This window comes from Actinoplanes sp. NPDC023936 (assembly GCF_040639325.1).
Lineage (GTDB): Bacteria > Actinomycetota > Actinomycetes > Mycobacteriales > Micromonosporaceae > Actinoplanes.
Window position 1 is genome coordinate 57,672 of the sequence record NZ_JBEZZR010000027.1, and the last position, 57,671, is coordinate 115,342.

Consider the following 57,671-nt stretch of genomic DNA (forward strand, 5'->3'; position numbering starts at 1 on the left):
GCCGGCGGTGTTCACCCTGAACGGCACGGTCTGCACCAGCGGATAACCGTCCGCCGAGCGCTGGGAGCCAGCTGCGCCGGCCGGCTCTCAGCGTTGATCGCGTGTCGAGTTCGGGTTCGCTCCGCGCCTATTCAGCTCCGCGCCCGAACTCGACACACTCGGGTGGATCGCACGGCGTGTGTTGAGTTCAGGTGCGGAGCGGACCTCAACTTCACACGCGACGTGCGATCCGCCCGAGTATGGGGAAATTGGGCGCGGGGAAACCGCCATCCCCACACCCGGGACGGCCGCGGGCGGCCGGAACGCTCGGTTTCGATCTACGCTGGCGGGCGTGCCTGGATCATCGTTGACTGCCGTTGTCCGTTCCGCTGCTGCCGCCGACGCCCGCAGCATCGCCCGGATCTGCACCGCGTCGTACCGGGATGCCTACCGGGACGTCCTGCCGCCGGGGTACATCGAGCGCAGCGTCACCGCGTTCTACAACGAACCGCGGGTCGCGGCCGACATAGCGCCGGTCCCGCCGGAGTGGTTCGGCTATCAGGTGGCGGAGGAGGACGGCCGGGTGCTCGGGGCGGCCGGCGGTGGCATGACCGGGCCGCGCACCGGCGAGCTGTCGCTGATCTACCTCGAGGCGGCGGCCCGGGGCCGCGGCCTGGGCAGCCTGCTGCTGGAACGGGTCACCGAGCAGATCCGGGCGGCCGGCGGGACCGAGATGTGGGTGTCGGTCTTCCTCGGTGACAGCAAGGGCATCGGCTTCTACCGGGCTCGCGGCTTCCAGCCGAAGCAGACGGTCCGCGCCGCGATGTCCCGCGAGGATGACCACATCCGGACACTGCGCATGCGCCGCGAGATCGCCTGACCGGCGGAGGCGTCCGAGCAGCGCCTGACCGGCGGAGGCGTCAGAGCAGCGCCCGCGCGAAGCCTGCCTCGAACCGCGCTGCCCACCGGGTGACAGTGGGCAGCGTGGCCGCGAACCCGACCGCGAAGACCAGGTAGAACACCACGATCGTCAGGTAGCCGTCGCCGAATCCGAGCAGCTCGGGCAGCTCCATGCCGTCGTCCGGCAACGCCCAGCCCCAGAGCGCCCAGCTCAGCCCGCCGAGAACGCCGGCCCACCAGGTGACCACGAACGAGAACGCGATCGTGCTGGGGATGAAGCGGAACACGGCGTGGACCAGGTCGCGCCAGCTCTGCGGGTCGGTCAGGACCGCGACCAGCCTGCTGACCACGCTCGATCCGCCCGCGCGATAGTCACGTGCCGGAGCGAGGCCAAGACGGGCGCGTTCGGTGACGGCCAGGCCGCGGGCCATCATCATGGTGGCGATCAGGATCGGGACGCCGATCCAGACCACCGCCAGGCCAAGGCCGAGGGAGAACCCGGTCACGGTGACAATCGTGGCGGCCAGGCCGAGCGGGAAGCCGCCGAGCACGTACCGGGTGTCGGCGGCCAGGCGGGTGAAGGTCGGGGCGGAGACCAGCGGCGCATCGATTGTCGTCATGCCCGAAACGCTATTCGGCGACGGACCCCCGGCCGACCCGGCGAGCACCCCGATCGATGGTAGGGCTAACCCCACTGCGCATCAGGGATTCCTCCTGTTGTTCCGCGTAGATTTCCTCAGGGGTGCGGATCGGGCGGCCGATCACCTCGGCGAGCCAGGCCATGTCCCGCGGCGCGCCGCCCTGCGAAGCGTCCATCGTTCCGGCCGCACCGAGGTTGGAGGCGAAGATTCCGGCTGCGGAACGGGGCAGGAAGTCCTCGTACACGATGGGGTCGGCAATTACCGCATCGCCGTCCTTGCGGTAGGTGAAGAACGCCAGGCCGCGCTCTTCCAGCTCGCTCTCGGTGGCGGGCATGCCGGTGGCCCACACGTCGGCGGCCGCCTCCCGGCGAGGCTCCCCCTCGGCAACCCGCCGATCCACTTCGGTCACCAGGTCGTCGTACAGAACCCGCCCGGCGGGCGTGAGCGCGATGCCGCGCGCTTCGACCTCACCAAAACGTACGCGTAACCGCCCCTCGCTGATCGTGCCGTCCGGCTCGCGGAAGGTCCTCGGCTCGGCGAGCGCCCGGAACGACGTCTGCCGCAGCAGCACGTCGGGCCCGTCCCAGCGAGGCGGGCCCTGGATTTCGTCGATCATCGCGATGCCGCGCGCCTGCATCCCGGTGTAGAGCTCGTCGATGTCGAGCACGCGCGGCGTCAGGTGGTTGATGTGTGTGCTGGTCACGCCGCCGATGTCGGCCGCCACGCCGGAGATCCGCTCCAGCTCGGCGTACCAGGCGCGGTCCACCGGTTCCGGCGAGAGCGCGAACGCGGCGGCCGCCAGATCGAGGAAACGCGCTGCGTCCGCCTCGCTCAGCTCGCCGTCCCGCTCGGCCCGGCCGGCGAGCGTGAGCAGCTCGTCCGGGAAGAGCTGCCGCCGATCGAGGAACCGCAGCAGCCGCTCCTGGAGATCCGCGTCGAAGAACCGCCGGTCCTGCGGCACGAGCATCGAGGTGAACACCCGGAACGGGTTGCGGGCCAGCTCGTCCGGTTCGGTCGGCCGGAACGCCGTGGAGATCACCGGGATCGGCTGCGGATGGGCGTCCCGCAGGTCGTAGAACCCGACCGGCCGCATGCCGAGCGCCCCGAAGATCCGCGCCACCTGGGCGAGCTCGGCCGGTGTGCCGACCCGGATCGCGCCGTGCCGTTCCGCTGTCACCCGGCTGATCGACCCGAATCGTTCCGCCGCGGCGCCGTCCCGGTCGAGCACCCGCTGGTTCACCAGGTGGCACTCGTCGACGAGAGTGGTGTAGGCCGGAACCTCCGTCCCGTACAGGTCGGAGAGCCGGCGCGCGAACCGGGCGCGGAGTTCAGTGCTGCCGACAGCCATGACGGCATCGTAATGTCACGATGGCTGATGTCACGATGGCTGCCGAGCCGGACATGGAAGAGACGTGAGCCCTGAGGAACGATTCCGGCGCGTCTACGCCGTCAACTTCGAGGCCCTTCTCGGGTACGCCCTCCGCCGTGTCGAGCAACCCGAGGACGCCTCGGACGTGGTCGCCGAGACGTTCCTGGTGGCGTGGCGCCGTCATGCCGACTTGCCGCCCGACGACGAGGTCCGGCTCTGGCTCTACGGCGTGGCCCGGCGGGTCCTGGCGAACCACCACCGTGGCGGCACACGCCGGGAACGGCTCGGTGAGCGGCTGCGGCAACGCCTGACCGCTGTCGTCTCCGCGGACCCGGCCGGTGAGGTGCCGCAGCGGCTCGCGGTGCGCGACGCCCTGAAGCGTCTCCCCGAGACGGACCGGGAGATCCTCATGCTGACCGCGTGGGAGGGCCTGGAGCCGCGTGAGGTCGCGGAGGTGCTCGGGGTGAGCGCGGTCGTCGTGCGTACCCGGTTGTCCCGGGCCCGGGCGAGGCTGCGCGAGCTGCTCGGTCACGACAAGACCAGGGCCGGACATGTACTCGACGTCCTGACCGTTCCCGTCCCCGAGGAGGGCAGATGACCGACGAGCAGCTCGACCGCCTGGTACGAGACGCCGATCCCGTCCACCACGGTCTGACCGCACGACTCGAGGGGGCGGAGCAGCAGCTCCTGGAGGAGATCGTGTCCACCCCCGTACCCGTGTCGGTGTTGAAGAAACGCCTGGTCCGTCGGCTTGCCGGCGCCGTGGCGGTGGCCGCGGCCGTCGCCGGTGTCATCGCCACGTCCTCGCTGCTGCGCCCGCAGCCGGACGACGTCTACGCCGGGCCGACCGGCCTGCCCGCCGCCAGCGCTCCGGCGATCAGCGGCTGGGAGCTGGACCTGAAGGCCGCCGAGGGCCTGCCCCGCCTGCTGATCGACGAGCCGGGCTGGAAGGCCACATCGGTCTACGGGTTCACCGACGAGAACGGCAGCATCACGTTCGAGAACGGCGGCCGGGCCCTGTCCATGGATTGGTACCCGGACGACCAGTACCAGGGCTACTACGACGACCGGCTGGAGGTCAGCACGCCGGAGTGGACGACCGTGGCGAATCGTCAGGCGAGCGTCGTCACGTACAGCAAGAGCGACTTCGCCGCGATGCTCAAGCCGCAGGGCGGCACGTTCGTCGAGTTGCGCACGGCCAGCGGCGACTGGACCCGCGCCACGTTCGACGCGCTGCTGCCGCGGATCGTGAAGGTCGACGCGGAGTCGTTCCTCAAGGCGCTGCCCGAGGCGATCGTCACGCCGGGTGACGTCCGCGGGGAAGCCGCCAAGATCCTCGCGGACATCCCGCTGCCGCCGAACTTCGACGTCGCTGTCCTGGAGAACTCCGGGGCGAACGACCCCTACCAGTTCGGCGCCGCCGTGACCGGCCGGGTCACCTGCGACTGGATCGCCGAGTGGATCCGGGCCGACAAGGCGGGCGACGACCAGGCACGTGAGCAGGCCGTCGCCGCGTTGCAGAGCAGCCGCAAGTGGAAGGTGCTGCACGACATGAACGCCGCCGGCGATTACCCGGAGGCGATCTGGGAGATGGCCGACAAGGTCGCCGACGACGATCTTCCGGAGTGGTACAAGGACGGCCTGGGCTGCTGAGTCAGCCGGTGGTCACCCGATAGACAGCGCCGGCGTCGTCGTCGCTCACGTACAGGGCCCCGTCCGGGCCCTGTACGGCGGCGACCGGCCGGCCCCAGCGTGAGCCGTCCTCGTCCTGGAAGCCGGTGAGCAGCGTCTGCTGGTGCCCCAGCGTCCCGTTCTGCCAGGCGAAGAACGACACTTCGGGCGGGCGCGGCGGCTCCCGGTTCCACGAGCCGTGGACGCCGACGAGAGCGCCCGGACCGTACTCCCCGGCCTTTGTCGCGAAGCTCAGCCCGAGCGGCGCGGAATGCGCGCCGAAGCCCTGCTCGGTCGGGGGCAGCTTGCCGCAGTCCAGCTTGTCGCCGTCCGGGTTCATCTGCACATCCCGCACGAAAGGCCGATCGGTGTATTTCCGGTCGCCCGCCTTCAGATCCGGGTCCGGGTTGCAGTACGGCCAGCCGAGCTCGCGCCCCGGCGTCAACCGGGCGAGCTGTTCCATCGGGTAGTCGTTGACGTAGTCCTGCATGACCTTGCCCTGGTCGGACTCGCCGTCACCGTCGTAGTCGTCGTCGTGCGGGTAGGCCACGTTGTCCCGATGGTTCACCGCGGTCCACACCGCGCCGTCCGGCGCGATCGCCAGCCCGGTCCCGTTGCGCACCCCGCGCGCGTACGTCTCCGGGGTGTCCTCTCCCGGACCGACCCGCAGGATGGACGCCCGCTCCGGGCTGGCCTCCCTGTCCTCCTCGGACACGTTCCCCGTCGAGCCGATCGAGATGTAGAGCGACTTGTCCTTGCCGACCGCGACGCTCTTGAGCGCATGCGCGTAGGCCCCGCCCAGCTCCGGACTCTTCTTGTCGGGCAGCCCGTCCACCACGACCCGCTTGCCGGAGAGCTCCCCGTCCTTGTAGGTGAAGCTGATGACCTGATCGCTCTCGGCCACGAAGAGGGTGTCACCGTCGAACGCCAGCCCGTGCGGCTGGCTGAGCCCGTCGAGAAGCGTCTGCTGCGCCGGAGCGGCGTCGCCCGGCGTGAACGCGACGACATCACCGTCCTTGGGCCGCGACACCAGCAGGCGGCCGTCCGGCGCCCAGGCCAGCAGCCGGGCGTTCGGCAACCGCGCCCAGACCGTCACGGTCCAGCCGGACGGCGCGTCCAGCTCCCGCTCCCGGTCGAAGGGGGTCGCGTCGTTGCCCGGCAGGACCCGCACGGTGGTGGGGGTCAGCTTCAGCGCCGCGGCCCGCGCCTGGTCAGCCCTGGAGGCGCCGGCCGACGGCGTGGCAGCCGGCGGCGGCGCCCCGGGCTCGTCCGGATCGTCCGGGGAACACCCGGCCAGCCCGAACACCAGCGCACCCGCCACCGTCGCCGCCACTGCCGTCTTCATCGCCCCCATCTGTACCCGCCCGCCCGGGACGCCGCAAGCGGAACCGCGATGGTCAGGCCGTGACTAAGGGCTTCAGGGCCTCGCCGACCCGGGTGACCACGCCGGGGCGGTGGCCGTTGCGGATCAGGTTGATCGTGATGCCGTCGATGCCGGCGCCCAGAACCTTCTCCTGCAGCTGCTCCGCCACCTGCTCGGCCGTGCCGAGGAAGGCCCGGTCGCGGCGGTCCTCGGGGATGGTCTCGCCGAGTTCCTTCACCTCCTGACCGGTCTCGCCGACCATGCCCATCACCAGGTAACTCGTGGACAGCGTCGCCGGGTCGCGGCCGATCTCCTCGCACCGCTCGCGGAGCACGGCGACCTTGCGGGGCAGCTCTTCCACGTCGCAGATGATGTTCATGTGATCGGCGAACCGGGCCGCCAGCCGGAACGTCTTCTGCTCGCCGGAGCCGCCGAGCATGATCGGTACGGTGTCCCGGACGCGCGGGTTGTTCATGGCGCCGCGGGCGGTGTACCACTTGCCGTCGAGGGTGCCCGGCTCGCCCTTCAGCATCGGCGTGATGATGGTGAGCGCCTCCTCGAGCCGCTCGAAGCGCTGGCCGAAGGTGCCGAACTCGAACCCGTAATCGTCGTGCTCGCGCTCGAACCAGCCGGCGCCGATGCCGAGGATGGCCCGGCCGTGCGAGACCACGTCGAGGGTGGTCACGGTCTTCGCCAGCAGGGCCGGGTTGCGGTACGTGTTGCCGGTGACCAGCGTGGAGAGCTGGATCGTGGAGGTCACCTGGGAGAGCGCGCCGAGCGTCGTGTACGCCTCGAGCATCGCCTGGTCAGGGGTGCCGATGCCGGGCAGCTGATAGAAGTGGTCCATCACCAGGACGGTGTCGAAACCCGCGGCCTCGGCCTCCCGTGCCTGCGCCGCGACCGTGTCGAAGGTGTTCTCGACCGGGCCGGGATAGGTGAAGTTCGGGATCTGGTATCCGAGCCGGATGCTCACGCTGCCTCCATATGTAAGATGGCTCTTACTTGGAAATGTAAGAGGCCTCTCACTCGGATGCAAGGAGGCGGAGCATGTCGCCGGAACGCGGCTATCACCACGGCGACCTCCGCGCGGCTCTGGTCGAGGCGAGTTTCGACCTGCTCGCCGAGTGCGGGCTGCGGCGCTTCTCGGTGGCCGCTGTCGCCCGCCGGCTCGGGGTCAGCTCGGCCGCGCCGTACCGGCACTTCGCGGACCGCCGCCAGCTGCTCAGCGCGGTCTCCTCGGCCGCGGCCCGCGACCTGCGTGCGGCGATCGAGGCGGCGGCGGACGCGGCGGGCGACGATCCGGCCGCCCGGCTCGCGGCGGCCGCCGGGGCGTATGTCCGCTATGTCGCGCGCACCGGCGCCGGGTTCCACGTCATCTTCGCGGCCGAGCTCTACGACGTCGCCGACGACGCCCGCCGCGAGCAGACCCGGGCGCTGATGACCACGCTGCTCGACCTCGGCGAGGCCGTCGACTCCGCCGGTGGCGAGGCCGGCGACGGACCCGGTGGCGAGGCCGGCGGCGGCGCCCGCACCTATCCGGAGGTCGTCCTGCTCGTCGAGGCCACGATCGCGGTGGCGCACGGGTACACGTCGCTCTTCGCGGACGGGTTCTTCGCCCGCAACTCCAGCACTGTGGACGACATCGCCGCGCGGGCCGTCGAAGCGGCAGGAGCTTTGATTTCGCATTGAACCGTGCACGTTCCGTCGCCGTACCCACCACGGAGAATCACGGCGAGGGGACGCGCGTGGAACGACGGAACGATCCCGACGACGACCAGAACCTGCGAATAGCCAGATATGTGCTCGGCCACGCCGAGGCTTCCATCGGGGCGGAAGCCGAGGCTCGTACCGCCGGGATCAGCTGGCCCAACATCTCGGACTACTGGCCGGACGCGCCGGCCCGGCGCACGGCCGCACCCGCGGCCGGCAAGGTCGAAGCACGCAAGGTCGAAGCCCGCAAGGTCGAAGCCCGCAAGGTGGCCGAGCGCCAGGCGGCCGATCGCCAGGCAGCAGCGCGTGCCAAGCCGCCGCTGCCACCGGTCCCCGCTTCCCCGCCACCCCCGCCGGGCTCACCCCGGCCAGGGCGACCGGTCGCCCTGGCCGGCTTTCTCGCGCTGCTCATCGCCGCCGGCACCATCCTTCTGGTACGCCCCCGGACGCACCAGGAGCAGCGGCAGGTCCCCGCCGCGGTGGCTCCACCGGCCGTCCTCCCCGCCGACTCCGAGGCCCCGCCGGAGAGCCCGGAACCGAAGCCGTCACCCAGCGAGGCGAAGAAGCCGCCGGCCGAGCCGTCCCCGCCCGCGACGTCGCCGGCCGGGAAACAACCGGCCGAGACACCGCCCCCCAGGACCGAGACGGCGCGCTTCGAGCTCACCACCGGGGTCACCGAGCTCTCCGTCCGCGTCGCTGACCTGGACGGCGGGGCCTTCCGGGTCAGCACCCCCGACGACTCCGGCCTCGACGCCGGCACCTCGTTCGCCGACGGCGTCCTGCGCGTCTCCACGAAGAACACCGGAAACGGTTCAGGACGACTGAACGTGCAGCTCAGCGACGATATCGTGTGGCATCTACGGATGTCCGCCGGAGTTCACGTGGCCACATTCGACAGTTCTGCCGGTACGGTGAGCAGGGTCGACCTGGACGGCGGCGCTCAACAGATCGACGTCGCGCTGGGCCGGCTCGTGAGAACGGTGCCTATCCGGATGACCGGCGGCGTGCACACCTGGCGGATCACCACAGCCGCAAAAGTGCCGGTCCGGGTCCGGGTCGGCAGCGGGGCGGGCGACGTCGCGGTCTACGGCCGGCACTCCGGTGGTGCCGGCGCCGGCACCACGGTCCGCTCCGGCGACCTGCACGATCGCGCCGGCCTGGAGATCGATGCGCAGGCGGGGATGCACTCCCTGGACATCAGCCAGGATTGATCCCCTCCGCGGCACGGCCTCTGTCGAGGGATGGCCGGGCAGACGAGAGGATCCTGCTGTGCCTGCTGCTGAGTCCCGGCCCCTGCGCATCACCTCGGGCAGCCGGGTCGGTCCCGTCGACGCCGGCGCCGTGCCGCGCTTCGCCGGACCCGCCACCTTCGCCCGGCTCCCCCGCATCGACGAGGTCTCGGACGTCGACGTCGCCATCATGGGCGTGCCGTTCGACTCCGGGGTCAGCTACCGGCCGGGCGCCCGGTTCGGCCCGGCGCATGTCCGGGAGTCGTCGCGCCTGCTCCGCCCGTACAACCCGGCGCTCGACGTCGAGCCGTTCGGCAAGCTGCAGGTGGTGGACGCCGGCGATCTCGCGGTGAACCCGTTCTCCCTGGACGAGGCGATCACCGCGATCCAGCGCGGCGCGCACGGGATGCTGGACCGGGCCGACCGGCTGCTCACGGTCGGCGGGGATCACACCATCGCGCTGCCGGTGCTGCGCGCCATGGCGCACCGGCACGGGCCGATCGCGGTCGTGCACTTCGACGCGCATCTGGACACCTGGAACTCGTACTTCGGCGCCGCCTACACCCACGGCACCCCGTTCCGCCGGGCCGCCGAGGAGGGCCTGCTCGACGACTCCGGCTGCCTGCACGTCGGCACCCGGGGACCGCTCTACTCCAGCAAGGATCTGACCGACGACATGGAGCTCGGCTTCCAGATCGTGCACTCCCGCGAGATGGACGACATCGGGGTACGGGGTGTGATCGAGCGGATCGAGGAGCGGGTCGGCAACCGCCCGGTCTACGTCTCGATCGACGTCGACGTGCTCGATCCGGCGTTCGCACCGGGCACCGGCACACCGGAGGCGGGCGGCCTGACCAGCCGGGAGCTGCTGGCGATCCTGCGCTCGTTCGCCCACCTGAACATGGTGGGCGCGGACATCGTCGAGGTGGCGCCCGCCTACGACCACGCGGAGATCACCGGCATCGCGGCCGCCCACATCGGTTATGAGCTGCTTTCCGCCATGGCACTCCGCTGAAGTTGCCGTTCAACCTCCCGCTCCACCCCGACGCCGCTGCGAACGAGGTCGCCGCGTCACCAAGGATGACTACGGTGCGTGCCGGTCGCCGCGCTGGGCACGGGCAGCGACGGACCCAGCGCGCGTTGTCTGCGGCAGATGAGGGCTCACGAGATGTTGATCGTCCAGCAGCCGGAAATCGCTGTGATCATGGGGCTGTCACCGCGATGTCCCGACGCTGGCTGATCAACAACGCCGTTCGGGCCCGCGAAGCGTCAAAGATCGAGGGCTCGACGTGGATGAGGTCGCACACAACGCCATCGTGGTCCCGCGTCTACGCCATAGCCGGGACGCAGACACACGGACGGCTTCGGTGTGCTCTCATCCACGCTGGTGCGGGCTTCGGTGCGCTCCTGTCCGCGTTCCGCGACCGATCGTGTGCCCTCGACGTCGTTCCGGCAGCAACCGCGAGCCACCAGCGGGCATAACGGGCGACACATCGTGCTCACTGCGCGCCGGTCAATCGCGCGCGTCGGGGGTACCGCTCAAGGTCGCGGCTGGCGGTGAGATCCAAGGTCCTCGCGCCCGTTCGGCGGGCCAGGTCCACGGTGCGACCCGGCTTGGTCATCTCTCAGGTCGAGCCGTCCGCCGGCCCGGACATCATCCGCGACGCATGAGCCGTCCGCGCCGCCTGCGGATCCGGGACACCAGGAAGCCGGTGCCGACCAGACAGATCAGGCCGACGGAAATCACTAGGACGACGGTCACCGTCCAGAGCCGCCGGCAGTCGTTGACCGGATCGTCGTGGGTAAGTGCGCAGATCATGACGGACGCCTTCGACCTGCCGTACCCGGCCTCCAGCGCCACTCGGAACTCCTGCCACTGATGCCGACTCTCCGCGATTGCCCCCGTGACAGCCCTGGCGAAGTTGTCGGCCACCTGACCCCGCGGCGTGGTCGGCGCTGTGACGCTGCCGGTGCTGGGATCGACGGTCCCGTTGTCCTTGTTGAGGCCGGCGTGGGTGATCCGTCCCTGACAGGCCCCGACACCGGGAATCCGGTCGTTCAGAACGAAGCAGCCGGTGGACAATGCGGCGGGAACGGCCGGCGAGCCGGCGCCGCTCAGGTCCAGGACCGAGCTCGGCGCGAGCAAACCCAGGCCCGGCGGGTTATCGGCGCCGACCGGCCGGGACGAGTCCGCGACATCGGTCCAGTTGCTGTGCGAATAGAAGTCCTGCACTCCGTGCAGAGCCCGGCCGAAGGCCTCGACAGTCTCGCACTTGGCACGATGCTCAGAGCCGTCGTCCAACACGCAGTCGATACCGAGATCCACCTCGACACCGACCACCTCGGCCTGGTCGTCGAGCAGGCCCGCGGCAGCGTTGACCGCCTCGCGGAAGCGTCCGCGCAGATGCTCGACGCAATCCAGTAGCCGTCCGGTGGCCTGGGCTCGCGTCCGTGGATAGCCGCCCTCGAGATGGTCGGCGTCATCGCAGTGCGCTGCCGAATCGGACACCTCGGTTCGATCGGGCGCCCCGACCGCACCGAACGACGTGCGGTGGCCCGCGAGTTGGTCCGACGACTTCGGCTCGAAGCAGTCGCCGGATGATCCGCCACCGGCCGGGCAGGCCAGAGCGGCACGGGTTATCCGTTCATGCTCCCGGTGCTGCCCGCCGCCCTCAATCGTGCCGAACGCCGTGGCCGGGCTCGGCATCCACAGAAAGCCACTCGCGAGAAGCACCACCAGCAGCTGGGCACTACGCCACACGCTGTCGTGCCTCGGGTGGGGGCCTGTCACCTGGCTGCCGCCCGGGGACCCCGGCCGGTGCCACGGAACCACCCAGGCCGGTAGTGAGCCGTGACCCGCTGCCGTGGATCGCGAAGGCGCGCTTGCGGCCTGACTCTGCCGGCGAACGTCTTGCATGGCCTCATGCTGCCGGAGGATCCCTTGTAGGGGATCGTCCGGCACGGATGACGGCCCCGGCGCGCTGAAGGTCGGCGACGTACCGGGCGTCGTGCTCTTTCTGGACGTCGACACCCCCGAACAGGCCGCCGATGTGGTCGACGGGTTGCCCGCAGTCCAGCAGGGCCTGATCGCCTCCGACCTTGACCCGATCGGAAAATCCATGCGCCTGTGAACACGCAGGCCGACCTCACCGCATCGCCACGCAAGGGCGGCACCGGCACGTCCTGACCGCCGTGCATGATCCCGAGGTGGGCTCCCGCAGCCCGCACACGGCCGTCAGCGTAGTCGTCTTGCCGGCCCCGTCGGGCCCCGTTGCCCATCGAGGCGCGAAGAGACTGCGCGGAACATCTACCGGTTCCCTCAGATCCGCCGGTCATGAGGGTGATGGCACTCCGTCAGGAGATCGAGCAGAACTCCGCCAGGGACGAAGCCGCCGCCGGCTCGACCCACTCGAACGTGCCCCGCAGCACGTCGGCCCGCTGGTCGACGACGGCGACCGCCGCCGTCAGGTCGCCCCAGGGCATCGCGACGTGCAGCAACAGCCGCTCGATGCCGTACGGCAGCGACGGCACGCCGGCGCGCATCAGCAGACCGTCGGTGGAGATGTCCTCGACCCGTCCGGTGATCGCGACCAGCCGCCGGCTCTCCGCGGTCACCACCTGTGCGGTGCCGGACGCCGGGAACCGGCCGGGCTGGCGGGCCGACGAGCGCCGCTGCACCAGACCGGCCGGGGCGTCGCCGATGATCCGCAGCTGGTCGTCGCGCATCTCGCCCTCGACCCAGGTGACGCCGGCGCTGGTGACGAGCTCGAGGACGCCGATCCGGCGCACGCCCGGCCCGTCCAGGCTGAGCACCGGGATCGGCGGCAGATCCTCGATGAACGCCGCCGTCACCTCGGCCAGGGTGACCAGAACGATGGCCTCCGACCCGGGGCAGCGCAGGGTGAGGCTGCTGCCGGCCGGCACGGTTATCGTCACCAACCGGACATTACCGCAGCTGATTCATGGCTCCGGCTACTCCGTCAGGATCGGCAACTTCATCCGTACCTGGAAACCGCCGTCCTCGATCGGGCCGGACGAGAAGCTGCCGTGCAGGATGTCGGCACGTTCCGCCAGCCCGACCAGGCCCTGCCGCGCGCCGGGGAGCGGTAGTGACGGCCGGGACGGCGCGGTGTTGGTCACCGTCACGCCGACGCTCTTGCCGTCGTGCCACAGTTCCACTGTCGCGGAGGCGCCGGGCGCGTGTTTCCGGACGTTGGTGAGCGCTTCTTGGACCGTACGGTAAAGGGCTCGCTGGGCCGGTGTGCCCACCGCGAGCGGAAGCTCGCCGCTCAGCTTGACCTCGATGCCGCTGGAATTGACCAGGGTGCGCAGGTCGGCGAGGGTGGGCTGGGGCGCCAGATCGGTGGTGTCGTCGCCGGAGGAACGCAGCAGCGTGACCATCGTGCGCAGCTCGTCGAGGGTGCCGACGCTCAGCGAGCGGATCGTGCGCGCGGCCTCCCTGGTCCGCGCGTCAGCCGCCGCGACCTGCAACGCACCGGCCTGCACCGCGATCAGGCTGACCTGGTGCGAGACCACGTCGTGCATCTCCCGGGCCAGCTGGGCGCGCTCCTGGGCGAGGATCGCCTGGGCGTGCAGGACCCGCTCGTGCTCCTTGACGTCCTCGATCTCGGCGAGCCGGCGTTTCAGCTCGTGCCGGGTCTGCACGAGCTGGCCGAGCAGCACCGGAACCGCCGAGGTGGCGAACGTGTAGGCGAAATAGACCAGCGTGCTGCCGAGATCGCCGGGGTCCTCGTCGAGCGGGGAGGGCAGCGCGCCGATCACCGACGACACGACGATGCAGGCGGCCAGCAGCCGGCGGTCCCGGGACCGGACGGCGAGGGCGTACAGCGCGACGAACGGCGCGACCAGGGCGCCCTGGAGCAGCGCCACCGGCAGGGTGAGCGCGACGACCAGCAGCGGGAACCGCCGGCGCAGCAGCAGCGCCGCGCAGCCGATCACCGAGGCGGCGACGCCGAGCGGCTCGTCGGTGAGCGGGTTGAACCAGATGTCCAGTCCGGCGAGCGTCACCACGCCGGCGTCGATCAGGGGTTTGGGAACCCTCATCGGTGCGCCTCGAGCAGCCCGGCCCGCTGCGCGAGCAACGCCGCCTGCACCCGCCCGGACACCCGCAGCTTGGTGAGCAGCGCGCTGACGTGATCCTTCACCGTGCCGGTGCCCAGGTGCAGGCGCACGCCGATCTCGGCGTTCGACAGGCCCTGGGCGAGCAGCACCAGCACGTCACGTTCCCGCCCGGTCAGCCGCTCCACCCGGCCCAGGTCCTCGTCGGCGGCGCTGGCCCGGGGCAGGCTGCGCAGCAGGGTGCGGGACGCTTTCGGCGACATCACCACCCCGCCGGCGGCGAGGGTCCGCACCAGCTGCGCCAGGTGCTCGGGCTCGGTGTCCTTGAGCAGGAATCCGGCGGCGCCTCGGTCCAGGGCGGCCAGTACGTACTCGTCCGCGTCGAACGTGGTGAGCATCGCCACGACCGGAGGACTGTCCAGGGTACGGATCTGGCCGAGCACGGTGAGCCCGTCGAGGTCCGGCATCCGGATGTCGAGCAGCACCACGTCCGGCTGGTGCTCGCGGACCGCGGCGAGCGCGTCCAGGCCGCCCGACGTCGCGACCACGTCGATGTCGGGCGCCGCGCTCAGGATCAGGGCGAACCCGGAACGGACAAGCGCCTCGTCGTCGACCACGACCACTCGGATCACGCACACCGCCTCGCTGAAATGTCGCCGGCACCGACCCTACGACGCCCCCGTGTCGTCTAGGGCACGGCCCGGCGAACTACCATTTCAGCTGATCAGAGGTTTTTGATCACTCCGCCGTCCGACGGGTGCACCCCCGCCGGTCAGCGGCTTTCCGAGCCGGTCCGCGTCCACCACGGCGAGCCGCCGCGGCGGCTCTCAGCCGTCGACGCCGAACCGGTAGACCGTTGTCGACCGGTACTCCTCCCCCGGCCGGAGCACTGTCGACGGGAAGGACGGCTGGTTCGGCGAGTCCGGGAAGTGCTGGGTTTCCAGCGCGAACCCGTCGCCCTGCCGGTACGCGCGCCCGCCCGACCCGGCGAACGTCCCGTCCAGGAAGTTGCCGGAGTAGAACTGCATGCCCGGCTCCGTGGTCAGGACGGTCAGCGTCCGCCCGCCGACCGGCTCGACGACCCGGGCCACCTCCCGCAGACCGTCCCCGAAGCCGCGCAGCACCCAGTTGTGGTCGTATCCGCCGGCGAGCAGCAACTGCTCCTCGGCGGCCCGGATCCGCGCCCCGATGGCGACCGGCTCCCGGAAGTCCATCGCGGTCCCCTCGACGGGCGCGACCTTCCCCTCGGGGACGAGCCCGGGGCCGACCGGCAGGAACCCGTCGGCGTGGATCTGCACGAGGTGCCCGTAGACGTCCCCGGAACCCACGCCGCCCAGGTTGAAATAGCTGTGGTTGGTCAGGTTGACCACGGTCGGCGCGTCGGTCACCGCCGCGTAGTCGATGCGCAGCGCGTTGTCGCCGGTGAGCGTGTAGGTGACCGTCACCGACAACTCGCCCGGATATCCCTCGTCGCCGTCCGGGCTGACATGGGTCAGTTCCAGGCCGCCGTCCACCGAACGACAGGTCCAGTTCTTCTTGTCGAACCCCGACAATCCGCCGTGGAGGCTGTTCGGCCCGTCGTTGACCGGCACCTTCCACGTGGAGCCGTCAAGGTCGAAGGTGCCCGCCGCGATCCGGTTCCCGAACCGCCCGATGATCGCGCCGAAGTACGGCCCCGGGTGATCCCGATAGCCCTGTGGATCGTCGAACCCCAGGGCGACGTTGGCGATCACCCCGTCCCGATCCGGGACCTCGATCGCCTGGACGATCCCGCCATACCCGAGGATCCGAACGCGCATGCCATCCGCATTGGTCAATTCATACTGGTCGGCCGACATGCCGACGGATCTTACCGGCGACCGGGGTCAGCTTGCCGGGGCGTTGTAGCGGTCCCGGACGAAACGGCCGAGGCGGGCGGCGAACTCCTCCACCGTGGCGGCCGCCGCGTGCCGGGAGTCCCAGACCGCCACCAGGCGGATGCTGAGCCGGCGGCCGCCGAGGTCCACCGCCAGTGGCACCAAGCCGAACCGGGGATCGTCGGTGACGACCGCGACGCCCCGCCCGGCCGCGGCGAGCGCCTGCGCGACGGTCCCGTTGGCGGCCTCGGTCAACGACGGCGAGCCGGCGCCCACGTCGGACCCGGCGGTCAGGCCGGCGCCCACGTCGGACCCGGCGGTCAGGCCGGCGCCGATCGAGGCCACCGCGTGCTCCAGGGCCTGACGGGCCGTGAAGGCCGGCGGCAGCACGATCAGCGGCTCGGCGATCAGCTCGGCGAGCGTCACCTCCGCCCGGTCCTGCCACCGATGGCCGGGCGGGACGTAGGCACAGACCGGCAGCACCGCGAGCGGCTGTGACCGGTACGGATCCGCCCCGCGGGCCGTGCCGATCGCCAGGTCCGCGCCGAGTCGCAGGGTCTCGGCGGCGGAGAGGCCGTCGGCGCCGAGCACGTCGGTGGTCGGGTCGTCGGCGGCGAGGGTGGCGATGAACGGCGCGACCACGTCGGTCAGCGTGACGGCCGGCGCTCCGATGGTGAGCCGCTCGAGCCGCCCGTTGCGGTGGAACGCGGCGGCGGCGCGCACCGCGTCGGCGCGGCCCAGCACGTCCCTGGCCAGCGGCAGCAGGGTACGGCCGGCGGGCGACAGCGTGAATCGGCGGCCGACCAGGTCGAACAGGTCGACGCCGAGTTCGCGTTCGAGCTGGCGCAGCTGCCGGGACAGGGACGGCTGGGTGACGTGCAGGCGGGCGGCCGCCCCACTGACCGTGCCGGCCTCGGCGATCGCCACGAAGTACCGCAGGTGCCGCAGTTCCACCTATGCCTCCGAGGCATGAAAAAGCTGCTCATTGAGTGTTGGACGAGCATAGGTCAGGGAACCGAGACTTCAGGCGTGAACAAACGGCTCCTCGTCACCGAACTCCCCGGTCCCCGCTCCCGGGCGCTCATGGAACGCAAGACCTCGGCGGTCGCCGGCGGCGTCGGCACCACGATGCCGGTCTTCGCCGCGAAGGCCGGCGGCGGCATCGTCGTCGACGTCGACGGCAACCAGCTCATCGACCTCGGCTCCGGCATCGCGGTCACCACCGTCGGCGCCAGCAACCCGCGCGTCGTGCGGGCCGTCACCGAGCAGGCCGAGGCATTCACGCACACCTGTTTCATGGTCACGCCCTACGACGGCTACGTCCGCGTCGCGGAGAAGCTGAACCAGCTCACCCCCGGCGACCACGACAAGCGGACAGCGCTGTTCAACTCGGGCGCCGAGGCCGTGGAGAACGCCGTGAAGATCGCTCGGGCGTACACCCGCCGGGACGCGGTCGTGGTGTTCGATCACGCCTACCACGGGCGGACCAACCTGACCCTAGCGATGACGGCGAAGAACAAGCCGTACAAGCACACGTTCGGCCCGTTCGCGCCGGAGGTCTACCGGGCGCCCGGCTCGTACCCGTATCGGGACGGCAATGCCGACGGTGCGGCCGCCGCGGCGCGTGCCATCGACCAGATCGAGAAGCAGATCGGCGCGGAGAACCTGGCCGCGCTCGTGATCGAACCGATTCAGGGTGAGGGCGGTTTCATCGAGCCGGCGCCCGGCTTCCTGCCCGCTCTCGCGGCGTGGTGCCGGGCCGGTGGCGTGGTGTTCGTCGCCGACGAGGTGCAGACCGGCTTCGCGCGGACCGGTGACCTGTTCGCCTGCGAGCACGAGAACGTCGTACCCGATCTGATCGTGACCGCGAAGGGCATCGCCGGTGGCCTGCCGCTCTCCGCGGTGACCGGCCGCGCCGAGATCATGAACGCCGCGCACGAGGGTGGCCTGGGCGGCACCTACGGCGGCAACCCGATCGCCTGCGCCGCGGCGCTGGCCGCGATCGAGACGATCGAGGAGGACGGGCTCGTCGCCCGAGCGACCGAAATTGAAAACCTGATCAAGGAGCGCCTGTCACGCTTGGCGGCGCGAGACCTCCGATTGGCAGGGGTACGGGGCCGCGGCGCCATGATCGCGGTGGAGCTCGTCCGAGCGGGCGGTACCGAACCCGATCCGCGTCTCGCCCGTGACGTGGCCCGCTACGCCCACCAGCACGGCGTCATCGTGCTGACCTGTGGCACCTACGGCAACGTGTTGCGTTTCCTGCCCCCGCTGACCATCACCGACGAGCTGCTGAACGACGCGTTCGACGTTCTCGCCGACGCCCTGGAGGCCACCCGATGAGCACGTTCGACGTTGTCGACCCGGCCACCTTGGACGTCATCGCGTCCGTTCCGGATCAGGGTCTCGGCGAGGCCCGCGCGGCCGTGGACGCCGCCGACGCCGCGTTCCCGGCGTGGTCGCGGACCGCGCCCCGGCGCCGCTCCGAGATCCTGCACCGGGCGTTCGAGCTGATGCTGCGCGACCGCGCGGAACTGGCCCGGCTGATCGCCACCGAGAACGGCAAGTCGCTCGCCGACGCGGCCGGCGAGGTCACCTACGCGGCCGAGTTCTTCCGCTGGTTCGCCGAGGAGGCGGTCCGGCCCGGCGGCGACTACGGCGAAGCTCCGGCGGGCGGCGCCCGTACCCTTGTCAGTCACCGCCCGGTGGGCGTCGCCGCCCTGGTCACGCCCTGGAACTTCCCGGCCGCGATGATCACCCGAAAGATCGGTCCGGCGCTCGCAGCCGGCTGCACCGCGGTCGTCAAGCCCGCCGCCGAGACCCCGCTGACCGCGCTCGCGATCGCCCGGCTGCTCACCGAGGCCGGCTTGCCGGACGGCGTGATCACCGTGGTCACCACGACCGACGCGTCAGGTGTGGTCGGCGCGTGGCTGGACGACCCGCGGGTTCGCAAGATCTCGTTCACCGGCAGCACCGCTGTCGGGCGGGTGCTGCTGCGGCACGCCGCCGAGCGGGTGGTCAACTCCTCGATGGAGCTCGGCGGCAACGCGCCGTTCGTGGTCACCGAGGACGCCGACCTGGACGCCGCGGTGGCCGGCGCGATGATCGCCAAGTTCCGTAACGGCGGGCAGGCGTGCACCGCGGCGAACCGGTTCTTCGTGCACGCCGACGTGGCCGAGGACTTCGTCGCCCGGTTCGGTGCGGCGGTCGAGAAGCTGAGCGTCGGCGCGGCCCGTGACGGGTCGGCGATCGGACCGCTGATCAGCGACAACGCGGTGCGCAGGGTCACCCGTACCGTCGAGGAACTGATCGCAGCCGGCGCCCGGATCACGCACCGTGCCCAGGTCCCGGACTCGGCCGGGCACTTCTATCCGCCGACCGTGCTGGTCGACGCGCCCGCCGTCCCGGAGGAGATCTTCGGACCGGTCGCGCCGATCACCACCTGGACCGACGAGGCGGCGCTGCTCGACGAGATCAACGCGACCGAGTACGGGCTGGCCGCCTACGTCTTCTCCGGCGACCTGCGCCGCGCCATCCGGATCGGCGAGGCGATCGACGCCGGCATGGTCGGCATCAACCGCGGCCTGGTCTCCGACCCGTCGGCGCCGTTCGGCGGGGTGAAGCAGAGCGGGCTGGGCCGCGAGGGCGCCCGCGACGGGCTCCGCGAGTTCCAGGAGACGCAGTACCTCAGCGTCGACTGGCCCGGCTGAGCCGGCTACCCGATCGCAACCGCAAAGCCATCAGCGGAGTCCTGTTGACGGGACGCGCGCCGCCGAAGAAAGGAGCACCCCCGAAAAGTCTGCTCGACAGGAAGGCCCGGATCTGATGAAAAGTGCGCGGCTGTGCGCCACTGTCCTCGTTTCCTCCCTTCTGTCCGGTACGGTCGGTGTGGTGTCACCGGCGCAGGCAGCGACCATGGCCGGCGCCGATGCCGCGCCGGCCATGACGGCTACGACCATGACAGCTATGGCCGTGCCGACGATGGCGAGCCGGATGGCCGCGGTGAACGTCGCGAAGAGCATCAACTACTACCCGTCCAACGCGGGCTGGTCGGCGATGTGGACCAACTTCGACGCCACCACGATCGACAGGGACATGGCGCGCGTGGCCGCCCTCGGCGCCGACAACGTCCGGGTGATCGTCTTCCCGAACACGTTCGGCTATCCCGTGCCGTCGGCCACCTACACCGAGCGGCTCCGCACGTTCGTCAGCATCGCCGGCACCCACGGCCTGAGCGTGAAGCTCACCCTGTTCGACTGGTGGGCCGGGTACACCGACACCGCGAACAGCATCGCGTGGGCCAAGGCGGTGATCGCGCCGTACGCCGCCGACCCGCAGGTCATCGCCGTCGAGCTGAAGAACGAGTTCCAGCCGGACGACACCGCCGCCGTCACCTGGGTCCGCCAGGTGATCCCGGCGATCCGCGCCGCCGCCCCGACCATGCCGCTCACCCTCTCCGTCGACGCCGGCACCGGCGCGGCCGGCATGGCGAAGATCAAGTCGGCGCTCACCTCGACGCCGCTCGACTACTACGACTTCCACTTCTACGGAAACTCGGAACGGTCCCTCGCCGAGATCCGCAAGGCGCAGGCCGCCGTCGCGCCCTCCCCCGTGGTGATCGGCGAGACCGGGCTCAGCAGCGCCACCAGCACCGAGGGCGAGCAGGCCGCGTACTTCGCCCGGGTGTTCCGCGCCGCCAAGGACGCCGGCGTCGGCTCGGTCGCGCCGTGGACGCTCAACGACTTCTCGAGCAACGCCATCCCCAGCCACTCCATGGTCTCCACGATGCCGGCGCAGTACAAGTTCGGCCTCTACCGCACCGACGGCACCGCCAAGCTCGCCGCCGACGTGGTCCGCACCGCGTGGACCACCGACACCATGCCGAACAGCTACCTGAACCTGAGCTTCGAGGCGACAGCGAACAACTCGCCGTGGCGGCAGAACCAGCCCGCCGCCGGCGTCGCCGTGATCACCACCGACATGCCGCGCACCGGCCGCTATTCGGCGAAGTTCTCCGGCACCACCCGCACCACGGCCGGCCTGCCGTCGCTGGTCACCGCGCCGATCACGCCGGTGCAGCCGGGATACCGGTGGCGGGCGGAGTCGTACGCCCGCGGCATCAACGCGACGGGTACCACGGAGATGTCGCTGAGCTGGTTCGACGCCGACGGCAAGTGGCTGAGCCAGAGCGTCTCGAACCGCCTCCCGACCGGGAACACGACGTGGACGAAGCTGGTGATCGAGGCGGTGGCCCCGGCCGGCGCGGCGGGCTGTCAGCTGCACCTGAAGTCGGGTGACAACTCGGGCACGGTCTGGTTCGACGACGTGGCCATGTCCTGAGAGCCGTCCGGCCGCGCGCCGGCGCCCCGGCCGTAGCCCGGGCAGCTCATCGAGCGTGATCACATGCCCGAGCTACGGCCGAGCGACCCGAGCCGTAGCTCACGCAGGCAAACGCCCCGGGAACCTGCCTACGCTACGGCTCACATCCCCGAGCCGTAGCTCACGCAGGCAAAACGCCCCGGGAACCTGCCCCCGCTACGGCTCGCACCCCCCAGCCGTAGCTCACACAGGCAAAACGCCAGGAACCTGCCTCCGCTACGGCTCACATCCCCGAGCCGTAGCTCACGCAGGCAAAACGCCCCGGGAACCTGTCCCCGCTACGGCCGGGCCGCCCGAGCCGTCGGGCACGCATGTTCGCCGGCAACGGCGAGCGGGCGAGCGGGCGGGCGGCCGACTCCTGGTTCGGCCTCGTGTCAGGTGGTCACCAGCGCGGCGTCCCGGGCGGCTGAGATCAAGTGGTGCAGAGGCTGCGGCAGGCTTCGCCGGAACTGGTCCGACAAGCGTGCCCGGTCGCGCGGGTTCAGCGTGTCGAACACCAGCTGGTCGAGGCCCGTCGCGAGGATCAGGCCGGCCACCATCAGGTCGGCGGTGTCCAGCGGCTCGTTGTAGGAGAGCTTGGTGCGGATCCGCCCGGCCGGCTCGCCGGGACTGCGCGGGTCGGCGAAGACCAGGGACGTGCTCGATGTGAGCAGCCGCCGCTTCGTCTCGCGTTTGAGCACTCCCGCGCTGGTCAGCCGATGTTCGACAATGTCGGTGGCGAAGCCGGCGGAGAGATGACGGATCCACTGCCGCACCTCGTGCGGACCGGGAGTGTCCACCAGCCGCCGCAGCACGGCCGAGCTGGCCGGGTCGCCGGTCGGCTGCGAGTCGATCACCCGCAGCAAGGAGCCATCCGACGCCGAGCCATCCGACGCCGAGCCACCCGACGAGCCACCCGACGAGCCACCCGACGGACCACCCGGCGGAGAACCCACCACCGGCGACACCGTGACCAGCTGGACGCGGCGCCAGAACATCAGCTCCCCGAGCAACGTGGCGGCGAGACCGACACCCAGCACCGGCGACGAGAGCAGCGCCCGCCCGCCGATCCCGTCGTGCGCGGCCAGATAGAAGTCGTCGGCGGGAGGAAGCTGCTGCGGCGAGGTCATGAGCTCAGCCCTTAGGTAGTCAGCCGTATAGAGCGCCGACGCTATCCGCGCAGGGTTGCCACGAGGTTAAGCCGAGGAGCGCGGGTACCGCAGATAGGGCTGCCGCCGACGATCGAAATCGGCCAGCTCCTCCTGCCACGAGCCGACGATGGAGGCCACCGAGGCGCCCGCGTCGACCATCTTTCGCGGGCGGTCGGAGCCGAACAGCAGGTCGGCGAAGGGCGGCCGGCCCGGGTTGTCGTTCCGCCAGGCGAAGCCGGGGAGCTTCCGTGCCTCGACGAGCATCGCCACCGCCGTACGGATCGGGTCGAATGTCGAACGGTCGGTCACGTGCAGCTCGACGCCGCCACAGAGCCGATCGGTGAACTTGTGCGTCACCGGCACGAAGTACGCCTCGCGCAGCGCCACCCCGGGCAGCTCGTGCGCCGCCACCCGGTCCCGCCAGCGGTGATCCAGATCGGGGCTTCCGCACAGCTCGAACGGACGGGTCGTGCCCCGCCCCTCGGAGATCGACGCGACGCCCTCGAACAGGCATGTCCCGGGGTAGACCGCGGCCGTGTCCGGGGTGGGCATGTTCGGACTGGGCATCACCCACGGCACGCTGGTGTCGGCGGCGAACAGGCCGCCGTGCCAGCCCTCGCACGGAACCACCTCCAGCCGGACCGGGGACGGCAGGAACTCACCGTTGTAGTAGCGGGCCAGCTCACCGACGGTCATCCCGTGCTGCTGGACGATCTCCTTCAGTCCGACCCCGGAGGTGAAGCCCGGCCTCAGCATCGGCCCGAACGCGCGCCCGCCGATCGGATTCGGACGGTCCAGCACCACGTAGCGCAGCTTCAGCGTCGCCGCGGCGGCCATCGAGTCGTAGAGCGTCCAGATGTAGGTGTAGAACCGCGCGCCGACGTCCTGGATGTCGAAGACCACGGTCCGGACCCCGGCCTCGGTGAACATCGCGACCCACTCGTCGTGCGTGGCGCGGTAGGCGTCGTACACCCGCAGGCCGGTCCGGGCGTCCACGCCGGAGCTGCCGCCGACCCGCTGTGAGCCGCGGAAACCGTGCTCCGGGCCGAAGATCCCGCCGATCGGCAGCCCGGCCGCGTGCATCAGGTCGACCAGGTGCCGGTACTCCCGGTCGACAGCGGTCAGGTTGGCGACGACGCCGAGCCTGCCGCCGCGCAATATCTCCCAATCATCCGCTGCGACAGAGTCCAGGCCGGTGCGCACCGCGGCCCGGGCGAAAGCCGGCCGGGGAGAGAGAGCGGCCGCGCCGGCGGCCGCGATCAGGGTGCGGCGTCGCATGGCGCCTCCGGCGATTTCGAGGGTACGGGTCACCGCAAGCGATACCGGAGTCCCGCCGGAACCGCGCCCGATTCCACGAGAAGCCCCCTCCCGATACCGGATCGGGAGGGGGCCGACGGACGGATCAGCCCAGCGCGTACGCCCGGATGACCGTCTGCTTCACCGTGTTGCCGGCCGAGTCCGCGGCGGAGGCCCGCAGCGAGACGAAGCCCTTGCCCGCGGGATGCCGGACCGTGGCGACCCGCTTGTCACCCGTCCCGCGCAGCGCGGCCTTCTGCCAGGTCCGGCCGTCGTCGTAGGACACGTCGACGGTCACCGACCGGACCGTGCCGACCGTGACACCCGGCTGGTGCTCGACCAGGACCGGGATGTCGAAGGAGCGGCCGGCCGGCGCCGCGTTCGCCGCGTTCAGCGGCGGCGCGAACCGGATCGTGTGCAGCGGCAGCCGCTGGTACTCCTCGCCCGCGACGTGACCGGACGTGAACGTCCACTCGCCGCGGACCTCGGTGGACAGCCTGTGCGGCGCGCCGCGGGTGGCGGTCGCCTCCAGGCGATAACCGGCCCGGCCGGCCGGCACCTCGAACTCGCTGCCCTCGCCGACCAGGGAGCCGTCGCGGTACAGCTTCACCGTCTGCTCGGCCAGGTAGGAGAAGCCGGGATGCCCGGCGCCGTCGCCGTACAGCGGCAGGTAGGCGATCACCAGGTCGCCCTGCCGGCTCGCCCAGAGCGCGTCGAACGGCGGCTGGGTGACGTTCGGGCCGAACACCGCCCGGTTCCACTGCTGGTGGTAGGTGCGACCGGCCCGGACCTTCTGGACGCCGCTCGTGGCCTCGTCGATCCACTCCGGGAAGCCGTCGCTGCCGGGCCGCTGCTGGTGGAACTCGCCGCTCCAGCCGACGTCCGGGTTGACGTACTCGGTGCGGCGGAACGGCAGGCTGAACGGGGCGAACGCCGCCCACGCGCCGCTCTCCTCGGAGTACCGTGCCACGTTCGCCTTGATGCCCTCCACCCCGGTCGCCTCGACGCCGTAGGACGCCTTGATCGTCGCCAGCTCGGAGATCTTCGGCGCCTTGCGCAGCCCGTCGAACATCCGGCCCGGCTTGAAGTACGCCAGGTCGGTCGTGTACGGGCTGTTCCGGGAACTGCCCTCGGCGTCGAACCGGGCGAACGAGCCGTTGACCGAGGCGAGGAAGAACGGCTTCGACACCCTCGACAACGGTCCCGCGTACAGCGAGTCGAAGTCCTCGCCGACCAGGCTCGCGCCGTAACTGGCCTGCTCGGTGATCCATTCCGCGTTCACGGCCGCCAGCAGGGTGCCGGCGTCGCGCTGCGGCGGGGTCACCCGGACCGGCTTGGCCGTGCGGGCGTCGACCGTCAGGGTGCGGTCGCGATCGACGGTCAGCTCCGCCTCGGCAAGCATGGTGGTGGTCTCCTCACCCTGGTAGATCCAGGCGAAGAGGCCGTACCGGCCCTTCGGCACGCGCGCCACACCGGAGGCCGGGACGTCGATGAAGCCCGGCTTGTCGAGTCCGGCGAGCACCACGAGGTGGTCCTCGGAGGGCTGGCCGTCACGGCCGATGACACGCACCGTGAGGTTGTAGCTCTCCACCTCATTGACGACACCGAGAGCGGTCGTCACCCGTACCCCCGAATCGGAGGTGGCCGTGAGCTGACCGCCCAGCTCGCCCTCCGGAAGGTTTGCGCCGGTGCCGGCGGTGACCGTGGTGGACGCGGTGCCACCGGCCGGCACCGTGAGGCGGTCCGCCGCCACCGAGAAGGGCGCGCCCGAGACGGACAGCGAAAGATCGACAGCTGCGCTGCCGACATTGCGATAAGTCACGGTACGGGTGATCGGCTGGTCGTCGTCGTGCGGCCAGACCTGGATCCCGAAGCTGACGTTGCCCTCGTCGACAGTGACCGTCTGGGTGATCTGCCGGGACACGTCGATGCGACCGGCGCCCTGGTCGAACGCGTTCACGCCCTCGGTCGGCTTCGCCGAGCCGATCAGCGTGTTCTTGCGCAGCCGCGACGACCAGTCCGGGTGCTGCTGGACGAGCAGCGCGGCCGCTCCGGCGACGTGCGGCGTGGCCATCGAGGTGCCGGAGAGCGTGGTGTACGCGTCACCGACCGGATCGCCGATCACCCCGTTGGCCGCCTTGGCCGCCACGATGTCGACGCCCGGCGCCGTCACGTCCGGCTTGAGCGCGCCGTCGCCGACCCGCGGGCCCTTGCTGGAGAACTCGGCGATCTGGTCCTCGCGGTCCACCGCGCCGACCGACAGCGCCGCGTCCGCGGACGACGGCGAGCCGATGGTGCCCCGGTCGTACGCGTTGCCGGCCGCGATCACGAACAGCGTGTCGTGCTCGGCGGTGAGGTCGTTGACCGCCTGCTCCAGCGGGTCGACCTCGGGCGCGTCGGTGCCACCGAGGCTGATGTTGATGACCGGGGCGCGCTCGGCCGCCCAGATCATGCCGGCCAGGATCGCCGACTCCTCGCACCACTCCAGCTCGCAGACCTTGCCGATCGCGAGCTTGGCGCCGGGCGCGACGCCCCGGTACTTGCCACCGGACGCGGCGCCGGTACCGGCGATCGTCGAGGCGACGTGCGTGCCGTGCCCGACCTCGTCGTTCACGCTGGGCGCGGTGGTGAAGTTCTCGGCCGCGGCGATCTGCCCGGCGAAGTCCGGGTGCGACTGGTCGATGCCGGAGTCCAGGACCGCCACGGTCACCCCGGTGCCGTCGTACCCGGCCTGGTAGGCGGCGGGCGCGCCGATCTGCGGGACGCTGCGGTCCAGGCTGAGCTCGCGGCGGCCGTCCAGCCACACCTTCCGCACGCCCGCCTGGAACGTGCGGGCGGTCTCCGGGCCGGTCGTCAGCGACGACCAGACGCTCGCGCGCCCGGCGAGGTCGGCGCGGACCGCCAGGGTGTCCAGTGCCGACAGGTCGCGGGTGACCCGTGCCTCCCCCGCGGAAAGCGCGGAGCGGGCGCGCGACGCGCCGGCGTCGGGGTACGAGACGAGCAGCGGGAGCTGGTCGTCCTTGACCACCGCGGCCAGTTCGGTGACGTCGAAGAGCCGCTTGTCGAGGCGGCCCTCGCGGAGCAGGCCCTGCGCGTCGGACGGGATCACGTAACGGTGACCCTCGGAGGTCCAGCTCGCGAATCTGACCCGGTCGCGGCCGGGTCCGGCGTCGACAGTGGCGGTGTCGCCGTTCACGGTGACGCGGTCGCCGGTGATCAGGGTGACTGCTGTGGCCGTACCCGATCGGTCGGGTTCCGCGGGTGCGGCCGCGGCCGATGCCGGCGCTGCGAGCAGGCCGAGCGCCAGGAGGGAACTTGTCAGTAAGGCGGGCACTCTTCGATGCATGCTTTGCCTCCCGTGCCGGGACCACCCCGGCTCGGGATCGACAATTGCAGATGGATGCAATCATCTTCGTCGACGTCTGGCCGGTGCGGCCCTCGGCGAACCGGCGGAATCGTCTAGTCTCGCCGCGGGGCAGATCGGCGCGGCCGCGGAGAAGGGCTCATGACCATTACAGACGTGACTACGGCCGAGGTCGGCGGCGAGCCCCGGTGGCGCGCGGCGATCCGGGACGCGATTCCGGCGATCGGCATCTACATCTTCCTGCGCCTGATCAGCCTCGAGGTCATGTCGGTCCTGGCGCGCTACAGCTACGCGCAGGATCCCACCAAGCAGGTCTACCCGGACGGCTCGACCAACCAGTGGCGTGGCTACACGTCGGCGCTGGACGCGCTGATCTCGTGGGACGCCCGGTGGTACACGATGATCGCCGGGCAGGGCATCGGCGGCCCGATCGGCGCGCTCGACCCCAGCGGCGTGCCCTACGAGCACCGGCTGATGTTCTTCCCGCTCTACCCGTGGCTCGCCCGGCCGTTCGCCGAGCTGCCGTTCGTCTCCCCCGTCGCCGCCTGCCTGTTCGTGTCGCTGGTCTCGGCGATCGCGGCCGCCTGGGGGCTCTATCTGATCGGCCGGCACGTCCACGATCACCGGGTCGGGATCATGCTGGCCTCCGCGTGGGCGGTCGCCCCCGCCGCGCTGACCCAGAACGGCGCGTTCAGCGAGTCGCTCTTCACCGCGCTCGCCGCCTGGGCGCTCTGGGCGGTGCTCACCGAGCGCTGGCTTCTCGCCGGCGCGCTGGCCGGCCTCAGCGGCCTGAGCCGGCCCACCGCTGCCGCGCTGATCGGCGTCGTCGGCCTGGCCGCGCTGATCGCCGCGATCCGGCGGCGCGGCGGCTGGCGGCCCTACGCGGCGATGCTGCTCGCCCCGGCCGGCCTGCTCGGGTACGTGGGGTACGCCGGTCACCGCCTCGGTGGCGTCGACAGGTACTTCGAGATTCACGAGAACACGTTCGGCGCCTGGTGGGACTACGGCACGTCGACGTCGAAGGTGGTCTGGGACGTCATGCTCGGCAACAGCGAGGACGCCGGGAAGCCGATCCGGGTGCTGAACGTGCTGATCCTGTTCGGCTTCCTGATCCTGCTCGCGATGCTGTTCGCGAACCGGGCGCCGTGGGTGCTCAGCGTCTACGCGCTCGCCACCCTGGTCCTCGCGGCCGGCTCGCACGCGCACATCTCGATGATGGGCCGGCACCTGCTGCCCGCTTTCACGGTGCTGCTGGTGCCGGCCGTGGCGCTGGCGAGGACGCCGACCCGGAACGCGGTCATCCTGCTGGGCAGCCTCGCGGTGCTCTCCGGCTGGTACGCCGGATGGCTGCCGTTCATCTCCGGCCAGGCTATTTGACGGTCGTCATGCCTTCGCGGCGGTCCGCCCCGCCCGCCGCGCCGCGTCGATCACCGGGTCGGTCTCGTCGTCGAACTGACCGATCACCTGTTCCAGCAGGTCCTCCAGGGTGACCAGGCCGACGACCTGCTCGCCCTCGGAGACCAGCGCCAGATGACTCCGGTGCTGCCGCATCACGGCGATCGCGTTCACCACGCTGGTGTCCGCCGGTAGTGGCAGCGGCGCGCTCATCATCGATGCCGCGGTGGCCGGGTCGCCGTGGCTCGTCGCCTTCGCGGCCTCCCGGACGTGCACCACGCCGACGATCGCGCCGGACCGGTCGGTCACCGCGAGCCGGGACCGGCCGCTGGAGATGCTGCGCAGCTCGATCGCCCGGGCGTCGGCGCCGGCGTCGACCGACACGATCCGGCCGGTCGGGACCATCACCTGGCGCAGCTCGGTGGACTGCACCGCGAGCATCGCGGTGAGCAGCTCGTGCTCGGCGTCCGCGATCGTGCCGTGCTCCTTCGAGGTCTCCAGCAGCATCCGCAGCTGTTCAGGGCTGTGCACCTGGGCCAGCTCGTCCTGCGGGGTCACCTTGATCAGGCGCAGACACGCGTTCGCCAGCCCGTTCAGGCCGGCCAGCACCGGGCGCAGGACAGTGGTGAACCCGACGAACGGGATCGCCAGCAGCTGCGCTGAGTTCTCCGGGTGGCTGATCGCCCACGACTTCGGGGCCATCTCGCCGATCACCACGTGCAGGAAGCCGACCAGGGCGACGGCGAGGACGAACGCGATGCCGTACGCGACGCCCGCCGGCAGCCCGACCGCGGTGAACACCGGTTCGAGCAGGTGCGCGACGGTCGGCTTGGCGAGCGCGCCCAGGCCCAGCGTGCACAGGGTGATGCCGAGCTGGGCGCCGGCCAGCATCATCGACAGGCTGCGGGTGCCGGCCAGCGCCACCCGGGCGCCGCGGGAACCCTCGCCCGCCGCCTGTTCCAGCCGGTGCCGTTTCGCGGCGACCAGGGCGAACTCGGCGGCCACGAAGAAGCCGTTGAGCGCGAGCAGCAGGAACGAGACGATCAGTGCCCACGTCGTGCTCATGCGGACACCTCTTCCCGGACGCTCAGGCTGATCCGGTCGGGGACGTGCCGGCGCACCGCGAGCACTGTCAGCCGGGCCACGCCGCGCGGCTGCGGGTTGCCGTCCTCGTCGACGAGCGCGGGCAGCTCGACGTCGACCTGCTCCAGCGCCGACGGCAGGTGGCCGAGGCGGGCCAGGATCAGGCCGGAGACCGTGTCGTACTGGTCGTCGGCGGGCAGCCGGACACCTGTCGCCTCGGCGATCTCGTCGACCCGGGCGCGGCCCGGGATCGTCCAGGAGCCGTCGGTGTCGCGCTCGATGACCGGTTCCGGCAGGTCGTCCTCGTCGCGGATCTCGCCGACCAGCTCCTCGGCGACGTCCTCCAGGGTGATGATCCCGGCGAAGCCGCCGTACTCGTCGACGACGATCGCCATCTGCCGGTGCGCCGACTTGAGCCGGTCCAGGACCAGCGGCAGCCGCGACGACTCGGGCAGCGCGACCGGCTCGGTGGCCAGGTCGCGTACCGGGGTGGTGGCCCGGGCCGACGGCTCGAGGGTGACCACGTCGGCGATGGCGACCACGCCGATCACGTCGTCGACGTCGTCACCGATCACCGGGAACCGGGAGTGCCCGGTGTCCAGCAGGTCCACCACCCGGGAGGCGGGCTCGGACGCGTGGATCGTGGTGACGTCCACGCGCGGGCGCATCGCCTCCGCCGCGGTCCGGGTCCGGAAGTCCAGCCCGTGATCGAGCAGCAGGGCGGCCCGCGGGTCGAGCGTGCCCTGGCTGCCTGCGGTCGCGATGATCCGGTCCAGGTCCTCCGAGGTGGCGCCCTGCGGCAGCTCCTCGATCGGCTCGATGCCGAGCGCGCGCAACAGCCGGTTCGCGGTGGCGTCGAAGACCCGGATCAGCGGGCCGACCACGGTCAGGTAGATCAGCGTGGACCGGGACAGCGCCCGGGCCAGGGTCTCCGGCTTGGCGATCGCCAGGTTCTTCGGGGCCAGCTCGCCGAGCACCATCTGCACCACCGTCGCGAAGAGCAGCGCGAACACCATCGAGATGGTGGTGCTGACCGACTCCGGGACGCCCGTCGCGCCGAGCAGCTCGGCCGTGCCCTTGCCGAGGAACGGCTCGGCCACGTAACCGGCGAGCAGCGCGGTGACGGTGATGCCGACCTGGGAGCCGGAGAGGACGAACGAGAGACGCTGGGTGACTCGCAGGGCCCGCTCGGCGGCGGCATCCCCGTCGTCGGCCATCGCCCGCAGCCGCTCCCGGTCCACGGCCACGTAGGCGAACTCCTGCGCCACGAAATAGCCGGTTGCCGCGGTGAGCAGCACAATCGTCAGAACACCGAGAAAAATCAGCACCGGGTCATCCCCGGCCTCGTACTACAACCCTCTTCACTCACAAATCGGGAAATTAGCAGGTACGGCTGAACGGTTGCTGGGAGATCCCTGAGCTGGTCGATGCCCAGCCCAGGGATGTCGACTCAGCGGTAGAAGTCGTCCAGCGAGTCCGGAACCCGGTCACCGGCCCCACCCGGATACGGAATGCCGAGCTCCCGGTAGTAGACGGCGGCCAGCAGCTCGGTGTGGTGGTAGTAGATCACCCCGGACTGCACCGATTCGAAGGTCGTCGGACGCTCGTCGATGTTCTTCAGCGCCTGGATCAGATATCCGGCGACGTGCTTCCACTGCCCGGGGTACTTCTCGTTGTGGTGCGCGCGGTTCCGATCGGTGGCCGCGTTGGCCGCCAGGACGCGGTCGCACACGCCCCGCGCGTACTCGTGCACGTCCGGGCCCTCGAACGACGCCTCCCCGCCGCCCGCGCCGGTGCGCAGCAGCCGCCGGGCACCGTCGTTGACCGCCTCGACAGCGCCGGAGGCGTCGATCGTGAACAGGCTGACCCCGCTCTCCGCGGCAGCGGCCTGCGCGGCGCTCGTGTACCCCGACGTCGAGTAGAACAGGTGGTGTGCCAGCTCCGGGCGGGTGCCGCGCAGCTGCTGGACCGGCGGCGCGCCGACCGGCAACGCCAGCATCTTGACCTGGGCGACGGCCGAGGCCGACGCCACGTCCACTCCGCCGTCGCGGCCGCCACCGGTGAGCCGCGCGTCCGGGAAGCCGATGTCCCGCATGTGGGCGCGGGCGATCTCCTCGGCGGCCTTCCAGTCGGCGGGCAGCCCGGACGGCACGGCCCGCACGTGCAGCGACAGCGTGCCCGGGTCCGGGGCGGGCGGCACGTCCGGGTTCTCCGGCAGCCGCCGGATGTGTGGCCCGGCACCCGTCTCGATGATCTCGAACGAGACCTTGTCGTGCCTGTCGAGGAAGAGCTTGACGGTGCGCGGCCAGCCACCGCGCGGCGTCAGCTCCACGGCCCAGCCGCTCTTCGGCCACTCGAGGTCGTCAGGCGTGCGGGCGGCCTTGCCCGGCGCAGCCCGGCCGGGGATCGCGGTGATCTTGCCCTTGGCGCGATTGACCAGGATCCAGCCGCGCAGCGTGCGCACCGCGATGGTGTCCGGCTTGCGCGGCCGGGGCTTGGGCAGGACCTCGTCCAGACGCGGGTTCATCCAGGTCTCCGCGTCGGCGATGAGCTCGATGTGGTCGCCGGGCTCCAGGGTGTCCAGGATGGCGGCGGCCAGGGCCCGGTCCAGCGGATGGGGATCGAGGCCACCGAGGAAGCGCCGATACGCCCACGCCGACCGGGGATCCTCCGCCATCGGGTGCGGCCCCTCGGGCACTTCCGCAGCGGGCGCCGGTCCCGGCTTCGGCGCCGCTGGCGGCGCTGTGACCGGCGCTTGCGGCGCCGTGACCGGCGCTGCCGGCACTGTGACCGGGCCTGGGACCGGCGCTGTCGGCGCTGCCGGCACTGTGACCGGGCCTGGGACCGGCGCTGTCGGCGCTGCCGGTGCTGTGACCGGCGCCGGCTGCCCGTCGAACGAGGCCAGCGGCGGCTCCTCCGCGGCCCTGCGCTTGCGGAACTTCCACGCGATGAAGGCGACGAGCCCGAAGACGATCGCGGACGGCAGCGCGCCGTCCTCACCCTGGAACACGTTGACAACGGCTGAACAGGTGCCGATCGCGGCCAGAATGCTCACGATGGTCAGCGCGGGCCGGGTCCGCGGCTGCTGCTTCGACGTCTCGACGGACATCGTCCTCCCCCAGGAACGACGAAATGATCTTGAGGGAGGTTATCCGCCGCCCGGGGAGAAGTCGATCATGAAAACGGTGGAGGGGGACGCCGGCCGGCGTCCCCCTCCACCCGGGTCAGCGCAGGCCGGCCTCGATCGCGGCGATGATGCGGGGCCGCATCTCGGCTGCCTCGATCACCGCGTCCACCGAGCCGACCTCGACCGCCCGCTGGATGCTGTGCACCCGGTCGAACTCGGCGGCCACCTCGTTCAGCTTCTCCGACCGCACCGACGTCCGCAGCCCGTCCAGCTCGGCCAGCAGCGTGCTGCGCTCGGTGCCGGACGCCGCCGCGGCCCGCGCCTCCAGGTCACGCACCCGGGGGTCGGCCGCGGTCCGCGCGTTCACGTCCCCGGCGAACACCACGGCCGCGGCCGGGGCGCCACCGAGCACCGAGGCGAACGACCCGTTCACCGCGAGCACCGTCATGTTCTCGTTCAGCGCCTTCGAGAAGACCACGAACGCGCCGCCGTGGTAGCGGGAGATCACGCAGAACACGATCGGGCCCCGGAAGTTGACGATCGCCCGGCCGATCTCCGCGCCGTACTCCAGCTGCAGCTTGCGCATCGACTCCGGGGAGCCGTCGAAGCCGGACAGGTTGGCGAGGACCACCAGCGGCCGGTTGCCGGACGCCGCGTTGATCGCCCGGGCCGCCTTCTTCGACGAGCGCGGGAACAGCGTGCCGGCCGTGTACGTGTCCGGGCCGTCGGTGGGCGGGAAGCCCCGGCGGGTCACCGAGCGCGACTCGATGCCGAGCAGGCAGACCGGGATGCCACCGAGGTGGACGTCCTGGACGACAGCGGTCTCCGCGTCGGCCATCCCGGCCCAGCGCTCCAGGACCGGGTGGTCCTGGTCGGCGAGGGCGCGCATGACCGTACGGATGTCGAAGGGTTTCTTGCGGTCGGGGTTGGCCGTCGCCGAGAAGATGTCGCCGACCGTGGTGAAATCGCTGCCGGCCAGGGTGTGCGGGAAGTCCCGCACGTCCCGATCGACCGGGTCGGTGGTGGCGACCCGCCGCGGCGCGGTCTCCCCCGGCGCGATGTAGGTGTGGTCGTAGTGCGCCATCAGCACGCCGGTGGCCGCGACCAGGTCAGGCGCCCAGTACTGCGCCTGACCGTTCGGGCCCATCACCCGGTCGTACCCGCCGATGCCGAAGTTGTCCTCGGCGGAGACGCCACCGGAGAAGTCCAGCGACTGCTTGCCGGTGAGCACCATCGCCGACTCCGGCGTCATCACCAGGATGCCCTTGGTGTGCATGAGCATCGTGGCCTCGGCGTTCCAGTACGGCTGGGCGCCCACGTTGATGCCGGCCACCACGATGTTGATCTCACCGCCGGCCTGGGTGAACTCGACGATCCGGCGCAGCGCGGCGGCCACCCAGTCCATGTTCTCGGTGCCGGTGTCCATCGCGATCCGGGCGCCCGAGGAGAGCGCGTACCACTCCAGCGGGACGTTCATCTCCGACGCCAGATCGAGCGCGGCGATCACCCGGCGGCACTCCGGTTCACTGAGCGAACCGAGCGCCTTGGTCGGGTCGCCGAGCAGCAGCACCCGGGTGACGCCTTCCGGGTGGCGCAGGGTCGGCGTGGTCACCACACCGGCCACGATGGCGGCCTTGTTGCGGCCCTTCGGCCGGTCCACCGGGACCAGCACGGAGTTCTCGTCGAGGTCGTGCTCGACGAACTGGCCGAGCATCCCGGTCAGCTCGTACGGGTACACGGTGTTCCGCGCCGCCGCCCGCTGCACCTTCTGCTGGTAGTCGTCGAGCGGCTCGACCGGCTCGACCGGCGGCTCGCCGACCGAGAACTCGGGACGGCCGGCCGGCCCGAACGCGATCCGCAGCGCGATCTTCTGCAGCGCGCCGTCGACCCGCTGCCGTCCGATGAAGAGGATCTCCTGCATTCCCGCGCCGGCCGCGGTGGGCGCCACCCGCTGAGCGATCATCGTCAGCTCGGCGACCGTCAGCTCGATCGGCGGCCACACGTAGACGACCAGCCGGTTGCCCTTGAAGGCCGCCTTCGCCGGTCGCTGCGACTGCACCCGCCGGATCGAGTCGAGGCAGCTGGCCACCACGTCCTCGGCGGTCGGCAGCGCGACCAGGCGACCCTCGTGGTCCCGGAACTCGGTGAGGTCGCGGACCTGGGCGAGCGCGACGAGCCGCTGGTCGGCCGGGTTCTCCCGGGCCACGGCCTGGAAGAGGTGCACCTCCTCGTCCACCGAGGGCAGCCGGGTCAGGTCGAACTTGGAGAACCGCTCCAGCTGGAGCCGGTGCGCGATGTACGGGTGCAGCCCCCGGATCAGCCGCTCCTCCGCCATCCCGGTCGCCGACGGCCGGAACGTGAAGTGGTGGTGCCCGGTCGCGCCGTGCCGCCCGGCCACCGCGATCGTCACCCGGCGCACCTGCTCCGGCAGCATCGTCGCGCTGACCACGCCGTGCAGCGCGGTCGCCATCTCGTCGACATCCGCCGGCTGGTCCTCCCAGCTGAGGTAGATGTCGGCGTCCACCGCGCCGGCCCGGGCCAGCTCGGCGAGACCGGTGAGCGCGCCGTCCAGCCGCTCGTAGGCCACCGCGGTCGACGCCACCCGCAGGTCGGTGCGCTCGGCCACCACGAACGAGCAGCCGGCGATCGTCCGGCTGGTGATGCCGGTCAGGCCCTTGTTGCCGTAGTACCGGCGGGTCAGCACCTCGAGCATGACCGCGTTGTCCAGCTCGGGGCGGGCCAGCCGCTGGCCGAGCAGCCGCATCAGCGGCTCCGTGCTGCGCACCATCGCGGCGATCCGCTCGGCGCGGTCCGGCGCGTCCGGGGTGGTGTCCAGGTGACGCAGGTGCTTGCGGATCCCGGCGTAGACCAGGGCGCGGTTGCGGCGCAGCAGCGGCTGGCCGAACCAGGCGAACACCACGCCGCGGGCCAGGTCGGCGAGGACCGGGAAGCGGATCTGGGTCGCCGAGATGACCCGTTCCAGGGCGAGACCGGCCGGCTCGTGCGACACGTCGTCCGGCGGCGGCTCCTGCAGCCAGTTGCGCAGCAGCGCGGCGATCACGGCCGCGTCGCCGGCGGCCCGCTGCTGGGCCAGGAAGATCCGGAACACCGCCGCCTCCAGCTGCGGCGTGCGGTCCAGCTCACTGACGCCGTAGTGCCCGAAGGCCTTGCTGAGCCGCGCCTTGAACGTCTCCGGCAGTCCGGCCCGCTCCACGTCGAGGCTCTGCAGGTACGTGTGGAAGTACTCCCGAGGGCTGTGCACCCGGTTGTCGCCGCCGCTCTCGTCGCCGGCCGGCCGGTTGCGGCTCAGCTCGGCGAGGTCGGCGAACGTCTCCAGCAGCTCGATCTCCTCGGCCAGCGGCCGGGCGCCGCTCGCGGCGGCCGCGGTGCGCGCGGCGAGGTAGTCGTCGAGCACCCGCCGGTTGTCGTGCGGGTCGGCGTCGAAGCCGAGCAGCAGGCTGCGCAGGTCACGCTGGCCCCGGGCGGCCCGCTCGCGGGCGGAGACCTCACCGGGCTCGGCGGGCAGGTCGAGATCGACGGCCTCGCCGACTTCGGCGACCTCCGCCTCCTCGCCGGCGATCGGCTCCAGGCGCAGCAGCGGCGCGCCCGCGTCGACCTTGCTGCCGACCGAGACGACGAGCTCCTTGAGGCGGGCCTTGAACGGCGCGCGGAGCACCGCCTCCATCTTCATGGCTTCCAGGACGAGCACCGGTGCGCCCGCCTCGACCTCGTCGCCGACCTCGAGCGGGGTGGCCACGACCAGCGCCGGCATCGGGGAGCGCAGCACGCCACCCTCGTCCCGGCTGATCCGGTGCGTGACGCCGTCGACCTCGACCACGTGCGTGGACTTGTGGGTGCCGGTGAGCAGCCGGTACCGCACGCCGTTGACCCGGATCTGCCCGGTGTGCCGGTCGAACCGGTCCAGCTGGACGTCCGCGACCCCCGACTCGGCGCCGGACTCGATGCCGACCCGGAACCGCTGCGGGCCGACCCGGGCCACCCGCACCCGGTACGTCACGCCACGCAGCTTGAGGTCGAGCGGCCGCCCGCTCTCGTGCTGCACCTGGGGACGCCCGCCGAACGCGGTGGAGAGCAGCCGCTGCTGTTCGGCCTGCTCCTCCTCCTGGTAGACCTCGATGGCGGCGGCGGTCAGCGCGACAGCGGAGTGCCGGTTGGAGACCAGCCGGCCCTCGCCGCGGACCCGGTCGATCCAGCCGGTGTCGGCGCTCGCGTCGATCACCTCGGGCTGGTGCAGCAGGTCGAGCACGAAGCTCTTGTTGGTGGCGCCGCCCTCGATCACGACCATCGTCTCGGTCATCGCGCGGCGGAGACGGCCGAGGGCCTCGTCACGGTCCCGCCCGTACGCAATGATCTTGGCAATCATCGAGTCGAAGTCGGCGGCGATGGTGTCGCCCTCGCTCACGCCGGTGTCGACCCGGATGCCGGGGCCGGCCGGCAGGTCGAGGCGGGCGATCCGGCCCGGCGCCGGCGCGAAGTCGCGGTCCGGGTCCTCGGCGTTGAGCCGGGCCTCGATGGCGTGGCCGCGCTCGACCGGCGGCTCGCCCTCCAGCCGGTTGCCGGACGCGACCCAGAGCTGCGCCTTGACCAGGTCGAACCCGGTGGTCGCCTCGGTGATCGGGTGTTCCACCTGGAGCCGGGTGTTGACCTCCAGGAAGGCGAGCAGGTCGTCGCCGGGGTGGTAGAGGAACTCGACGGTGGCCGCGCCGCGGTAGCCCACCGCGATGGCGAGCCGCTCGGCGGACGCCTTCAGCTCGGCGGCCCGCTCCGGCTTGAGCACCGGCGAGGACGACTCCTCGATCACCTTCTGGTTGCGCCGCTGCACCGAGCAGTCCCGCACACCGAGCGCCCACGCGGTGCCCTGGCCGTCCGCGATCACCTGGACCTCGACGTGCCGGGCGCCGGTGACCAGGCGCTCCAGGAACACGACGCCGCTGCCGAACGCGCGGGCCGCCTCCTGGCTGGTCCGCTCGTAGACGTCGGTGAGCTCGTCGGCGCTGCGGACCACCCGGATGCCGCGCCCGCCACCACCGGCGGTCGCCTTCAGCATCAACGGGTAGCCGATCCGCTCGGCGGCCTCCTTGGCCGCTTCCAGGGTGGCGACCTCGCCGCGGCTCCACGGCGCCACCGGGACGCCGACCTCCTCGGCGATCAGCTTCGAGCCGATCTTGTCGCCAAGCTTGCGCATCGCCTCCGGGCTGGGCCCGACGAACGTCACGCCGACCCGCTCGCACAGCTCGGCGAAGGCCGGGTCCTCGGCGACGAAGCCCCAGCCGACCCAGGCCGCGTCCGCGCCGGTCTCGACGAGCGCGCGCTCCAGGACCTTCAGATCGAGGTACGGCCGCGCGGCGGCGGGCCCCAGGTCGTAGGCGACGTCGGCCTCACGCACGAAGGTGGCGTGCCGATCGACGTCGGTGTACAGCGCGACGGTTTCGATCGGGGTCCCGGTCTCCGCGGCCAAATCTCTGGCCGCGTGGATGAGGCGCATGGCCGCCTCACCCCGGTTGACGATCACGATACGACGGAACACCGAATCGAACCCTTTCTCTACCAGGCCAGGTCGCAGACGACCCGGTCCGGACTGTAGTAAACCGTGCCCACCGGAAAGCCCTCGAAAAACTTGCCTACTGAGCAGTAGGGCAAGGCGGGAAAGGGCCCCGGCCATCTGAACTAACGACTGTCCTCCAGTACTGACTCTATTAGTCGCGAGCCGTTTCATCGACAGCTGTGACACCAGCCCATTGACAAGGGAGGGGGCTGCTCCTAGCGTCAACGAAATCGTTTTCGGGATTTTCTGAAGCTCGAGGTGAGCGCGGCATGATCCACGGCCCCGTCGTCCCCACACCCAGCGCCCTGGGGAAGCTGCGGCCGCTTCCGGCGGACGCGGTGCGCCTCGTCACCGGCGGGCTCCTCGGCGACTGGCAGGCCCGCAACACCGCCGCCGCCTCCTTCATCCCCTCCGCCTTTGCCCCCTCCGCCTTTGCCCCCTCCGCTTTTGCCCCCTCCGCTTTTGCCCCCTCCGCTTTTGCCCCCACCGGCGCGTCGGCCACCTCTGCCGACCTCGCCGCCTTCGCGGCCTCTGCCGACCTCGCCGCCTCTGCCGCCTCCGCCGACGGCACGCACGAGCTGGCCGGGCACCCCGGGATCGAGGCCGCGCTCACCGGGTTGTTCCGGGTCACGGGCCATCGGCCGTACCTGGAGCTCGCTTGCCGGTTTCTGGAGAATCGTGGCCACGGCGCCCTCGGCGACACCGAGTTCGGCCCCGGCCACCACCAGGACCACGTGCCGCTGCGCTCGGCGACCGAGGTGACCGGCCACGTGGTGCGGCAGCTGTCCCTGCTCGCCGGCGCGGTCGACGTCGCCGTCGAGACCCACGACCACGAACTGCTCGCCGCCGCGGAACGGCTCTACGACTCCGCGCTCGCCAGCCGCACCTACATCACCGGCGGCCAGGGCTCCCGGCACCGCGACCAGGCCTACGGCGACCCCTACGAGCTGCCACCGGACCGCGCGTACGCGGAGACCTGCGCCGCCGCCGCCAGTTTCCAGCTCGCGTGGCGGCTGCTGCTCGCCACCGCCGACGTCCGCTACGCCGACGAGATGGAACGCGTGCTGCTCAACGGCATCGCGGCAGGCGTCGGCGTGGACGGCACGTCGTTCTTCACCACCAACCCGCTGCAGGCGCGCACCGGCCACACCCGCCGCGAACCGCACCCCGGCGCCTGCTGCCCACCCGCCGTGGCCGCTCTGATGACCTCGCTGCACACCCGCATCGCCACCGGCGACAATTCCGGGATCCAACTTCATCTGTACGGGTCCGGAGCACTGCGTTCGGCGGGCCGCGCGATCGACGTCTCCACCCGGTACCCCTGGGACGAACAGGTCACCGTCACCGTCACCGCGTCCAGCGCCGAGCCCTGGGCCCTGGCCCTGCGCGCCCCGGCCTGGTGCGCCGACCTGCGCCTCACGGTCAACGGCACACCCGCGCCGGCCCGCCGGCTGGTCGAGAAGGGGTACCTGCGACTGCACCGCACCTGGCACCCCGGCGACCAGATCACCCTGACCCTCGCCATGCCGGCCCGCCGGGTCGCCGCCCACCCCCGCGTCGACGCCACCCGGGGAGCGGCGGCGCTGGTCCGCGGGCCCCTCGTCTACTGCCTGGAACAGGCCGACCTGCCGGTCTCCGGCAAACTGGCCGGCGCAGGCGTCGACGATCTCGAACTGGATCCGTCGGCGCCACTCGCTGTCGCCTATCACACCAGCGGCATCGCACCTGTCACGCTGCAGGCGCCGGTCCGGTTCCGCCCACCGGCGGCCGAGGCGCCCCTCTATCGCACCCTGCCGACGGAGGTGCCCCTGCACCGCAACCTGCCGACGGAGGCGCCCCTGCACCGCAACCTGCCGCCGACGGCACCCGCCCCGGCGGCCGTCACGGGGGTTGCCACCGCCATCCCGTACTTCCTGTGGGCGAACCGCACACCGGGCCCGATGCGGGTGTGGCTGCCCCTGGCCCCACGCCGTCCATGACAGCGGCGCGGCTGGAGCCCTCCGCCAACCCGGACCGTTGAGGACGCGGGCGGCCTTCGATCGTCAAGTCCGGTGATGACCGGCCAGCGGCCCGTGCTCCCATCACCCTGGCGCTCACCGGATTTATCGCATTTATCCGAATAGTCGCAGTGCTAGTTGGTCTTGGGCTCACGATCGGTCACCGCAACAGCGGAGCGCTTGCGCTGTGCGTCATTCTGCGGGGCCCGGGGCGACCGCAGCTTTCCGCGAAGCGCGAGCTTCACCTCGGATGCCAGCACACTGGGTCACGATCATGAGCGCTAGTGCCGGCAGGGCTGCCGCTCGCGCAGGCAGGGATGATGTTCGCGCTGGCGGGGCCGGCACTCGCACAGGCGGGGCCGGCACTCGCGCAGGCGGGGCCGGCACTCGCGCAGACCGGTGACCCCGCTCTCCCCGGCCGACCCGAACTCCACACGCTGCGCGACCCCACCACTTGCGTGTGGATCTGGGGTGCGGAGCGCGCCCGAACTCCACACGCTGCGCCACCCCACCACTTGCGTGTGGATCTGAGGTGCGGAGCGCGCCCGAACTCCACACACCGCGCGACCCCACCACTTGCGTGTGGATCTGGGGTGCGGAGCGCGCCCGAACTCCACACACCGCGCCACCCCACCACTTGCGTGCGGATCTGAGGTGCGGAGCGCGCCCGAACTCCACACACCGCGCGACGCCACCACTTGGGCGTGTGGATCTGGGGTGCGGAGCGCGCCCGAACTCCACACACCGCGTCGCCCCACCACCGGAGGGAGGCACCCCGCCCTCCCCCTTCGGGACCGTCCCCATCGACAACAACAAACCTGCAACTAAATTGTCCCGGATGTTTCTTGCGGGTTAATCGACACCGCTCTATCGTCGCCAGGAAAGCGCTTTCCTGCACCTCAAAAACATCCCCAAGCCTTAGTGAGGCATGCATGAAACGAGCACTGGCGATCAGTACCGGCGCGGGCCTGGCAGCCGCCATCGCCCTCGCACTCCCCCTGCACCAGGCGAGCGCCGCCGCCGTCGGCAGCGCCACCGGCTTCGCGGCCGCGAACGGTGGAACCACCGGCGGCAACGGCGGCACGACGGTACGCGCCACCACCGGCACCGCGATCCACACCGCCCTCTGCACCCGGGCCAGCGCCAGCACCCCGATCACCATCGAGGTCGAGGGCACGATCAACCACGGCAACACCGCCAAGGTCTCCGGCAACAGCTGCAACACCGCGGCCGGCGTGATCGAGCTCAAGCAGATCAGCAACGTCACGATCATCGGAGTGGGCGGCGGGGCGGTCTTCGACCAGCTCGGCATCCACATCCGGGACTCCAGCAACATCATCATCCAGAACGTGACGGTGCGGAACGTCAAGAAGTCCGGCTCGCCGACCTCCAACGGCGGCGACGCGATCGGCATGGAGAGCACGGTCCGCAACGTCTGGGTGGACCACGTCACGCTGGAGGCCTCCGGTGGCGAGTCGGAGGGCTTCGACGGACTGTTCGACATGAAGAACGACGTCGAGTACGTGACCCTGTCCTACAGCGTGCTGCGCAACTCCGGCCGGGGCGGGCTGATCGGTTCGAGCGAGACCGACACCGGAAGCGGCAACATCACGTTCCACCACAACAAGTACGAGAACATCGACTCCCGTACCCCGTTGCTGCGCGGCGGCATCGCGCACATCTACAACAACCACTACGTGAGCCTGCACGAGTCCGGGATCAACTCCCGGGCCGGCGCCCGCGCCAAGGTCGACAACAACTACTTCGAGGACTCGAAGGACGTGCTCGGCACGTTCTACACCGATCAGGCCGGATACTGGCAGGTCAGCGGCAACATCTTCGACAACGTGACCTGGTCGGCGCCGGGTGAGGACAACAGCCCGGCCGGCCCGAACGTCACCTCGAACACCAGCGTGAGCGTCCCCTACTCGTACAGCCTGGACAACGCGTCCTGCGTACCGTCGGTGGTGTCGCTGACGGCGGGCGCGAACAAGGGCATCAAGACGTCGACCGGCACGTGCAGCACGACGTCCCAGCCGTCCAGCCCGCCGCCGAGCAGCCCCGCTCCGAGCAGCCCCGCTCCGAGCAGTCCGGCACCGAGCAGCCCCGCGCCCAGCAGCCCGGCCCCGAGCCAGCCCACCGGCACGAACCTCAGCATCGGCGCCGGCGCGGACGGTTCCAGCAAGGCGAGCGGCACGAGCTACGGCAACGTCCGCGACGGCGACCTCGCCACGTACTGGTCGCCGAGCGGCACGACCGGCGACATCTCGATCAAGTGGGGCTCGGTCACCACGGTCTCCAGGATCAACGTCCGCCTGGCCGCCGGCAGCGGCACGGTCAGCGGTTACCAGGTCCTCAACGGCACCACCGGCGCGGTCCTGTCCAGCGGCAGCGGATCCGGCGTGATCAGCTTCGCCGCCACGTCCCTCACCAAGATCACCTTCAAGATCACCAGCGCTTCGGGTACGCCCCGAGTAGCCGAGTTCGAGACATACGCGGCCTGACAGCAGGCGCCAGGAGCCGTCCCGGATCGACCGGGACGGCTCCCGCCGCACCCGTCAGACCACGATGTTCCACTGCTGGCAGGCGTTACCGAGGGACGCCCACTGGCGGACCGCCACCCCGTCACCCGTGCCGCAGTTCGTGACGTCGAGGACCAGGCCGTTTCCGCGGTTGGCGATCAGGTACCCACCGTTGACCGGGGTGACGCTCCACTCCTGGCACGCGTTGCCGAGCGACGCCCACAGGTTCACCGCCGTCCCGTTGGACACCCCGCAGTTCACCGAGTCGAGCACTGTCCCGCTGTTCACGTTGGTGATCCGGTAGTAGTTGCTCGTCGTCTTCGTGAACGTCCACTGCTGACAGGCATTGCCGAGCGAGCTCCACTGCTGGATCGCGGTCCCGTTCGCCACCCCGCAGTTCTGCGCGTCGAGCACCTTGCCGCTGGCCTGGTTGACCAGCCGGTACCGGGTGCCGCTGACCGGGAACGACACCGAGCCGCCCGGGTCGCCGGCGGGCGCGGTCAGCGCGGTGGAGAGCTTGTCCGGGGTGCCGAGGTTCGGCGTGCCGTCGGAGTTCCAGTTCACCTTCTTGATCCGGGTGGTCCGGGTCGCGCCGCAGCCCTGCGCGGTGGTCTCGTTCGCGTGGTAGGCCATCCACGTCTCGGTGCCGTCCGGCGAGGTGAAGAACGAGTGGTGGCCGGGCCCGTAGACGCTGTTCGCGTCGCTGCGCTGGAAGAGCGGGGTGGACTTCTTCGTCCAGGACGACGCGGCGAGCGGGTTGCTACCGGTCAGGGTCAGCATCCCGATCTTGTAGTCCGGGGTGTTGCAGGAGCTCGCCGAGAACGTCAGGAACGTCTGCCCGTTGCGCTGCAGGATGTACGGCCCCTCCTCGGTGTTTCCGCCGGCCTTCTCCCAGTCGTACGTCGGGTAGGAGATCCGGGTCCCGTACCCGGAGACCGTCCACGGATTGCTCATCGGCGCGATGAACAGGCTCTGCAGATCGCCCACCCACGACGAGTAGAGGAAGTAGTTCGACCCGTTGATCGTCGCGACGCTGCCGTCGATCGCCCAGCCGTTGTTCGCCTGCACGTTGAGCTGGCCCTTGAAGGTGTACGGCCCCATCGGGTCGGTGCCGGCGCTCTCCAGCACGAACGACCGCTGACCGTCGCAGCAGGCCGCGGTGCCGGCCGAGTAGTACAGGTACCAGCGGGTGCCGTTCGGGCCGGTCAGCTTGTGCATCGACGGCGCCCACACGTTGCAGCAGCTGGCCGCGGCCGTTCCGGTGTGGACGACGGACTCGGCGGCGCCGGGGAGCGCGGCCACCGACCTGGCCCGTTTGATGACGACCTGCGAGTTCCAGGTGGTGGCGGCCAGGTAGTAGTAGCCGTTGTCGTAGCCCATCCACGGGTCGGCGCCGTACGGGGCGGAGGCGACCGGGTTGGTGAAGGTGACGGCGGCCTGACTCGGCTGCGGTTTGAGGACGACCGCGGTGAGGGCCGCGGCGACCATGAGGACGACGACGAGTCCGGCCCGGAGGCGATGGGGTATCGCGAGGGACATGGGGGATGTTCCTTCCACGAAGACGAGCGGGGAGCGGACATGACCGAGGACGGTTGCTCGTAACATCCCAGAAAAAATCGAAAAATGTTAGCGCTCTCTCAAGCTTCGAACTCGAAACTTCTCTATGAGTTGGCAGCGCGAACATCGAAGATCACCGTGATCAGCAGCATCACCGGCAGGCAGCCGACCGTGGAGAGGAAGATCGCGTCACGGATCAGGACCAGGCCGGAGGCGAACCGCTGCGCGTAGAGGTAGATGTTCTGCGCGGTGGGCAGCGTCGCCAGGATCGTCACCGTGTAGGCCGCGTCCCGGGACAGCCCGAGCGCCAGCGCGAGCAGGACCGCGACGGCCGGCATCACGAGCAGCTTCAGGGTCACGGCGACGACGGTGGGCAGCCGGTCCGGGCCGGGCGCGAGGACCCTGCGGCCGGACAGCGACATGCCGAACGCGATCAGGACGACCGGCACCGCGGCGTTGCCGACCGTGCTGATCGGATCAAGCAGCGCGCTCGGTACCCGTACCCCCGAGAAATTGACGAACGCACCCAGGGTGACCGCGATGACCAGCGGATTCGCCGCGGGTTTGAGGAAAGCCCACCGGGCTGGAGAACGCCGGGAGGTCGCGCTCTCCAGCAGCATCAGCGCCAGCGGCGTGATGATCAGCAACTGCAGGAAGACGATGGGTACGACGAGGGAGGCGTCCCCGAGAACGTAGGTCGCCACCGGGATGCCGATGTAGTTGGCGTTGGTGTAGCCACCGGCGAGCGCGCCCAGGATGCGCGTGCCGCGGTCGCGCCGCCAGAAGATCAGCACGAAGATCGCGAAGCAGGTGACGGCCGCGAGCGTGGAGACCAGGAGCGGGCCGCTGACCAGCAGACGCAGGTCGGCGGTGAGCGTGCCCTCGAAGAGCAGGCAGGGCGCCAGGGCCGTGTACGCGATCCGCCCGAGCACCGCCTCCGCGTTCTCCGGAAGACTCCCCCATCGCCGCAACGCCCAGCCGATCATGACGATGACGGCGAGAAGGAGAAACCCGGAGAGCGCGTCGATCACGAAGGCACGGTTTCACGATCGGCCTCACGCCGCAGCGGCCGGGATCTCACTCTCCCGCCCGGCCTCGCGCGCCTGCTCGTGCAGCCGGCGGGTGAGTTGCTCGCCCTCGACGTCGACGTTCGGCATCACCCGGTCCAGCCAGCGCGGCAGCCACCAGGCCGCCCGCCCGAACAGCGACAGCACGGCCGGCACGATCGTCATCCGCACCAGGAACGCGTCGACGGCCACCCCGAAGGCCAGCGCGAACCCGAGCGACTTGATGATCGTGTCGGCGGCCAGGATGAAGCCGGCGAAGACGCTCATCATGATCAGCGCGGCGGCGGTGACCACCCGCGCGCCGTGCTTCATGCCGCTGATCACGGCGTCGTCCGGCGCCGCGCCGTGCACGAAGTCCTCCCGGGTCCGCGTCACCAGGAACACCTCGTAGTCCATCGCCAGGCCGAACAGGATGCCGATCAGGAAGATCGGCATGATGCTGACCAGCGGCCCGGTCGACTCCAGGCCGATCAGGCCGGCCAGATGACCCTTCTGGAAGACCGCGACCAGCGCCCCGAACGCCGCCGCGATCGACAACAGGAACCCGATGGTCGCCTTGAGCGGCACCAGAATGCTGCGGAACACCAGCATGAGCAGCACAAAAGCAAGACCGACCACAATTGCCAGGTACGGCCCCAGCGCGTTCGTGAGTTTCTCCGAGACGTCGATGTTGACGGCGGTGGTGCCGGTGACCGCCATCGTCGCGCCGGTCAGCGCGTGTGCCCGGATGTCGTGCACCAGATCCTTCGTCGCCTCGCTGGTCGCGGAGCTGCCCGGGATGACCGTGAGCATCGCGGTGTCCCCGGCCTGGTTCGCGACCGGATCGCTGACCGTCACCACGTCCTCGAGGCCGCCGATCAGCTGCTGCGCCTGGATCGCGGCGCTCTGCGCGGCGCCGGTGGCCGCCTCGATCACGACGATCAGCGGGCCGTTGAAACCGGCCCCGAACCCCTCGGCCAGCTGGTCGTACGCCTTGCGCTGGGTGGAGTCCTCGGCCGCGGTGCTGTCGTCCGGCAGCGCGAGCCGCAGGTCCAGCGCGGGCAGCGCCACCGCCGCGATCAGCACGAGCGAGCCGACCAGCGCGATCCACCGGTGCCGGAGCACGTTGCGCGCCCACCGTTCGCCGAACGGCACCTTCGCGTGGTGTTCGACGGCGGCCGGGTCGGCGCGGTGCTTGCGCGGCAGGATCCGGTTGCCGGCGAAACCGAGCACCGCGGGGACCAGGCTCAGCGTGATGAGCACGGCGACCGCGACGGTCCCGGCCGCGGCCACGCCCATCGCGGTGAGGAACGGTATGCCGGTCACGCTCAGCGCGACCAGCGCGATGATCACTGTGAGGCCGGCGAAGACCACCGCGGAACCGGCCGTGCCGACCGCCCGCCCGGCCGCCTCCACGCCGCCGCGGCCCACCGCGATCTCGTGGCGGTAGCGGGAGACCACGAACAGCGCGTAGTCGATGCCGACCGCGAGGCCGAGCATCGTGGCGAGCGCCGAGGTGGAGCTGGACAGGTCGAAGAAGCCGGTGGCGATCTCGATGCCGAGCATCCCGACGCCCACCCCGACCATCGCGGTGACCAGCGGCAGGCCGGCCGCGACGAGCGAGCCGAACGTGATGATCAGGACGAACGCGGCCACGACGATGCCGATCGCCTCGGCCGCGTGGCTCTCCGTGACGGTCCTGGTGACCTCGCCGGAAAACTCCACACCGATGCCCTGCGACTTCGCGACGTCCCCGGCCGCCAGGAGCTTCTCCCGGTCGGCGATGCTCACATCGGTGGCCGGCACGTCATAGCCGACCGTGACGTACGCGGTCTGCTTGTCCTGGCTGTAGACCGGATCAGCGACGGTCGCCAGCTCCTTCAGCGCGGCCACCGCCGGGTCGAGCTGGGCGGACGTCAGCGCCGACGAGGACGTGAACACCACCGTGGCCGACGCGGTGTCCGAGTTCGTGCCGAACTTCGCCGCCAGCACCTCCATGGCCCGCGACGACTCGGTGCCCGGAATGGAGAACGCGCTGGTGGTGGGCCCGGACAGGGTGGCCGCGCCGACCGCGAACGCGATGAGCAGCAGCACCCAGGCCGCGAGCGTCAGCTTGCGCCGGCGGTAGGAGAACCGGCCCAGCCGATACAACAGGGTCGCCACAAACAACCGATCGGCACCCGAACGGCATCACTGAGCGCGTTTGTTCGGTCTCCTCAGCGGGCGTCGTCGAGGGTCCGGTCGTGCCGCAGTGAGGTCCGCGCCGTCTCCTTCGCCATCAGCACCGCCACGATCGTGAGCACCGACGCCACCGTCATGTAGATCGCCACCGCCGTCGTGTTCGGCGTGTCCACGTCGCCGAGCAGCCGCAACGCGATGATCGGAGCGAGCGCGCCGGCCAGGATCGAGGCGAGCTGATAGCCGACCGACGCTCCGGTGTACCGCACCGACGTGCCGAACAACTCGGAGAAGAACGCGGCCTGCGGTGCGTACATCAGCGCGTGCAGCACCAGGCCGACCAGGATCGCCAGGATGATCAGGGGCTCGGAACGGGTGTCGATCAGGTCGAAGAAGAAGAACATCCAGATCGCCAGCCCGGCCGCGCCGGCCAGGTAGAGCGGCCGGCGGCCGACCCGGTCGGAGAGGCCGCCGATGAGCGGGATGATGACGAACTGGACGGCCGAACCGACAAGCAGCGCAGTGAGGATCATGCTCTTGTCCGAGGTGCTGCCCGCGTACGTCGTCAAATAGGTGATCGAGATGACGGTGACCAGGTAGTACCCGATGTTCTCGGCGAGCCGCATGCCCATCGCCAGCAGAATCTCGCGCGGGTACCGGCGGATCACCTCCAGCAGCGGCTGGTGTTTCTCCTTCTTCCGGGCCCGCTGCTCCTGGGCCTGTTTGAAGACCGGTGACTCCTCCACGGTCAGCCGCACCCAGAGGCCGACCAGCACCAGCACCGCGCTGAGCAGGAACGGGATCCGCCAGCCCCACGACTCGAACGCCTCGTCCGACTGGACCAGCGCCAGCACCCACAGCACGCCGGTGGCGAGCAGGTTGCCGAGCGCCACCCCGGCCTGCGGCCAGGACGACCAGAAGCCGCGCCGGGCGTCGTCGCCGTGCTCGGCGGCCATCAGCACCGCGCCGCCCCACTCGCCGCCGACCGCGAAGCCCTGCAACAGCCGGAACGTGAGCAGCAGGATCGGTGCGGCGATGCCGATCGTGGCGTAGGTCGGCAGCAATCCGATCGCGACGGTCGCCAGTCCCATCAGCATCAGCGAGAGGACGAGCATCTTCTTACGGCCCAGCCGGTCACCGAAGTGCCCGAAGACGACACCGCCGAGCGGGCGGGCCACGAAGCCGAGCGCGTAGGTGCCGAACGCCAGCAGGGTGCCGGTGACCGGATCCGACTTGGGGAAGAACAGGGTGCCGAAGACCAGGGCGGCCGCCGAGCCGTAGAGGAAGAAGTCGTACCACTCCACGGCGGTGCCGACCAGGGAGGCGAAGACGACCTTGACGATGGGGGCACGCCGGGCGTCTGTCTCGGTCGTGGCGGTGGTGGACATGCTGCTCCTCTCGGGTGCGCCAGGTGTTACCGGGACGTTACGGCGGAGAGGATCGCCGAGCCCATGGATGACGCCCACACATTGCGCCCCGCGGATATGTGGATTCAGCCGCCCGGACGGTCAGGGCCGCGCTGCGGACCGATCCGGACTCCGGCCGCCCGCCGCCGCGCGATCCGGCGGTCCATGCCGGACGGCGCCGCGGCTCCGGCCGGGGTCCTCAGCTCGTCGCACGTCTCCCCGGCAAGCGTCGCGGCGCAGCGGCCGGACGACGAGAAGCGCCGCACGCCGGCCGGCTGGCCGGTCTCCCGCGACCAGGCGATACGGATGCCGTACGGCCGGGAGAGCGGCATCGGGTACGTGGGGTACAGGACGGAATCCATGGCTACTCCAGGGCACCTGCTCACGAATGGTGCGCTGCCGAGGTCTGGAGCAGCGAGCGGCGATCGGACACGCCGCCATGAAGGAAAACGGTATACCGTCCGATCGAAGATCGCCGTACCCGCGGTCCACGTACCGCGGTCAGACACCCCGCAACCGGTGCAGCCGCAGCGCCAGCTGCAGATCGAGCACCCGTCCCGGCTGATGCCAGTCCGCCCCGAGCAGCTGGGCCACCCGGTCCAGCCGCTGGGTCACCGTATTGACGTGCACGTGCAGCCCCTCCGCCGCCTTCGCCAGGCCGCCACCCGCGTCGAAATAGGCCTCCAGCGTCCGGACCAGCGCGGTGCCGCGCCGCTCGTCGTACTCGATCACCGGGCCGGCCACCCGCCGCACGAACCCGCCGACGTCCCGGCCGTCGCCGAGCAGCAGGCCGACGTATCCCAGGTCGGCGGCGCCGGCGCCGCTGCCGGCCCGGCCGAGCGCCAGGAGCGCGTCCAGGCATTGCCCGGCCTCGCGGTAGGCGGCGGCGACGGCTGGCGCTCCGCGCGCCGGTCCGGCGCCGCCGGCCGTGACTGCCTGCCCGAGGGTACGGGTCAACTCGCGCGCCACCTGCCGGGCGGTGCCGGTCGGATCGTCGCCGGGCAGCAGCAGAGCGAGCCGCCCCTGCAGCATGACGGCCAGTCCGTGCCGGCCGGCGGCGAACGTCCGCGCCCACGACAGCGCCCGCTGGCGCAACCCGTCCCCCGCGACGACCAGCACGAACGGCGCGTCCACGTCGAGGCCGAGCCGGGCCGCCCGGGAGCGGGCCGCGTCGGGTTCGGCCACCGGCCGGCTGATCAGGTCGTCGAGCAGATCGCCGCGAACCTGCGCCTCGGCGTCGGCGACAGTGCGCCGGAACAGCAGCAGCAGCGCGGTGACCTGCGCGGCACGTTCCAGGATCCGCTGGTCGGCGCCGGTCAGCGGGCGGTCCGGGCGGAACAGCAGCGCCCCGAGATTGTCAGCACCGGCCACCACCGCCGCTATCACGAGGTCGTCCCGCCGTACGCTCCGTCCCTCGGATCGGGAAGCCGCCACCGCCTCGCTCAGCTCGACCACCGCCGGGTCCGGCGGCTCCCCGGACGAGCCCGGCGTCTGCGCGGTGGCGACCGCACGGCCCTGGGCGTCGATCACCACCAGGGCGCCGGCGAGCACACCGACCAGGTCGGCGGCGACGTCGTCCACTCCCCCGCCGCGCAGCACGACGGCTGTCATCCGGTCGTGGGCGTCGGCCGCGCGTTCCACCGACTCGCTGTGCGCCTGGATGACAGCGTTCGCGGCGGAGAGCTCGGCGAGCGCGGTCTGCGTCTCGCTGAGCAGCCGGGCCGTGTCCAGCGCGACGGCGGCGTGCGCGGCGAGCGACGACAGCAGCGCCACCTCTTCCCGGGCGAACGGCCGCTCGGCCCGGTTCGCGGCGAACAGCACGCCGATCACGGCGGACCCCAGGCGCAGCGGTACGCCGAGAATCGCGATCAGCCCCTCGTCGGCGACCCCTTTGTCGATCTCGGTGGTGTGCTGGAACCGCGGATCGGTCGGGTAGTTCGCGGTGGCGTACGGGGTCCCGGTGAGCGCGACCAGACCGCCCAGCCCGGCCCCTGGCGGCAGCCTGAGCTGCTGGAAGCTGGCCGCCACCGATCCGTCGGTGATCCGCATGTAGGTGTCGCCAAGCTCGGTGTCATTGAGCGTCAGATAGGACACGTCGACGCCGAGCAGCGTGCGGACCCGGTGCACGATGGCGCGCAGCACGGCGTCCACGTCACGCAGCCCGGCCAGGTCGCCGGCGGTGTCGTAGAGCGCGGACAGCTCCTCCTCGCGCCGACGGCGGCGTTCCAGCAGCGCACGGACCCGCAGCGCCCGCAGCTTCGCCTGCTCCAGATCCTCGATCTTCTCCGCCGGCGCGCCAGCGGCCCGGGCGGCGACCACCGGCCGCTCGAACTCGACCAGGGCGGCTTCCCGGGCCAGCAGGTCAAGGTATTCGTGCATGTCAGTGCGCGGTCCAGCCGCCGTCGATCGGTATCGACGCGCCGGTGATCAGGTCGGCGGCCGGCGTGCACAGGTAGGCGACCAGTTCGGCCACCTCCTCGGGCGCGATCAGCCGCTTGATCGCGGCACGCTCCAGCATGATCTGCTCGACCACCTGGTCCTCCGGGATGCCGTGCATCCGGGCCTGGTCGGCGATCTGCTTGTCGACGAGCGGCGTGCGCACGAACGCGGGCTCCACACAGTTCGAGGTGACGCCGTGCGGCGCGCCCTCCAGCGCGGTGGTCTTCGACAGGCCTTCCAGTCCGTGTTTCGCGGTGACGTAGGCGGCCTTGAACGGCGACGCGATCAGCCCGTGCACCGAGGAGATGTTGACGATGCGGCCCCAGTTTCCCGCGTACATGTGCGGCAGCACCTTCCGGATCAGCCGGAACGGCGCCTCCACCATGACCCGTTGCAGGTAGGCGAACTTCTCCGGCGGGAAGTCCGGCAGCGCCGACACGTGCTGCAGCCCGGCGTTGTTGACCAGCACGTCCACGGCGCCGGGCACGTCGTCGACAGCGTCCGCCCGGGACAGGTCCGCGATCACCGGCTGCCCGCCGACGACCGCCGCGACCTCCTTCGCCGCGACATCGTCCACGTCCGCCACCAGCACTGTCGCGCCGGCCTCGGCCAGCCGGACCGCGCAGGCCCGCCCGATGCCGCTGCCCGCTCCGGTGACCAGGGCGACCCGGCCGTCGAGATCGAGGTTGACCACCATGGCGTCACCCTACGAGCAGAGAGGCCGATCGCTCTATGTGCGCCACCGCCACGCCCGGCCGGGCGGCCATGTGGCGTCAGGACATGCGCGGTTAAATGGCGGCATGACTCGTTACGCGGTGCTGCTGCGCGGCATCAACGTGGGCCGGAACCGCCGCATCGCGATGGCGGACCTGCGCGAACTGCTCACCGGAGCCGGATACTCCGGCGTCGCCACCCTCCTGCAGAGCGGCAACGTGATCCTGGACGCCACCCAGCCCGCCGCCGAGCTCGGCCCGGCGCTGGAACAGCTGATCGAGAAGCGATTCGGCTTCCCGGTCGGCGTGATCCTGCGCAGCCACGAGGAGCTGACCCGCATCGTCGCGCTGAACCCGTTCGCATCGGTCGCGACGGACGGGTCCCGTTATTTCGTGTCCTTCGCCGGGGCGGAGGGCTCGGACGAGATCCCCGAGGTCGACAGCGCCGACCAGTACGTCGTCGACGGCGCCGAGACCTACCTCTGGTGCCCCGACGGCATGCGCGACAGCCCGTTGATCAAGGCGCTCACGAAAGTCAAGAACCCGCCGCCCTCCACGATCCGCAACTGGAACACCGTCGAGAAGCTGCTCACCCTGATGTCCTGACAACAGGTGATCTCCAAGCCGGCGCCGCGAGAGTGGTCGCCGGCCGGCACCGATGGTTGTCACCGGGCGTGCCCACCTCCGGTGATCGTGGGCCTGTCCCGGCCGGACGCCGCCGACGACGGAGGTGGGGGCGGCGCTCTGCGGAAACGCACGGACGGTTCGTTGTTGCCCCTCTGCGGAAATCACCAAGATCGCCCGGTGGCGGGCGGCGATCACGTCGCGGATCTTGGAATCGGCGAGGCGAGCTGGCTCCTGGTGTTCACAAAACGGACAGTCGGCAGCACTGGACGCCAGCCGAGCCGGGCGAGCTGGCTCCCAGCGCTGCCACCGGCGCGTTCCGACGACACTCAGCACCAGCCCACCCGCGGCGCCAGGGCGGTGAGCGCCCGCGGCGCCAGGGCGGTGAGCGCACGCGGAAGTCGGCTGCGTGCGGCGGGTTGCTGCACTGGAGCAATGCCGCGCAGTTGAGCGATCGCGCATGTCGACGACGCCCGTTCACGTGATCAAAGCCGCGGGCCGACACCGTGGTCCGGCCGGCTCTCCGTGTTGTCCGAGTATGTTGCTGGGAGCGTTGTCCGAGCACGGTGCTGGCAGCGTTGTCCGAGCACGTTGCTGGGAGCACTGTCAACCAGCCCGTCTCGCCCCGATGCCACTCAGCCTAAGTTGATCTCCAGATCGAGCGGTGAACGACAGGGCTGCTCACGGTGGGCTCGTGCCCCGGTAGCGGCTCACGATGCGGCTCTGTCGCGGGGGCTGCGGCGCACCGAAGTTCACGCCAGCCACGATGAAGTCGCACGCAAACGGTTCGTGTGCCTTCATCCCTGCCCTGGCGTTGATGGATCGCCACGCAGGCGTTGTGTGTGACCCCGTCCCCGCGGCGCCGGCGTTGTGTGTGGCCTCGTCCATGCGGCGCCGGCGTTGCGTGTGACCTCGTCACCGCGACGCAGCGACACAGCGACGCAGCGACGCAGCGACGCAGCGACGGGCGCGATCTTGGCAGATGGTGGCTGCGAGATGGGCACGAGCTGCCAAGATCTCACGGCTTGTCGCTTCGCGTCGCCTACGGGCGGGCCCGCTTGATCCGCGACTTCAGCGCCCGGCGCGCCAGCGGCCCCAGCTCGTCCACCACCTCGACCAGCACCGCGAGCTGGTCCAGCGCCTCGAACGCCCGCTGCGCCCCGTCCCGATCGATCCCCTCATAGAGCTCGATCCCCACGAACGCCGCCGCCACCGCACGCGCCAGGCCGGGGATGTCCGCCACCTCGGCGACCGGCGACCCCGCCAGCAGCCGGGTCAGCACCGTCTCGATCTCGTCGGTCCACAGCGCCAGCGCGGCACCGGTCGGCGCGGCCAGCCGGTCACCGGTCTGTGCCGCGGCGAGCAGCTGCGCGAGCACCGACACATTGCCCTGCGCCAGCTCAGCGGCGTGCAGCTCCCGGCCGACCTGGAGCAGCTCCCGCAGCGAGCCGACCGCCGCGAAGCGGTCCGCGAACGCGCCGACGCGCTGCCGGGTGGCCTGCTCGCAGGCGGCGCCGAGCAGCTCGTCGACGGATCCGTAGTGGTAGAAGACGAGCGCCTGGTTCACCCCCGCCGCGGCGGCGATGGTGCGGGCCGACGCTCCGGCCACCCCGTGGTCGCGCAGCGCGGCCAGCGCACCGTCGAGCAGGCGTTGTTTCGTGTCGCTCATCGAGCGCCATTCTTCCCCACCGCCTGGTGCGGCGGCGCGATCAGGGCGTCCACCACCAGCTGAGCGAGGCGGTCCAGGCCGGGGAGCAGCAACAACCAGCTTGGGTACGCGTACAGCAGTCCACAGTGTTCCATCCCGCGGGCGACCGCTGCGACCCCCGAGGCGACATGCCCGTCGCCGGCTTCGTAACGCGCCCGCCACAGGTCCGGCCCGGCCGGTTCGATGCTCAGGCCCGCCGGCGACTGCCGGAGCAGCAGATCACGCACTCCGGCACACGGGCCGCAGTCGTCGTCGAGCCAGAGCCGTCCCGGCACCGCGTTCGGGGCGGGACGGGCCCGGGGCCACCAATCGTGGACCTCACGTCGGTAGGCGCGCCACTGGTCCCCGTACCTCGCCTCCAGGTCGTGCCGCTCGGAAGCCGCCGCCAAGCCCGCCGAGAACGCCGTCGCGCTCAGCGCGGCGGCGGCGAGTGCGGCGCTGCGGGTGAGCACCGCCAGCCAGAGGAGCAGGAGCACGCCGCTGACCTGCATCGGGTTGGCGAGGTACGCGTAGACGCCGCTCGTGACGAGCCGGTGCGGCGGGTCCCACGGGAACGGTGTCCCGCCACCCCGCACCGCGAACTCGCGAACCGCGGCGAGCGCCGGCACCGCGAGCGCCAGGGTCACCTGCCCGGCCAGGAACAACGTGGTCCCGGAGAGCCGCGACAGGTGTTCCCAGCCGCCGTCGCCGAGGCTGAACGCGACGCTCGGGATGAGCCAGAGCAGCAGCACCGCGAAGAGCCCGGCCTGGAGCAGCACGCGCGGGATCAGCCGTCGCCGATCGTCGGTCCACCGGCCCAGCAGTTGCGCCGGGAGCGCGACCGCGACCAGGCCGAACGCTTCGCCGAGCAGCCAGTGCGGACCGAGCGTGACGAGCGGTTCGAGCGCCGGCATGGCGACCGCGTCGATCCAGAGGAGCAGGCCGAGCGCGACCGGCAGGGGCAGGATCCGCCGGAGCAGCACCGGAACCGGCCCCCAGAGCGCCGCCCAGCCCAGCCACAGATCCACCGGAAACCCCCGGTACGCCCCGTCGACCCGGGCGAACGTCCACCACCCGGCAGCGGCGGCCACCTCGTGCAGCACGGCGAGGCCGGTCGCCGACGCGAGGAACGCGAGCACCGCGCCCACCCGTCTCGGCGTGCAGCGGGCGGCGGCGAGCACCGCCGCCGCGGGTACCAGCAGGGCGAGGTAGCGGGCGAGGATCACGGCAGGTTCAGCATGTTCAGGAAGTGTTCCGCGCCGGCGTGCATGAACCGGTCCTGGAGCGGCCCGAAGTACCAGAACGGGTCGAGCCCGCGCCGGTAGCCGATCCGCAGCGTGACCTCGCTGCCGCCCTGCTCGCCGGGCTGCCAGCTCAGCGTGGCGTCGCGCATGCCGACCCAGCGGCCGGTGATCGACGAGTCCTCGACGACCGCGAAGGTGATCTCGCGCGGCCCGGCGGCGACGACCTCGGTGACGATCTGCCCGCCGGGGCCGTGTGAGCTGCCGTGATAGCCGAACATCCAGCGGTCGCCGGGGGTCAGGCCGCTGCCGTGCACGTGCTCCGGCGTCGGCACGCCGAGCAGCCGCAACGCGACCGGCCGGGCGTCCTGCGGCTGTGGCCCGGCGGCGAGCAGGGCGGGCAGCGCGGCCGGGTCGATGTGCGCCTCGCGACTCACCCGTACGGATTGGTCGGGATGCACCCGCCAGTCCGGCTGCACTCCCTCGGCGCCGGTCAGCAGCAGCGGCAGCGGGAGCAGCACGGTCAGTCTCCGGGACCCACCGGCCATCCGGACCAGCGCGGTGATGCCATGGGCGAGCAGATAGACCAGCGGCGCGGCGAGCACCACGCAGATCGCGCCCTCGTGCGCCGCCACCGCCGCCAGCAGCAGGCCGATGGTGGTGAGCCGGAAGACCCGGCCGTGCGTGCTCTTCCCCGGTTGCAGCGCGAGGCCGGCCGCCAGCGCGGTCGGGAGCACGACGAAGAGCAGCGCGCTGTCGGCCCGTCCGGTGCGCTGGACGACCACGAAGAACACCACGCCGAACAGCACGATGATACCGGCCAGGATCAGATTCGCCGGCCGCGTCCGAGCACGTTCCACCATCAACCTCCGTGTTTTGAGCACTCGCTCAAGTCGTACCGTAGCCGGTTTTGAGCGACTGCTCAAGCGGGGGTGGATCCGTCGCGGGGATGACCCGTGATCCGCATCGAGGGTGACGACGTCCCGGTTCTGTCCCGGATAACTTCCTGAGTCGGAGGGGCGACTGTCCCTGGTGGACGGGACACCTGATCGGCTTTGATCGCCTCAACAGCCGGATTCATGGGGGTAGACATGCACGACCTGGTTCGCCGCGCCCGGGAGTTGGCGCCGTCTCTGCAGGCCCGGTCCGCGGAGCTCGACTCGGCCCGGCAGCTGCCGGCCGACCTGGTGGCCGAGCTGAAAGCGGCAGGCTTCTTCCGGATGTTCGTGCCGCGGTCCCACGGCGGGCACGAGGCCGACCTGCGCACCGGCCTGGCGGTCCTGGAGCGCCTCGCCACGGCCGAGCCGGCCGTCGGCTGGACCGTGATGATCGGTTCCGAGACGCCGCAGTTGCTGGCCTGCCTCGACCGGGAGACCTTCGACAAGATGTACTCGTCCGGCCCCGACGTGATCGTGGCCGGCGGCTTCAACCCACAGGGCACGGCCACCCCGACCCCCGACGGCTACCTGGTCGACGGCCGCTGGGCGTTCGGCAGCGGCAGCACCCACGCCGACTGGATCTTCGGGAACTGCCTGCTCGCCCCGATCGGCGACGTGCCGCAGACACGCTCGGCGCTGGTACCCGCCGCCCAGGTGCGGATCGTCGACACCTGGCAGGTGCTCGGCCTGCTCGGCACCGGCTCACACGACGTCGAGATCAGCGGCGTGCACGTCCCGGCCGAGCACACGTTCGACCTGTTCGCCGGCGTCCCGTCGATCCCCGGCCCGGCGTACGTGGCCCCGCTCATGCACTTCGTGCTGCACCTCGGCGCCGTCGCGACGGGCATCGCCCAGGGCGCGCTGGACGCCACGACGGCCCTGGCCGCCGGCGGCAAGCAGAGGCTCTACGCGAAGACCCGTCTGGCCGACACCCAGCTGTTCCAGGTCCAGCTGGGCCGCGCCGACCTCACCCTGCGCGCCGCCCGTGCCCTGCTGGCGACGACCGCCGACGAACTGTGGGAGCTCTGCTCGACCGACCCGGCCGGCCTGCCCGCCATCGGCCCGCGGATCTCCGCGACCCTGACCTGGGTCACCGACGCGGCCCTCTCCGTGGTCGACACCTGCTACCGGGCAGGCGGCGGCCAGGCGGCGCGGGACGCTTCGCCCATCCAGCGCCGCTTCCGTG

The 57,671-nt window shown here is 71.1% G+C and carries 42 protein-coding genes and 1 pseudogene (2 of these 43 cut by a window edge); 16 read left to right on the top strand and 27 right to left on the bottom strand.

Features of this window, described 5'->3' with window-relative positions:
- Together AB0F72_RS28825 and AB0F72_RS28830 are read left to right on the top strand one after the other, a co-directional pair.
- Positions 1–46: the 3' portion of a cellulose binding domain-containing protein gene (locus tag AB0F72_RS28825; protein WP_360437406.1), read on the top strand. It extends 1,919 nt beyond the left edge of the window; 46 of the gene's 1,965 nt are visible here — the last part of the coding sequence; its start codon lies off the left edge, out of view; it ends in the stop codon at positions 44–46.
- Between the two features lie 300 nt (positions 47–346).
- A complete protein-coding gene (locus AB0F72_RS28830) occupies positions 347–859 on the top strand; it encodes a GNAT family N-acetyltransferase (protein ID WP_360437253.1) in 513 nt (170 codons plus the stop codon).
- Between the two features lie 40 nt (positions 860–899).
- On the opposite strand, the gene AB0F72_RS28835 is transcribed toward AB0F72_RS28830, so the two are convergent.
- Together AB0F72_RS28835 and AB0F72_RS28840 are read right to left on the bottom strand one after the other, a co-directional pair.
- Positions 900–1,499, bottom strand: a complete 600-nt coding sequence (locus tag AB0F72_RS28835) for a sensor domain-containing protein (protein ID WP_360437256.1) — start codon at positions 1,497–1,499, stop codon at positions 900–902.
- A gap of 10 nt (positions 1,500–1,509) precedes the next feature.
- A complete protein-coding gene (locus AB0F72_RS28840) occupies positions 1,510–2,868 on the bottom strand; it encodes a VOC family protein (protein WP_360437259.1) in 1,359 nt (452 codons plus the stop codon).
- A 64-nt stretch (positions 2,869–2,932) separates the two neighbouring features.
- Here AB0F72_RS28840 and AB0F72_RS28845 point away from each other — a divergent pair, with 64 nt between their 5' ends.
- Both AB0F72_RS28845 and AB0F72_RS28850 read left to right on the top strand, forming a co-directional pair.
- Positions 2,933–3,487 carry a sigma-70 family RNA polymerase sigma factor gene (locus AB0F72_RS28845; protein ID WP_360437263.1) on the top strand — a complete coding sequence of 185 codons (555 nt, stop codon included), beginning with the start codon at positions 2,933–2,935 and terminating at the stop codon, positions 3,485–3,487.
- On the top strand, positions 3,484–4,542 hold the full coding sequence (locus tag AB0F72_RS28850) for a hypothetical protein (RefSeq protein ID WP_360437266.1): 1,059 nt from the start codon (positions 3,484–3,486) through the stop codon (positions 4,540–4,542). The genes AB0F72_RS28845 and AB0F72_RS28850 overlap by 4 nt, the downstream gene beginning before the upstream one ends.
- A gap of 1 nt (position 4,543) precedes the next feature.
- On the opposite strand, the gene AB0F72_RS28855 is transcribed toward AB0F72_RS28850, so the two are convergent.
- Together AB0F72_RS28855 and AB0F72_RS28860 are read right to left on the bottom strand one after the other, a co-directional pair.
- Positions 4,544–5,905 carry a gluconolaconase gene (locus AB0F72_RS28855; RefSeq protein WP_360437269.1) on the bottom strand — a complete coding sequence of 454 codons (1,362 nt, stop codon included), beginning with the start codon at positions 5,903–5,905 and terminating at the stop codon, positions 4,544–4,546.
- A gap of 52 nt (positions 5,906–5,957) precedes the next feature.
- The gene (locus AB0F72_RS28860) at positions 5,958–6,896 is read right to left on the bottom strand and encodes an LLM class F420-dependent oxidoreductase (RefSeq protein WP_360437272.1); all 939 of its coding nucleotides are present in this window, start codon (positions 6,894–6,896) and stop codon (positions 5,958–5,960) included.
- Between the two features lie 74 nt (positions 6,897–6,970).
- On the opposite strand from AB0F72_RS28860, the gene AB0F72_RS28865 reads away from it, so the two are divergent.
- Genes AB0F72_RS28865 through speB form a run of 3 tightly spaced genes read left to right on the top strand, consistent with a single transcriptional unit; the run spans position 6,971 to position 9,877 of the window.
- Positions 6,971–7,612, top strand: coding sequence for a helix-turn-helix domain-containing protein (locus AB0F72_RS28865; RefSeq protein WP_360437275.1), 642 nt, complete (start codon positions 6,971–6,973; stop codon positions 7,610–7,612).
- A gap of 56 nt (positions 7,613–7,668) precedes the next feature.
- The gene (locus tag AB0F72_RS28870) at positions 7,669–8,844 is read left to right on the top strand and encodes a hypothetical protein (RefSeq protein WP_360437279.1); all 1,176 of its coding nucleotides are present in this window, start codon (positions 7,669–7,671) and stop codon (positions 8,842–8,844) included.
- A gap of 58 nt (positions 8,845–8,902) precedes the next feature.
- On the top strand, positions 8,903–9,877 hold the full coding sequence (gene speB / locus AB0F72_RS28875; RefSeq protein ID WP_360437282.1) for an agmatinase: 975 nt from the start codon (positions 8,903–8,905) through the stop codon (positions 9,875–9,877).
- A gap of 639 nt (positions 9,878–10,516) precedes the next feature.
- Here speB and AB0F72_RS28880 read toward each other — a convergent pair.
- The gene (locus AB0F72_RS28880) at positions 10,517–11,824 is read right to left on the bottom strand and encodes a CinY protein (protein ID WP_360437285.1); all 1,308 of its coding nucleotides are present in this window, start codon (positions 11,822–11,824) and stop codon (positions 10,517–10,519) included.
- A gap of 46 nt (positions 11,825–11,870) precedes the next feature.
- Between AB0F72_RS28880 and AB0F72_RS28885 the strand changes: the two genes are divergently transcribed.
- Positions 11,871–11,993, top strand: coding sequence for a hypothetical protein (locus AB0F72_RS28885; RefSeq protein WP_360437288.1), 123 nt, complete (start codon positions 11,871–11,873; stop codon positions 11,991–11,993).
- Positions 11,994–12,216: 223 nt separating this feature from the next.
- Here AB0F72_RS28885 and AB0F72_RS28890 read toward each other — a convergent pair whose 3' ends face one another.
- The 5 genes from AB0F72_RS28890 to AB0F72_RS28910 form a co-directional block, all read right to left on the bottom strand.
- A complete protein-coding gene (locus AB0F72_RS28890; RefSeq protein WP_360437291.1) occupies positions 12,217–12,798 on the bottom strand; it encodes a hypothetical protein in 582 nt (193 codons plus the stop codon).
- A gap of 36 nt (positions 12,799–12,834) precedes the next feature.
- Positions 12,835–13,926 (bottom strand): histidine kinase, encoded by a 1,092-nt coding sequence (locus AB0F72_RS28895; RefSeq protein ID WP_360437294.1) that lies wholly within the window; start codon positions 13,924–13,926, stop codon positions 12,835–12,837.
- Positions 13,923–14,573: a response regulator transcription factor gene (locus AB0F72_RS28900; RefSeq protein WP_360437297.1), complete on the bottom strand. Its 651-nt coding sequence runs from the start codon at positions 14,571–14,573 to the stop codon at positions 13,923–13,925. The genes AB0F72_RS28895 and AB0F72_RS28900 overlap by 4 nt, the downstream gene beginning before the upstream one ends.
- A 195-nt stretch (positions 14,574–14,768) precedes the next feature.
- Positions 14,769–15,779, bottom strand: a complete 1,011-nt coding sequence (locus AB0F72_RS28905) for an aldose epimerase family protein (RefSeq protein ID WP_360437300.1) — start codon at positions 15,777–15,779, stop codon at positions 14,769–14,771.
- Between the two features lie 27 nt (positions 15,780–15,806).
- Positions 15,807–16,751 carry a LysR family transcriptional regulator gene (locus tag AB0F72_RS28910; RefSeq protein ID WP_360437303.1) on the bottom strand — a complete coding sequence of 315 codons (945 nt, stop codon included), beginning with the start codon at positions 16,749–16,751 and terminating at the stop codon, positions 15,807–15,809.
- A gap of 75 nt (positions 16,752–16,826) precedes the next feature.
- On the opposite strand from AB0F72_RS28910, the gene gabT reads away from it, so the two are divergent.
- From gabT to AB0F72_RS28925, 3 genes are all read left to right on the top strand, one after another.
- Positions 16,827–18,140 (top strand): 4-aminobutyrate--2-oxoglutarate transaminase, encoded by a 1,314-nt coding sequence (gabT, locus tag AB0F72_RS28915; RefSeq protein ID WP_360437306.1) that lies wholly within the window; start codon positions 16,827–16,829, stop codon positions 18,138–18,140.
- The gene (locus AB0F72_RS28920) at positions 18,137–19,507 is read left to right on the top strand and encodes an NAD-dependent succinate-semialdehyde dehydrogenase (protein ID WP_360437310.1); all 1,371 of its coding nucleotides are present in this window, start codon (positions 18,137–18,139) and stop codon (positions 19,505–19,507) included. The genes gabT and AB0F72_RS28920 overlap by 4 nt, the downstream gene beginning before the upstream one ends.
- A gap of 256 nt (positions 19,508–19,763) precedes the next feature.
- Positions 19,764–21,137 carry a cellulase family glycosylhydrolase gene (locus AB0F72_RS28925; protein WP_360437313.1) on the top strand — a complete coding sequence of 458 codons (1,374 nt, stop codon included), beginning with the start codon at positions 19,764–19,766 and terminating at the stop codon, positions 21,135–21,137.
- A 413-nt stretch (positions 21,138–21,550) separates the two neighbouring features.
- Here AB0F72_RS28925 and AB0F72_RS28930 read toward each other — a convergent pair whose 3' ends face one another.
- From AB0F72_RS28930 to AB0F72_RS28940, 3 genes are all read right to left on the bottom strand, one after another.
- A complete protein-coding gene (locus AB0F72_RS28930; protein ID WP_360437316.1) occupies positions 21,551–22,285 on the bottom strand; it encodes a GPP34 family phosphoprotein in 735 nt (244 codons plus the stop codon).
- 66 nt (positions 22,286–22,351) lie between these two features.
- Positions 22,352–23,584 carry a DUF1343 domain-containing protein gene (locus AB0F72_RS28935; RefSeq protein ID WP_360437319.1) on the bottom strand — a complete coding sequence of 411 codons (1,233 nt, stop codon included), beginning with the start codon at positions 23,582–23,584 and terminating at the stop codon, positions 22,352–22,354.
- Positions 23,585–23,708: 124 nt separating this feature from the next.
- Positions 23,709–26,936: a S8 family serine peptidase gene (locus tag AB0F72_RS28940; RefSeq protein WP_360437322.1), complete on the bottom strand. Its 3,228-nt coding sequence runs from the start codon at positions 26,934–26,936 to the stop codon at positions 23,709–23,711.
- Positions 26,937–27,122: 186 nt separating this feature from the next.
- On the opposite strand from AB0F72_RS28940, the gene AB0F72_RS28945 reads away from it, so the two are divergent.
- On the top strand, positions 27,123–28,343 hold the full coding sequence (locus AB0F72_RS28945) for a glycosyltransferase family 39 protein (protein WP_360437325.1): 1,221 nt from the start codon (positions 27,123–27,125) through the stop codon (positions 28,341–28,343).
- Positions 28,344–28,349: 6 nt separating this feature from the next.
- On the opposite strand, the gene AB0F72_RS28950 is transcribed toward AB0F72_RS28945, so the two are convergent.
- The 4 genes from AB0F72_RS28950 to AB0F72_RS28965 all read right to left on the bottom strand — a co-directional run bounded on the left by AB0F72_RS28950 (position 28,350) and on the right by AB0F72_RS28965 (position 38,119).
- Positions 28,350–29,426 carry a hemolysin family protein gene (locus tag AB0F72_RS28950; protein WP_360437328.1) on the bottom strand — a complete coding sequence of 359 codons (1,077 nt, stop codon included), beginning with the start codon at positions 29,424–29,426 and terminating at the stop codon, positions 28,350–28,352.
- A complete protein-coding gene (locus AB0F72_RS28955) occupies positions 29,423–30,772 on the bottom strand; it encodes a hemolysin family protein (RefSeq protein WP_360437331.1) in 1,350 nt (449 codons plus the stop codon). Before AB0F72_RS28955 ends, AB0F72_RS28950 begins: the two co-directional genes overlap by 4 nt.
- Before the next feature lie 122 nt (positions 30,773–30,894).
- Complete coding sequence (locus tag AB0F72_RS28960; protein WP_360437334.1) at positions 30,895–32,553, bottom strand: restriction endonuclease; 1,659 nt, start codon at positions 32,551–32,553, stop codon at positions 30,895–30,897.
- Between the two features lie 115 nt (positions 32,554–32,668).
- Positions 32,669–38,119, bottom strand: coding sequence for a carboxyl transferase domain-containing protein (locus AB0F72_RS28965; RefSeq protein WP_360437338.1), 5,451 nt, complete (start codon positions 38,117–38,119; stop codon positions 32,669–32,671).
- Positions 38,120–38,406: 287 nt separating this feature from the next.
- On the opposite strand from AB0F72_RS28965, the gene AB0F72_RS28970 reads away from it, so the two are divergent.
- Entirely contained in the window at positions 38,407–40,116 is a 1,710-nt protein-coding gene (locus tag AB0F72_RS28970) for a beta-L-arabinofuranosidase domain-containing protein (protein ID WP_360437341.1), read from the top strand.
- Between the two features lie 950 nt (positions 40,117–41,066).
- The gene (locus tag AB0F72_RS28975; RefSeq protein WP_360437344.1) at positions 41,067–42,638 is read left to right on the top strand and encodes a pectate lyase; all 1,572 of its coding nucleotides are present in this window, start codon (positions 41,067–41,069) and stop codon (positions 42,636–42,638) included.
- Positions 42,639–42,692: 54 nt separating this feature from the next.
- Here the strand turns inward: AB0F72_RS28975 and AB0F72_RS28980 are convergent, their stop codons facing one another.
- From AB0F72_RS28980 to AB0F72_RS29010, 7 genes are all read right to left on the bottom strand, one after another.
- On the bottom strand, positions 42,693–44,195 hold the full coding sequence (locus AB0F72_RS28980; RefSeq protein WP_360437347.1) for a family 43 glycosylhydrolase: 1,503 nt from the start codon (positions 44,193–44,195) through the stop codon (positions 42,693–42,695).
- 122 nt (positions 44,196–44,317) lie between these two features.
- Positions 44,318–45,244 (bottom strand): AEC family transporter, encoded by a 927-nt coding sequence (locus tag AB0F72_RS28985; protein ID WP_360437350.1) that lies wholly within the window; start codon positions 45,242–45,244, stop codon positions 44,318–44,320.
- Positions 45,245–45,268: 24 nt separating this feature from the next.
- Complete coding sequence (locus AB0F72_RS28990; protein WP_360437352.1) at positions 45,269–47,422, bottom strand: MMPL family transporter; 2,154 nt, start codon at positions 47,420–47,422, stop codon at positions 45,269–45,271.
- 53 nt (positions 47,423–47,475) lie between these two features.
- Positions 47,476–48,825, bottom strand: coding sequence for an MFS transporter (locus tag AB0F72_RS28995; RefSeq protein WP_360437356.1), 1,350 nt, complete (start codon positions 48,823–48,825; stop codon positions 47,476–47,478).
- Between the two features lie 104 nt (positions 48,826–48,929).
- Positions 48,930–49,205, bottom strand: coding sequence for a hypothetical protein (locus AB0F72_RS29000; protein WP_360437359.1), 276 nt, complete (start codon positions 49,203–49,205; stop codon positions 48,930–48,932).
- Between the two features lie 139 nt (positions 49,206–49,344).
- Positions 49,345–51,222: a helix-turn-helix domain-containing protein gene (locus tag AB0F72_RS29005; RefSeq protein ID WP_360437362.1), complete on the bottom strand. Its 1,878-nt coding sequence runs from the start codon at positions 51,220–51,222 to the stop codon at positions 49,345–49,347.
- A gap of 1 nt (position 51,223) precedes the next feature.
- Positions 51,224–51,979, bottom strand: coding sequence for a 3-hydroxybutyrate dehydrogenase (locus AB0F72_RS29010; protein WP_360437365.1), 756 nt, complete (start codon positions 51,977–51,979; stop codon positions 51,224–51,226).
- Positions 51,980–52,082: 103 nt separating this feature from the next.
- Between AB0F72_RS29010 and AB0F72_RS29015 the strand changes: the two genes are divergently transcribed.
- The gene (locus AB0F72_RS29015) at positions 52,083–52,601 is read left to right on the top strand and encodes a DUF1697 domain-containing protein (protein ID WP_360437368.1); all 519 of its coding nucleotides are present in this window, start codon (positions 52,083–52,085) and stop codon (positions 52,599–52,601) included.
- A gap of 1,060 nt (positions 52,602–53,661) precedes the next feature.
- Here AB0F72_RS29015 and AB0F72_RS29020 read toward each other — a convergent pair.
- The 3 genes and pseudogenes from AB0F72_RS29020 to AB0F72_RS29030 all read right to left on the bottom strand — a co-directional run bounded on the left by AB0F72_RS29020 (position 53,662) and on the right by AB0F72_RS29030 (position 56,410).
- On the bottom strand, positions 53,662–54,228 hold the full coding sequence (locus AB0F72_RS29020; RefSeq protein ID WP_360437371.1) for a TetR family transcriptional regulator: 567 nt from the start codon (positions 54,226–54,228) through the stop codon (positions 53,662–53,664).
- Positions 54,183–55,532: pseudogene (locus AB0F72_RS29025) on the bottom strand (methyltransferase). The gene AB0F72_RS29020 and the pseudogene AB0F72_RS29025 overlap by 46 nt, the downstream one beginning before the upstream one ends.
- Positions 55,529–56,410 (bottom strand): hypothetical protein, encoded by an 882-nt coding sequence (locus tag AB0F72_RS29030; RefSeq protein ID WP_360437374.1) that lies wholly within the window; start codon positions 56,408–56,410, stop codon positions 55,529–55,531. Before AB0F72_RS29030 ends, AB0F72_RS29025 begins: the two are co-directional and overlap by 4 nt.
- Positions 56,411–56,638: 228 nt before the next feature.
- On the opposite strand from AB0F72_RS29030, the gene AB0F72_RS29035 reads away from it, so the two are divergent.
- Positions 56,639–57,671, top strand: the 5' portion of a protein-coding gene (locus AB0F72_RS29035; RefSeq protein WP_360437377.1) for an acyl-CoA dehydrogenase family protein. It continues 98 nt past the right edge of the window; only the first 1,033 of its 1,131 coding nucleotides appear in the window; it begins with the start codon at positions 56,639–56,641; its stop codon lies off the right edge, out of view.

Bases quoted from the DNA above. Each gene is read 5' to 3' on its own strand.
- AB0F72_RS28850 (WP_360437266.1), top strand. From the start codon at position 3,484: ATGACCGACGAGCAGCTCGACCGCCTGGTACGAGACGCCGATCCCGTC.
- AB0F72_RS28950 (WP_360437328.1), bottom strand. From the start codon at position 29,426: ATGAGCACGACGTGGGCACTGATCGTCTCGTTCCTGCTGCTCGCGCTC.
- AB0F72_RS28835 (WP_360437256.1), bottom strand. From the start codon at position 1,499: ATGACGACAATCGATGCGCCGCTGGTCTCCGCCCCGACCTTCACCCGC.
- AB0F72_RS29015 (WP_360437368.1), top strand. From the start codon at position 52,083: ATGACTCGTTACGCGGTGCTGCTGCGCGGCATCAACGTGGGCCGGAAC.
- AB0F72_RS29000 (WP_360437359.1), bottom strand. From the start codon at position 49,205: ATGGATTCCGTCCTGTACCCCACGTACCCGATGCCGCTCTCCCGGCCG.
- AB0F72_RS29005 (WP_360437362.1), bottom strand. From the start codon at position 51,222: ATGCACGAATACCTTGACCTGCTGGCCCGGGAAGCCGCCCTGGTCGAG.
- AB0F72_RS28925 (WP_360437313.1), top strand. From the start codon at position 19,764: ATGGCCGTGCCGACGATGGCGAGCCGGATGGCCGCGGTGAACGTCGCG.
- AB0F72_RS28865 (WP_360437275.1), top strand. From the start codon at position 6,971: ATGTCGCCGGAACGCGGCTATCACCACGGCGACCTCCGCGCGGCTCTG.
- AB0F72_RS29010 (WP_360437365.1), bottom strand. From the start codon at position 51,979: ATGGTGGTCAACCTCGATCTCGACGGCCGGGTCGCCCTGGTCACCGGA.
- AB0F72_RS28920 (WP_360437310.1), top strand. From the start codon at position 18,137: ATGAGCACGTTCGACGTTGTCGACCCGGCCACCTTGGACGTCATCGCG.
- AB0F72_RS28855 (WP_360437269.1), bottom strand. From the start codon at position 5,905: ATGAAGACGGCAGTGGCGGCGACGGTGGCGGGTGCGCTGGTGTTCGGG.
- AB0F72_RS28840 (WP_360437259.1), bottom strand. From the start codon at position 2,868: ATGGCTGTCGGCAGCACTGAACTCCGCGCCCGGTTCGCGCGCCGGCTC.
- AB0F72_RS28930 (WP_360437316.1), bottom strand. From the start codon at position 22,285: ATGACCTCGCCGCAGCAGCTTCCTCCCGCCGACGACTTCTATCTGGCC.
- AB0F72_RS28905 (WP_360437300.1), bottom strand. From the start codon at position 15,779: ATGTCGGCCGACCAGTATGAATTGACCAATGCGGATGGCATGCGCGTT.
- AB0F72_RS28960 (WP_360437334.1), bottom strand. From the start codon at position 32,553: ATGTCCGTCGAGACGTCGAAGCAGCAGCCGCGGACCCGGCCCGCGCTG.
- AB0F72_RS29030 (WP_360437374.1), bottom strand. From the start codon at position 56,410: ATGGTGGAACGTGCTCGGACGCGGCCGGCGAATCTGATCCTGGCCGGT.
- AB0F72_RS28935 (WP_360437319.1), bottom strand. From the start codon at position 23,584: ATGCGACGCCGCACCCTGATCGCGGCCGCCGGCGCGGCCGCTCTCTCT.
- AB0F72_RS28980 (WP_360437347.1), bottom strand. From the start codon at position 44,195: ATGTCCCTCGCGATACCCCATCGCCTCCGGGCCGGACTCGTCGTCGTC.
- AB0F72_RS28970 (WP_360437341.1), top strand. From the start codon at position 38,407: ATGATCCACGGCCCCGTCGTCCCCACACCCAGCGCCCTGGGGAAGCTG.
- AB0F72_RS28975 (WP_360437344.1), top strand. From the start codon at position 41,067: ATGAAACGAGCACTGGCGATCAGTACCGGCGCGGGCCTGGCAGCCGCC.
- AB0F72_RS28995 (WP_360437356.1), bottom strand. From the start codon at position 48,825: ATGTCCACCACCGCCACGACCGAGACAGACGCCCGGCGTGCCCCCATC.
- AB0F72_RS28895 (WP_360437294.1), bottom strand. From the start codon at position 13,926: ATGAGGGTTCCCAAACCCCTGATCGACGCCGGCGTGGTGACGCTCGCC.